This window comes from Burkholderia sp. WTPI3, from assembly GCF_021483755.1.
Taxonomy (GTDB): Bacteria; Pseudomonadota; Gammaproteobacteria; order Burkholderiales; family Burkholderiaceae; genus Burkholderia.
Genome location: NZ_JAGIXF010000030.1, coordinates 1 through 57,133, shown reverse-complemented (window position 1 = coordinate 57,133; position 57,133 = coordinate 1). Strand labels below are relative to the sequence as shown.

Here is a 57,133-nt window from a genome sequence, read left to right as displayed (position 1 = left end):
GCGACGCGCGTCAGATACTGGTTCGGCGTCGTCGTCGTGAAGTCCTGCAACGCGTATTCGGGCGCGCAGGCCGGATTCACCCAGCGTTCCTCGAGCTGCACGGGCGTGTCGTTTTCGAAGTGCAGCACGCGCGAATGGAAGATCGCGCTGCCGGTGTCGAGCTGCAGTTCGTCGGCGAGCTTCGCATCGGCGATGGCCGCGCCGACTTCCAGCACCTGCGCGCGATAGCGGTGGCCGCGCGCGGCGACTTCGTCCGAGATGCTGCGGATCGCGACCAGCGTCGATTCGTATTTCGGTGACGCGACGTACGTGCCGGAGCCGCGCGTGCGCGTGAGCACTTGCTCGGCCGTCAACTCGCGCAGCGCGCGGTTGACCGTCATTCGCGCGACGTTGAATTCGCGCGCGAGCTCGTTCTCCGACGGTACCTGGTCGCCTTCCGCCCATTCGCCGGCATGAATGCGCGCGAGGATGAAGTCCTTGATTTCCTGATAGATCGGTGTGGTCATGGGATCACGGTTTCAGAGTCGGCATCGGCCCGCCGCCGAATGCCGATCCGGTGCGCGCCCGGCGCCGAGTGTACCGGTTTCGTGGGCGTGCAGGCCCGGAGTCCGTGAATGATCCCTGTTCGGCCGGTGCGCGTCCATGCGGGATTGCGCAGGGCGGTCGGACAGCGGCGTGCCGCGTGGCGGCAAAACCGATGCCGGATGCCGAGCGTCGCGATGCTGTTCCTGATGACCGTCGTCGTGATCGCATTGCGGTTCGGCCGGCTGGCCGGCACATGGGCCGGGTTCGTCTGCGCCGGCTGCTTCGATTTCCTCTTCGTCGAACCGAGGTTGTCGTTCGCGGTATCCGATCCGCGATACGTGTTCACGTTCATGCGGATGCTCGCGGTCGCGCTCGCGACCGGCCAGTTCTCGGCGACCTGCGCCGACACGATCGCCGCCGCTGCTCGGGGCGCGCGTCGCGCTCATGCCGGACACGCAGCTGGTGCAGACCATCCCCGACGATCGCCGCCCGATCGACACGCGGTGCTCGTCGATCGCGATGGCGCTCGCGCGCTGATGAACCTGACCGACAACGCCGCGAAGCACGTGCGCGTGTACATGACGAACCGGCGGCAGAAACTCGAGCCCGTGCCGGCCGGCCTGCGCCGCTTGCTGACGGAATTGCAGTTCGGCTACCGGCTGGTCGGTCTGGAAACGATCGTCCCGCCCCGGCAGGTATAGACAGGTTTTCCGGTCGTGCCGCTGGCTGCTTACGCATCGAGAAAGCAAAAATTCAGCGCTGCGTAAGCGTTAATTAATTGAAATTCAAGGATATTCGCGACCCACGGCAATAATCCGCCGACAATTAGAGATAAACACGGATTGCTGGCATCGGGCAGGAAAAGGCAAAGTTGTATGTACAACTTGGGTGCGGTCAAACGGACGGCTCCCGGGTTGGAAGGGTTCACGGCGGCGACGCCCGGCGGGACCCGTGCCCAGTTCGCCTATGACAGGAACGCCATGAAGAAACTCGCGCTCAGTATTGCCCTTGCCTGCCTCGCGGTCGGTGCCCACGCCAAGGATTGGTCGACGATCCGGTTCGGCGTCGACGCCAGCTATCCGCCGTTCGAATCGAAGGATGCAAGCGGCAAGGTCGTCGGCTTCGACGTCGATCTCGGCAACGAAATCTGCGCGCGCCTGAAAGCGAAATGCGTGTGGATCGAGAACGACTTCGACGGGATGATCCCGGCGCTGAAGGCGAAGAAGTTCGACGGCGTGCTGTCGTCGATGTCGATGACGCCGGCGCGCGCCGAGCAGATCGCGTTCTCCGACAAGCTGTTCAACACGCCGACGCGCCTCGTCGAGAAGAAGGGCTCGAATCTCCAGCCGACGGCCGAATCGCTGAAAGGCAAGTCGGTCGGCGTCGAGCAGGGCACGATCCAGGAAACCTACGCGAAGACCTACTGGGCGCCGAAGGGCGTGCAGGTCGTGCCGTACCAGAACCAGGACGGCGTGTACCAGGACCTGATGTCCGGCCGCCTCGACGCCGCGCTGCAGGACGCGGTGCAGGCCGATCTCGGCTTCCTGAAGACGCCGCGCGGCGCGAACTTCCAGTTCGCGGGCGGCGACATCAACGATCCGAAGACGCTCGGCAACGGCGCCGGCATCGGGTTGCGCAAGGATGACGCCGACCTGAAGGCGAAGATCGACGCAGCCATCGCCGGCATGCTGAAGGACGGCACGTACAAGAAGCTCGAGAAGAAGTACTTCGCGTTCGACGTCTACGGCGGCTGATCGTCGATGCGGCGCGCATCGGCTGCGACGCGCCGCGCCAGTTTCCGGGTGCCACTTGCTTCGCATGATGCGTCTGGCTTGATGAGCGGACGGCATCAGGTAGTGCGCAGATATCGTTTGATGCGTAGTTAATGGCTATTGACAATCCAGCCACCTCGCTCTGGATCCCTTACATGATCTTCCAAGGATTTGGCCCGCTGCTGTGGGCCGGCACGGTCGAGACCGTGAAGCTCGCGGTGTTGTCGCTGGCCGCGTCGCTCATACTGGGCCTCGCCGGCGCTGCCGCGAAACTGTCGACCAACCGCGTGCTGAAATCGCTCGGCACGTTCTACACGACGCTGATCCGCGCAGTGCCCGACCTCGTGCTGATGCTGCTGCTGTTCTACGGGATCCAGATCCTGCTGAACAACGTGACCGACATGCTGGGCTGGGATCAGATCGACATCGATCCGTTCGTCGCAGGCGTGATCACGCTCGGCTTCATCTACGGCGCGTACTTCACCGAGACGTTCCGCGGCGCGTTCCTCGCGGTGCCGCGCGGTCAGCTCGAAGCGGGCTTCGCGTACGGGATGAGCGGCTGGCGCGTGTTCCACCGGATCCTGTTCCCGCAGATGATGCGCTTCGCGCTGCCGGGCATCGGCAACAACTGGCAGGTGCTCGTGAAGGCCACCGCGCTGGTGTCGATCATCGGCCTTGCCGACGTGGTGAAGGCGTCGCAGGACGCCGGCAAGAGCACGCTCGATTTCTTCTTCTTCACGCTCGCGGCCGGCGCGATCTACCTCGCGATCACGACGGTGTCGAACGTCGTGCTGCATCACCTCGAGAAGCGTTATTCCGTCGGCGTCCGGAGGCTCGCACTGTGATCGAAATCATCAGCCAGTACTGGCAAAACTATCTGTACACCGACGGCTACCGCTTCAGCGGCCTCGCGATCACGCTGTGGCTGCTGGTCGTGTCGATCGTGCTCGGCTTCGCGCTGGCCGTGCCGCTCGCGATCGCGCGCGCGTCGTCGAACCGCTGGATCTCCGGCCCGGTGTGGCTCTATACGTACGTGTTCCGCGGCACGCCGCTCTACGTGCAGTTGCTGATGTGCTACACCGGCATCTACAGCCTGCAGGTCGTGCACAACCACGTGCTGCTCGACACGTTCTTCCGCAACGCGATGAACTGTACGCTGCTCGCGTTCGTGCTGAACGAATGCGCCTATGCGACTGAGATTTTCGCGGGGGCGATCAAGGCGACGGCGGCCGGCGAGATCGAAGCCGGCATGGCCTACGGAATGTCGCGCTTCAAGCTCTATACGCGCATCATCCTGCCGTCCGCGCTGCGCCGCTCGCTGCCGAGCTACAGCAACGAAGTGATCCTGATGCTGCACGCGACGACGCTCGCGTTCACCGCGACCGTGCCCGACATCCTGAAGGTCACGCGCGACGTCAATTCCGCGACGTACATGTCGTTCCAGGCCTACGGCGTCGCGGCCGTGCTGTACGCCATCGTCGTGTTCACGCTCATCTGGGCATTCCGCAAGCTCGAGACGCGCTGGCTCGCGTACCTCTCGCCGCGCAGCCACTAATCGCAACGAAGGACCAAGCATGTACAAGCTCACCGTTGAAAACCTCCACAAGAAGTTCGGCGACAACGAGGTGTTGAAGGGCGTGTCGATGAAGGCGAAGGCCGGCGACGTGATCAGCATCATCGGCTCGAGCGGCTCCGGCAAGAGCACGTTCCTGCGCTGCATCAACTTCCTCGAGCAGCCGTGCTCGGGGCAGATCACGATCGGCGACGAGCCGATCCAGACCGCGCGCGACCGCAACGGTTCGCTGCGCGTGGCCGACCAGAAGCAGCTGCAGCGGATGCGCACGAAGCTGTCGATGGTGTTCCAGCACTTCAACCTGTGGGCACACATGACGGTGCTCGAGAACGTCATCGAGGCACCGATGGCCGTGCTCGGCGTCAGCAAGGACGAAGCCATCGCGCGGGCCCGGAAATACCTGGAGAAGGTCGGCCTGCCGACGCGCGTCGAGAGCATGTATCCGTCGCACCTGTCGGGCGGCCAGCAGCAGCGTGTGGCGATCGCGCGGGCGCTCGCGATGGAGCCCGAGGTGATGCTGTTCGACGAGCCGACGTCGGCGCTCGATCCCGAACTGGTCGGCGAAGTGCTGAAGGTGATGCAGAAGCTCGCCGAGGAAGGCCGCACGATGGTCGTCGTCACGCACGAAATGGGTTTCGCGCGCAACGTGTCGAATCACGTGATCTTCCTGCATCAGGGCAGGATCGAGGAGGAGGGCGATCCTCAGGAGATTCTGGTGAGCCCGAAGAGCGAGCGCCTCGGGCAATTCCTGTCGGGACGCCTGAAGTAAGCTTGCAGTAATGTGTGCCGCATGGGCGTCGGCCTGACGCTCGCGTGCGGCACACGCTGTTTTTTATGCCTTTCCTGATTGCTGCGTGATGACATCCCTCGTCGCGAAGCCTCCCCGCTCCCCCGTCACGCGCCCGCCCGTCGTTGAAAGCATCGAAAGACTGTAGGCATTCGATGTCAAACATCGTCAATTCAGCGCAAGCGCGGTACACCGGGATCCGTCGACCGGCGTTAAGGAGATACCAGCCGGATGACCGGCTGACCTACCCGGGAGAGTTCCATGAACCGCATCGCGAAGATTCTGACGGCCACGGCACTGGCTTGCGCCGTTCTCGTTCCGGCGCTTGCCGAAGCGCATTCGCACCGTGTGTGCCATTTCGATCACCACCACCACCGCGTGTGTCGCTGGGTGCGGTAATCGCGTAATCGCGACTTTCCTCGGGTGCGCCCGGGACGCTGTCGACATTCAGGCAAATCAGGAGAGGAAATGAAAAAGACGATGTTGATCGCCGTGCTCGCTGCCGGCATGGGGCTGTCGCTCGGTGCGTTCGCACAGGTTCCGGCCAGCGCGCCGGCCGGTACGACCGGCCTGTGCAAGGACGGCTCGTTCTACTCGGGCGCGTCGAAGAAGGGCGCATGCGCGGGTCACAAGGGGGTGAAGACGTGGTACGGCGCGTCGGCGGCAGCCGCCGCCAGCGCACCGGCCGCGGCCGCGCCTGCCATGGCGGCTTCGACGTCCGCCGCTGCAACCGCGAAGACCGCACCGGCGACGACCGCGGCGGCAGGCGGCGGCGCGGGCAAGGTGTGGGTCAACGACAGCACCAAGGTCTATCATTGCCCGACCGACAAGTACTACGGCAAGACGAAGCACGGCAGCTACATGTCGGAAGCGGATGCGAAGGCGAAGGGCTTCCATCCGTCGCACGGCAAGGCCTGTTCGTAAGCCGGCCGCGCGAGTCCTGCTCGCGCATTGCCCGCCGGCTGTCCGTCGGGCATCACGCCCCGCCGTTCGAGCGGGGCGTTTTTTTATCTGCTGTCGATCGGCCCGAGACACGCCGTCCGCATTGCCGCCCGGCGCGGCAGGATCGTCAGGGCGTCGTTGCGGCGGGCCCCGATGCCGGCGACCCGGGCGTTCCGGTGACGAGCGCGCGGGTGAGATCGTCCGACACGTAGTGCGGACCATCGAACAGATAGACCGGGTAGCCCCGGTAAGTCGCCAGCTGCTTGCCCAGTTCCTCGGCGGTGGCTGGACGGAATCCGCCGTGCTCGGCGGGCCGGAAGGCCTCCGCGATCATCCGCACACGTCGTTTCCCCAGGCGCGAGGCCAGTTCGTCGACGTAAGTGCGCGCGACGTAGGGTTCGCGCGCATAGACGCCGCAGCCGTCCTGGAAGAACACGCCGACGTCCGCGGGAAGCCAGGATGCGAGCCAGTCGGCCAGCGCCTTTCCGCCGATATTGGTCTGGTCGTACACGCTCACCCATAGCGGCCGCGGCAGTCGCTGCAGGATCTCGGCGAGCCTGGGCGCGTCCTGCCACGTCGGATCGATTTCGACCGGGAAGTAGTAACCGGTGACATGCAGCGGGACGCGCACGCGGGCCACCTGCGCGGACTGCTCCGCCAGCGTCGACAGATGGGTACGCGCACGCTTTTCGTCCTGGTAGCCGGCCAGGCCCAGAATGACGTTTGCGGCCCACGGTTCGCGGCCGATGCGCGCCCAGTCCGGAAGGTGCGGCGCGGAACGGATACCGGTTCCGGGCACGTACGCGGTATCGTCGACGACGCTCCACTGGATCAACAGATCGTGGACGCCGAGCATTTGCCAGTTCCCGACCGGACGGGTTGTCGCGTTGTCCACCTGCCAGACGATGCCGTCGGCCTGCACGTCGTGCGGCGTCCAGCTACATGCGGCCATGACGAGCGACGCGCCGATGGTCGCGAGCGTCGCCGCCCGCGATGAGTGCGGCGCGGGTGGCGCGGGCGAGCGCCGGCGCGCCCGGCTTGCGTGCCGGAACCGGCCCAGACGCTGCGGAATGCCGCGCAAGGCCTGGATGGCGTACGTGACCATCGCTGCCTCCCCGGAAGCATGCCCGTGCGTCATCGTAGCCAACCCCATGCAAATGTGCGACCCGCATCACCGCAGCGGGTCGCACGAGGCTTTCGCCGACGTGTGTCACTTGGCCGTCGTGCCGTCCGCCCACGTATAGCCGAGTTTCGTAATGCCGGTGATCAGACTCTGGAAGTCCTGGTAGGCCGGCAATTTGAGATCGGGCTCGAGCCAGTACGGGTGGAAGAAGAAGGACGCGAAGCCGTCCCGCACCGCCAGGCCATACTGCGCATTGGTGAGAAGCTGCTGCCATGTGTACGAGATGCACGAGAACGGATCGATATTGCAGATGTTGTACTGGATGCTGCCCAGGTTCTCCGGAATGATCCGCTCTCCGTAGTAATCGGAATTGATGATGTACGGGAAGAACTGCCCGGCCGAAAAGTCCTGGTTGGCCGCTCCCGTTCCGAGTTGCGGATTGGTCGACGTGTAGTAAACGGCTCGCTGGAACGTCGTCGGGAACGTGACGGCGGTGGCCGCCGCTGCATTCGGCGACATCTGATACTGCGGCGCGGCCCAGCCGACGATCTTGTAGCCGTTGTTCGTGAACTCGGCGATGCCGTCGGCCATTCTGCCTTCCGCCCACGGAATCGAGTCCTCATCGACCGGCCGGTTCTGCACGGCGTACCAGAACTCGTAATCGCTACCGCTGACCGCGTTCTGAAGGTTCGGCGTCGAATCGTACTGGTGCGTATAGCCGTGCACCACGATCGAGCCGCCGTGCGCGATCGCATAGTTCAGCGCGCTCTTGAGGCCCGTTGCCTGCGCAAGATGGATCGTTTCCGGGACGCCGCCGTTGTAATAGCCGTTCGGATCCGTGTACACGGGAATGGTGGCCATCGTGAACGGAATCTTCTTCGAATACAGGTAATTCGTCAGCGTCGTCATCGAACTCGTCGTCGTATACGCGTCGAGGTCCTCCAGACGGACGAGCGCACGATGATTCACCGGTGCGTTGGTCTGCAGGATGTCGTGCAGGATGTCGCAGATCACCAGGTAGCGATCCGTCGGTCCGATGTACGAGAATGGCACGTCCGCGAAGTACCAGAGCTTGCCCGAGCGAACGATGTACGGCGTGGTGGCGCCGCTCTGGCTGTTCTTGATGGTGACGAGCGCCTGCGCCTTCGTGGTGTCGAGCACCTGGGTCAGGCCGACATCCGGGTCCGCGCTGATGACACCGGTCGACGAGTTATACGCGTAGTACTTGACCATCGACAGGTTCTTGTACGTGACCGTGTCGTAGAAGCCCGGGGTAGGATTGCTCGACGACGGCGTCGCGTTCATCCCGGCAAGGCCCAGGAAGCTGAACCCGTAGGTCTGGTTGAACGTGTAAGCCGTGTTCCAGGCGAGCTGCCACAGGTTGTACTTGAACCAGACGACGGTCTTCGTGGCGGTCATCACGTCGCTCATGAATGCCGCCGGAATCGGGTTGTTGTAGTAGTCGCCGATGTAGAACGTGGCATCGTGGCTGCCGATCATGCCGGCCGTGTAGTTCTGTATCGGCACCATGTCGACCGTCGTATTGAAGTGGCCGAGCAGGTTTCTCAGCATGATGCTGTACATCAGGCCGAGCTTCGAGTAGGGGTCGTTGGGCGGGTTGTCGTACAGCACGAGCGTATGGGCGGTGGTGGCCTGCGCGTGCGCCGTGCCCGGCAACGTCATTTGCGCGAGTCCGGCAAGCAGGGCAATGACGATCAAGATCTTTTTCATGGCCGTTTCTCCCTAGTCGCGTTCAACGTTGCCGTTGCTTTTCTTGACGAGCTTCCTGTCGAACTTGGGACGCCCCGTCTCCTTGTATGCCTTTTCCCAATCCTCGTCGGACATGCCGGCCTTCACGTTGACCTGTGCCGAACCGATCGGCAGCGGCGGCGGCTTGATCTTGCCGGGGGACGACTTGCTCGTCTGTTGCGCACTCGCCTCCTGGGTCGCGCCGATAACGACGAGCGCGGGAACCAGTGCGACGAGTAGCCCGACGGCACTCAACCCGTTTCGAAAAGATTGATTGCGGCGCGAAGGCATGATTTTCATCCTTTGATATGCAAATTAAATTCATCGTGAGAACGAAAACGAGCACGGCCGGATGCCGATTCGGAATCGGGATGCCGCGTCGTTTTTTTCGCCTGATACCGGATAAAAATCCTGAACCGGATGGTGGTTTTCTCAAGCTAAAAACGTACCATCCGTCGCAAATGGATGCTGGGCCACGGCACCTGAACTGGCGCGTCACGGCCGTTCGAAATTGCTTCGATAAACGTTTCATGCATGCAACGCCGCTGGTTTTGCGCGTTCAGTCGGCCAAACCGTTGAAGTGTGTTCGGACGATTCAGGGAAAACCAGTTGCGCGTCACGCTCGATAAATGGCCAATCGGCAATTCATTCGGGGTGCTGGCGCAAACCATGGCGACCGACGCGCCGGATTGCCGGCTTCGACACGCGTTTTTCGACCGGCGACCGTCGCCATCGCGTGCCGATTGCGCGGCAGACGCCATGAAAACGCCATTTTTCACGGCCGGCCGGTGCGCGTTTCAGCACTGAAACGTTTGATCCGGATTCGTCGAGCCAATCCCGTTTCGCATACATCGGTACCCTGAATATCAAGGGCGGCGCGGGCGATGGCGCACGACTTGCTTTACGAGCAGTGCAGCGCGCAGCGTTGAATGTCATGCGTCGAATACGTTGCATTCTTGGCGACGTTGCTCGCGTGAATCGTGAAAGACCAGGGGCCGGGAGCGTGTTCGAACGGGGGAGGCTTTCGTGGCGCAAGTCGCCGGGTGGGTATGACGGGGACGACGAGGACGGAGCGCGTTTCGTCCGAGTCGGTGAGAGGGGGAAGCAATACCGACAAGCGCAAATATCGGAACAATGATGAATCATATAATATGGAGTACGTATATAAATGCGCTGACCGCCGTCGCCATCGTGACGGCCGTCGTCATCCTGGTCAGTACGCTGGATGATCTCGTGCTGGACGCCTGCTACTGGTCCTTCGAAATCGGGCGCCTTCTGCGTCGCGAGCAATCGCAGAGCATCGATGTCGGCACGCTGCGTGCGTTGGAAGAGCGCCATCTGGCGCTCATGGTGCCGGCATGGAAAGAGTATGACGTGATCGCCAAAATGATCGAAAACACGTTGGCGACCATCGAGTACGAGCGCTATGTCATCTTCGTCGGGACCTATCACAACGACGCCGAAACCACCGCGGAAGTCGAACGGATGGTGCGCCGGTATCCGGGGCGGGTGACGCGCGCGACCGTCATGAACGACGGGCCGACCTGCAAGGCCGATTGCCTGAACTGGATCATCGAAACGATCCTGCGCTACGAAGAGGTCCACCATATTCAGTTCGCAGGCGTCGTCATGCACGACTGCGAAGACGTCATTCATCCGGTCGAACTCAAGTACCTCAATCATGCGGTGGCGGACAGCGATCTGGTCCAGCTTCCCGTCCTGTCGTTGCCGCGAAAATGGAACGAGTTCGTCGCCGGCTGCTATCTCGACGATTTCAGCGAAACGCACCAGAAGGATGTGCCGGTGCGCGCGCGTCTGACCGGCGTCGTCCCGGGCGCGGGCGTCGCGTCGTGCTATAGCCGGCGTTCGATCGAAGCAGCGATGAAGGCGCGCGGCGGCTGCGCGTTCAACACCGCGTCGCTGACCGAGGACTACGACTTCAGCTTCAGGTTGAGAGACCTCGGCATGAAGGAGACGTTTGCACGTTTTCCGCTTTCGGATCGCACACGCGATACCGCCGCACGGCCCGCACCGGGCGGCGGCGTCAATCAAAACCTGCTGGCCACGCGCGAGTATTTTCCGAAGACTTTCCGGACCGCCTATCGGCAGCGCGCGCGCTGGATCCTCGGCATCGCCTTTCAGGGTTGGGAGCAACTGGGCTGGAAGGGCGACCTCCTCACCCGTTACATGTTCTTTCACGATCGCAAGGGCGTCGTGACATCGCTGTTTTCGGTGGTTGCGTATGGCGTGCTGCTCAACTTCCTGCTGGTTGCCGTATTGCAAAGAGCCGGCCAGGTCGTCCCTGTCGGCGGGCCTCTTGTCACGGCCGCCGCGTGGCTCGCGCCGCTGCTGTGGGTGAACACGATCATGCTGCTTGCCCGCGCCGGGCAGCGCTATTACTTCGTCAGCAGGTTGAACGGCCGGTTGCAGGGGCTGCTGTCGATTCCGCGCATGTTCGTCAACAACCTGATCAACTTCTGCGCGGTTTGCCGCGCGTGGCGCATTTATCTCAACCATCTTGCGAGCGGCAAGCCTATCGCGTGGGACAAGACCAGCCATATCTACCTGTCGAACGAAGCGCTCGGGAAGGCGCGCCTGAAGATCGGGGAGATCCTGGTCGGCTGGGGCGTGGTCACGCCGGAGCAGTTGCAGGCGAGCCTCGACAAGCAACTTACGTGCGGCAGGCGGCTGGGCGAGCTATTGCTCGAAGACTACGCACTGTCGACCGAATCGCTGGCCGATGCGATCGCCGAGCAGGCCGAGCTGCCCCGCGTGAGCCTGGGCAACGTCGCGGTGGGCCATTTCGCGGATTCGCTCGCATTCGAGGTGCAGTACGCGTACCACGCCGTCCCGTTTTCGACCGCGGACGACGGAACCTTGAACGTTGCAGTCGGGCGTCCGCTCACGTCGGACGAACAGGATGTCGTGCGACGCGGCGCCAGATCGAGCGTTGCCTATTTCATCGCTTGCGATGCGGAGATTGCAGCCGAACTGGCCCGGCATTCGCGCTTTGTCGAACTAGCGCGGGCGCGCGACGGCGACGCCGCGACGCCGCAGAAGCCGTTGGGAGAACAAGCATGAAGCGCGCGACACGTCCGATCGCGGCGAGCCTCAAGCGCTGCGCGCGGTCGAGCGCATTGGCGATCGCCATGTCGCTCGCGTGGCAGGCGCCGGCTTCCGCCGCCCGCCCACTGACGCCCAAAGCCTATCGGCTCGCCGACGGCGCATACAAGGCCATCAATGCCGGCGACCTGCCGCGCGCGGAAGACTATGCGTCGCGCGCGCTCAGGATCCAGCCCGGAAGCGAACAACTCGGGCTGCTGCTCGTCGACGTGTACCGCCGGGAAGGCAAGGTCGACGAAGCGGACGCGCTGGTCGAATCGTTGAACACCCGGTTCCCGAAAAGCGCGTCGGTACTCGCGCAACATGGTTACATGGCGCAGCGGCAGATGCGCTACGACGTCGCGTGCGGCGATTTCTCGGCGGCCGTCGCGACCGGGAAGTGGAGCGACGAGCAGCAGCGCAACCTGCGCCTCGCGTGGGCGGACAGTGCGCTCGCGGCGAAGCGCCCGCACGAGGCCGGCGTGGCGCTGGCGCCGCTGGCCGACGAAAAATCGGCCGCGATCCAGGTGCGCATCGCGCAGATGAGCTTGCAGGCGGGCGACAACGAAAGCGCCGTCCGCGTGGCCGAGCTGGCGGCGGGTGACGCAACGACCGATGGCGAGCGGAACATGGCCGCGTCGATCGTCGCGCAGGCGCGGCAAGCCGATCAGCCGGCGCCGGTGCCGGTGGACGACACCGCGACGCGGAAGTTGCAGCAGGCCTACGACCTGCTTCGCGAACACAAGGATCGCGAGGCGCTCGATGCATTTCAGGAGGGCTTCGCCGGCGGCGCCGGCAACGCGATGAACTACGCGGACGCCGGCTATGCGGCCAAGCGGATCGGCTTGAACGAGCAGTCCGTCCAGTTTTTCGAGCACAGTCTCGACGCAGATGAAAACGAACATGCATTCGACGCGCAGCGCAAGTTCGGCTATCGGCGGGAAGTCGAGCAACTGGAGCGCACCTGGGGTTTCGTGCTGAGCGCGCCGTACCAGTCGGCCGCGTTCGGCCCGCAAGGCACCATCAGTGTCCTCCAGCCCGGTATCGAGGCGTACTGGCAGCCGCCGAAGATCGGCTATCAGAACGGTCGCATCCTCCAGTTCTTCGTGCGCGGATACGGCACGGCCTACGACGGCACGGGTAACGTGACGGGCATGCCGACCGTGCAGGGATCGGTTGGGGCGCGTTACAAGCCGCTGGCCGACCAGAACGTGGTGTTGACCGCCGAGCGGCTGTTCCACATCGGCAGCTTGTCGACGACGGACTGGCTGATGCGGTTGGGCTATTCGTCGGAAGGCGGCACCGACCTGAGGGTGACCGAACCGAGCTGGCGCAGCTGGCAGGCGTATGTCGAGGGCGCGTATTTCATCAAGGCAGGCCGCTACATCATTTATTCGGAGCTGCGTTACGGGCACACGTGGCGTTTGCCGATGATCAGCGACCGGCTGACCGTCTATCCGCACGTCGCCGTGGCGGGCGATCACGACAATCGTCAGCCTGACGAAACGGCAATCGGCGCGGGGCCCGGCATTCAGCTCAGGTACTGGTTTCGCGAAGGCAGGTACAGCGCGCCGGCAAGCTACCTCGATGTGACGGTGCAATACCGGTTTCCATTGACGTCAGCGGTCCGCGCACGTGGTCTCGTGGTGCGCGCGACATTGTGGTTCTGAGCGACTGCGCTGACGGTGGGGCTGCCTACGGATGGGCCGATCAGTTCGGCGACTTGAGCGTGATGATCGTCTGACGCAACAGCTGGAAGTACGAACTCGTGGAATACGGGAGCATCTGCTCGACGTAGTTCCACCAGAAGAATCCGCCGATGAAGCGCGGATCGGTCATGCTGTCGACCATCGGGTAATAGGTTTTGATCAGGTTCTGCTGCACCGATGCGGGCGCCGAGGTTTCGGACGTGCCGATCTCGCCGAAGCCGACCTTCGCGTTCGGGAAGATGCTTTCCAGCGCCGAGAAATCGTTGTTCCACGACGGACTCAGCCCCGGACAATCCTGATACGGGTAGTAGCTGAACAACGCGTAGTCGGCCTGCTGGCGAACCGTCGACGGCAGGAAGGTCGTCGGCCAGGTCTTCCAGTAGTCCTGTGGCTTCTCCCAGCAGTTGTTGCCCTTGCTGTCGTCGTTGTAGTACAGCGTGATCGCGGTCTTGCCGCCGTTCGATTTCACGATCGTGTTGGCCGCGGCGACCATCTGGCCGATTTGCTGCTCTTCCGAATTGACCGTGGCGTTGCTGCCGTCCGGATCGTTGCGCAGCCATTCGCCGTTGATTTCGTTGGCGATCTCCCACACGTCGACCGTGTTCTTCAGCTGCGACACCAGTTCCTGCGTGCGTGCCTGGTACGTCGCGAGATTCGTCGGGAAATAGTAGGAATCGTAGACTTCGCCCATCACGTACGCGACGGCGTGCAGGCGCAGCAGCGGGGCGTAGTAGTCGGCGGCCGACGTGCCCGGATCGAACACGACACGCACGGTCGGCCGGTACGGCAGGTTCTGCAGCGACGCGATGATCGCATCGAGTTTCGTCAGGTCGTCGAGCGTGACGCCGTAGACCGGGTTCTTCAGCGGTTCGACCTGGGCCTCGGCGAACCGGGATACCGGCATCAGGCCGGCATAGGCGACACAGGCGGCAATGGCCGTGCGCGAGATAGATTTCGTCAGTTTAATCAAAACGTTCTTCCACTCCAAAACAAAGGGAAGCGGGATTTTAGGCGAAAATAAAAGATAATTATCCGACGATATGCTGGTAATGGGGGCGGATTGTCCGGGTTGGGCGTGGTGTTCGGAGGCCGTCGCAAGATAAACGGAGCATCGCGAAACGAATCCGGGCGGCCCCGGTTGGCCGGCCCGCAGGGCGGCCGGGCCATGCCGGCGACATGCCGCCACGCATGCGCATGGCGACCGCTTCCATCGCGCCTGACGCCGCCCCGGTCACGATCCGCACGCACCCGTGCGCGATAGCCGTTCGGCGATCCGACGCGTCGGCGAACCTTTCATCTTTATTTTCGATAATAACGAGCAGGATTTCCCTAAAGGATGCGGGTGCCGATGACGTTAAACGGTCACGGGGACGACTGTCGATCGCATGCATCCGACGTGCGACGCGCGGTCCGCAATAACCAGCGCAGCAGGGGAATCAACTTGAATCATCAGCAATCTTGGACACGTACCGCCGCGCCCGGCGAGATCATCTATTCGGAGGGCTTCGCCGGTGAGCCCGTCATCTTCCTGATCGCCGACGGCAGGGTCGAGCTATCCACGCGATGCGACGACAAGCGCGTCGTGGTCGCGACGCTCGGCCGCGGCGAATTCTTCGGCGAATCGGCGCTGCTCGCGTCCGAGCCGCGCGCACACACCGCGAAGGCGCTGTCGTTCTGTCAGCTCACGGTCGTGCCGGCTGCGATGCTCGACAAGGAAATCGAGCAGGTGTCCGCGCTGCTGCGCCATATCGTGCGCACGATGATCCGGCGCGTGAAGCGCAAGGACGATCAACTCGCGACCTATACACATGCCGACTTCATGCCCGGCGTGCTGTCGTATGCGCATGTGCTGTCGCTGATGGCGGGCGCCGAAACGCGCGAGTCCGGCGACGCGTGGACGCGCCGGCCGCTGCACGCGCATGCTGCCGAGACGTCGGTGCCGCTGGCCGACGTGATCCGCCGGTGCCGTGCGATCGCCGGCCATTCGCGGCCGCACGTGCTCGCGATGCTGCGCCGCATGGAGAAGCTCAATCTCGTCACGATCGAAGCCGCGCAGACGAATCATGCGGGCAACGCAGCCGACCATGCGGCGTCGTCGGATGCGCGCCAGATCGTCACGTTCGACGCGGCGCGCGTGATCGACCGTGCGCAGCAGGTCGCCGATCGTGACCTCGACGTGTCGATCAACAGCGAGCTCGAGCTCATCGAGCTGGCCGATCTCGAGGCGCTGATCGGCGTCGACCGGAAACTCCTGCTCAACAAGCTGTCGCATGCCGAGATCGCCGAAGAAGTGTTCGCGTTCCGCAAATCGAAGGTGCTCGGCTATGTCGAGCAAAGGGGCGTCGCGTATTTCTCGCGGCGCAACGCGCGGGCCGGCGGCGACATGCGCGGCCTCGAGGACATCGTGCGGGTCGATCAGCGCACGCTGTTCGACGTGATCAGCGCATTCGATACGTACGATCTCGCGAAACTGATCGCCAGCCTCGACGATCGCGCGGTGGCCGACAAGCTGTTCTCCGTGATGACGGAAGCGCGGCGCAACGAGGTGGCGTGGGTGATGCGCCGCGAGCTGAAGCTCGACCCGATCGAGATCGAGGAGATCGAGCGGCGCGTGCTCGATGCCGTGCGTGCGGCCAGGGCGCCTGCGGCGGGCGCGGCAGCCGCGCCGCCGGCCGCGTCCGGTGCGTGACGGGTGACGGAACGGAGACACATATGGACCTGTTGACTCTGGTCGGCGCGCTACTCGGCGGCGCGGCCATCGTATTCGGTTTTGCGCTCGAAGGCGGGCACTTCCCGATGCTGTTCCAGTTCGAGGCGTTCGTCATCGTGCTCGGCGGCACGCTCGGCGCGGTGATGATCCAGAACACGTGGGCGCGCTTCTTCGATGCGGTGAAGCAACTGCGGCTCGCGTTCGTGCGCGCACAGGAAGTCGATCGCAAGCATCTGGCCGACCTGCTGGAGTGGGGCGATCGCGCGAAGCTCGATGGCCTGCTCGCCTTCGAATCGATGGACGTGAGCGGCATTCATCCTTTCGCGCGACGCGGGCTGGAGCTGCTCGCGAACGGGGTGTCGACCGCGGTGCTGGAAGATGCGCTGCAGCGCGACCTCGACGCGTACGAGCGCAGCCGGCTGGCCGCTGCGCGCGTCTGGCAGCAGGCCGGCGGCTACGCGCCGACGTTCGGCATCCTCGGATCGGTGCTCGGGCTCGTGCAGGTGACGAGCCACATGCTTGAACCGGCGCAACTCGGCCCGGGCATCGCGGTGGCGTTCATCGCGACGCTCTATGGCCTCGCGTTCGCGAACCTCGTGTTTCTGCCGCTGTACGGAAAGCTGCGCGCGCAGATCGACAGCGAGCTCCGTTTCCGCAAGCTGTATCTCGACGGCTTGCTGGCGATCTCGCGCAAGGAGTCGCCGCATACGATCGAAACGCGGCTGACCGGCGACGTGCGCGGCCGCGCGGCGGAGTCCCTCGCATGACGAACCCGGAACTGCGACATGACCACCCGAACTGATTCCGCACGCTCCGGTTCGGCCGCCGATCGCGACGACGATGTCGACGGCGCGCAGTCGGGACGCTGGCTGATCTCGTATGCCGACCTCATCACGACGCTGATGGTGCTGTTTCTCGCGTTGTATGTGCTGCAGCTCGCGAAATACAACGCGCTCGATGCGCGCTATCAGACGCTTGCGCGGCGCGACGGCGGTGCCGCGAGCACGCGAGATGCCGCCGCGCAGGGCGTCGCGCCCGCGTGGCTGGCGTCGCTCGATGCGTTGAAGAGAAGCGGTCGCATTTCGCTCGTGAAGGCGCCGCACGGCATCGAGATCGGTATCGACGCGAAGATCCTGTTCAACGTCGGCGATGCGCACTTGCTGCCGGATGCGGCGCCCGTGCTGGGCGAGATCGCACGGGCGCTGGGCGCGCACGCGACCGGCGACATTCTCGTCGAAGGACATACCGACAGCGTGCCGATCGCGAACGCGAAATACGAATCGAACTGGGAGCTTTCGTCCGCGCGAGCCGGCAGCGTCGTGCGCTATCTCGCCGATCGCGGCGTGGCGCCGCACCGGCTCGCGGCGATCGGCCGCGCGGATACGCAACCGCTCGTCGCGGGCGACGATGCCGCCGCGCGCGCACGGAACCGGCGCGTGGCGATCTTCGTCGCGTACTGAGCCTGACGAGCCGGCGCCGGTTTCCCGCGCTGTCCATCAACGATATATCGAGCCCGGTATGACGAATATCCGGAATCAGCGATGCGGTTTCCGCGCTTGCGTGCCGATAACCCGAATTGACTCAGCCGAGCGGTTATCGAGGGGTACCCCATGCATTTCTGGCGCAAGCTTTCCATTCAGAACAAGCTGATTCTCAGCATGACGAGTTGCCTGCTCGTGTTCGTCGCAATTTCGAGCGGGTTGAGCGTTCGTCTGATCGGCGATGCGGTGCGCGATCGCGTCGTGCGCGAAGAGCTGCCGACCGCCGTAAACGGCATTCGCGCCGACGTGCAGCGGCAGATGGCCGGCCCGATCGCGGCATCGCGCATGCTCGCGCGCGATGCGTTCCTGCTGCAGTGGGAAACCGACGGCGAGCCCGACGCCGGCACGCGCAACTGGATCCAGCTCGCGAAGAACGTGAAGGACGAGCAGAAGGCGGCGTCGGTGCAGTGGGTGTCGGTGAAGAGCGGCAACTACTACAACGAAGCCGGCCTGCAGCGCAAGGTCACCGACGAGGACCGGTGGCTGACCACCTTCCTCGCGTCGGGCAAGCCGTTCGACGTGAACATGGATCACGAGGTCACCGTCGGCGGTTACATGATGTTCATCAACAGCCGTGTCGAGCTCGACGGCGTGCCGGTCGGCGCCGCCAGCCTGAGCCTGTCCGTCGATGCGCTCGCGAAAGGGATCGCCGCGTACCGGATCGGCGAGACCGGGTTCGCGTATCTCGTGCGCCCCGACGGCGCGATCATGATGCATCGCGATACGTCGCTGATCGACGGCAGGCATTTCCTGAAGGACGAGCCGGGCCTGCCCGGCGATGCGTCGTCGACGCTGCTGGCCGGCAAGCCGTATGCGTACCTGAGCTACGACGGCGCCGGCGGCGCGCGTTTCATCGCGACGTCGTTCATCCCGGAGCTGGACGCGTACGTGGTCGTCGAGGTGCCGCAGGCGGAACTGCTCGGCCCGGTGACGCGCGCGATTCGCAGCGCGGCGCTGGTCGCGGCGGTGGTGGGTCTCGGCGTGGCGCTGATCGTGATCTGGCTGGTCGGCCGCGCGATTGCCGCGCCGATCCGGCGTGCGGCGACGTTGCTGTCGGAGATCGCGAGCGGCCAGGGCGACCTGACGCGCCGGATGAAGGTCGAGAGCGAGGACGAGATCGGGCAACTGTCGGATGCGTTCAACCGCTTCGTATCGTCGCTGTCGACGCTCGTTCACCGGATTCGCGCGGCTTCCGCGTCGATCGCGACGGGCTCGGCGCAGATCGCGTCAGGCAATGCGGATCTCAGCGAACGCACCGAAGGGCAATCGGGCAACCTGGAGCGCACGGCTTCGTCGATGGAGGAGATCACGGCCGTCGTGCGCAACAACACCGAGACGGCGACGACGGCCGCGAAGCTGATTACCGGCGCATCCGATACGGCGGCGCGCGGCGGGCGGGTCGTCGGCGAAGTCGTGGCCACGATGGAGCAGATCAGCGACGCGTCGCAGCGGATCTCCGAGATCATCGTGATGATCGACAGCATCTCGTTCCAGACCAACATTCTCGCGTTGAATGCGGCGGTCGAGGCGGCGCGCGCCGGCGAGCAGGGGCGCGGGTTTGCGGTCGTGGCATCCGAAGTGCGCAATCTCGCGCAGCGCAGCGCGCAGGCGGCGAAGGAAATCAAGGCGTTGATCGAGCACAGCGCGGGAACCGTGAGCACCGGATCGCGGCTCGTCAGCGAGGCGGGCAGGGTGATGAGCGATGTCGTGTCGCAGGTGCAGGGCGTCAGCGCGATGATGAGCGAGATCGCCGAAGCGAGCCTCGAGCAGAGCGCCGGCATCGACCAGATCGGCGACGCGGTGCAGTCGCTCGACCAGATGACGCAGCAGAACGCGGCGCTGGTCGAGGAGAGCGCGGCGGCCGCGGAAAGCCTGAAGCAGCAGGCGGCGGAACTGACCCGACTGGTGTCGGCGTTCAAGGTGGACGAGTGAATTCCGCGCGACGTTAGAATGACGCGTTTCCGAGGGACGGCTGCCGCGGGTTCGCGGCAGCCGCTTTAGCTATCGGCGCGGGATTCGGTGACGTCATGAAAAAAATGAAGCGCATTTCACGATTGAAGGCCGGTGTGGGGGCAGCAGTGGTGGCGGCGGTGCTCGCCGGGGTCGGGGTGAAGGTGATCGCATCGCCGTCCGATTCGTATCTCGCCTACCGGAAGAAGGTCGCGGCGACCGTGGCGGCGGCCCGGACGGAAGATCAGGCGGGTCTCGACAAACAGTACACGGCCGACGTGAATGCCCGGCTTGCCAAGCTGATCGGCCCGGTCCGGGCAAGAGGGTTTGCCGCGACGCCCGAGGGCACGGTGCAGAGCGTCGGCCCCGTCGACGGGATGCAGCCGGGGCCGGACGGGTTGGCCTTCAAGTCGGAAGACGGCAAGACGAATCTCGTCGTGACGACGGTTCCGCTGCTGAAGGCCTGGGCCGCTGCCGCGGACGCGGGCATCAAGCCGGCCGACGACGTCGCCGCGATATTCGACAATGAAACGCTTTACACGGAGGTATTCGGCGACGATGCCGCCGCGTTTCGCTTCGCCGAGTTGCCCGTCAAGCGGCAGCCGGCCGACGGCGTGGTGAAGGCATGGTTGCTCGGTGAAAGCCAGGACGGCGTGCCGGACGGGCCGAACACGCTCGCCGTGTCGGTCCGGGAGGGTGCACGCGTGTATTTTCTGTGGAAGAGCGTGACGCTTCGTCCGATCGCGGCGTGCAGCGCGGCGCGCGTGCCCGAGGACGCGCGACAGGCGTGTTTCGCCAGGCAAGTGGTATCGCAGCGGATTTATCAGCGGCTGGTCGCGCAGGCGCAATCGATGGCCGATGCGGTGGTGCGATAGCTGGCGCCGGACGAAGGACGGGAGGCGGCGTGGCGCGTCGCCTCCCGTCGGGCGAAGTCAACGCGAGCGCAGCGCCTGCAACCCCAGCGTGAGCGCATTGAACGGCATCTCCGCAGCGCCCATCGAGAAGCTCGTCGGTTTTGCGGTCGCCCCCGGCGTATGCATCAACGCATGAACGATCCGCTCGCTCGCATGGCCGTCGCCATACGGATTGCTCGCCCGGGACATTTCGTCGTACGCGCTCTGGCTGTCGAAGAGGCGCGACGCCTCCCGGACGATCCGCTCCTGATCCGTGCCGACGAGCCGCGCGGTGCCGGCCCGGATCGCTTCGGGCCGCTCGGTCGTGTCGCGCGTGACGAGAACCGGCTTGCCGAGCGCCGGCCCTTCCTCCTGGATTCCGCCCGAGTCGGTGATGATGAAATACGATCGTGACATGAGGAATACGAACGAAAGATATTCCTGCGGTTCGATCAGGTAAATGTTCGGCATGCTGCCGAGCAGTGCGCGCGCCGGCTCGCGCACGTTCGGATTCATGTGCAGTGGATAGACGAATTGCGCGTCTCGATAGCGGTTCGCAAGCGTGCAGAGCGCTTCGCAGAAGTGCCGGAACGGCTCGCCGAAGCTCTCGCGGCGATGGCCGGTGATCAGCACGACGCGGCGCGACGGGTCGAGGAACGGAAAATGCGCGGCGACCTGGTCGTTGAGCGCGGCATCGTGATCGAGCATCCGTTTGACGTCGTGCAGCGCATCGATCACGGTGTTGCCCGTCAGCACGACCGCGCCGACCGGCACGCCTTCGCTGAACAGGTTGTCGCGCGCCTGCCCGGTCGGTGCGAAATGCCAGGACGAGACCGCGTCGGTCACGCGGCGATTCAATTCCTCCGGCCAGGGCGACCAGATGTCGCCGCTGCGCAGGCCCGCTTCCACATGCCCGATCGGCAGATAACGGTAGAACGCCGCGATACTGACGGCCAGCGTCGTCGTCGTGTCGCCGTGCACCAGCACGACGTCCGGGCGCAAGTCTTCGAAGACCACCCCGATCGCCTGAAGAATGCCGGTCGTCACGTCGGTCAGCGTCTGGCTCTGACGCATCAGGTTGAGGTCGTAGTCGGGCTTGATGTCGAACAGCGTGAGCACCTGATCCAGCATTTCCCGATGCTGGGCCGTGACGCAGACCCTGGCATCGACGTCGTTGCGCGCCTTCAGCGCGCGGACGAGCGGCGCCATCTTGATGGCTTCCGGCCGAGTGCCGAACACAAGCAAGATCTTTTTCATCGTTATCCTCGTTGGACTTCCATGCGCCGGAAGACCCGGCATTTCGCGCAAGCAGGCATTCAGCCGACCTCGGCAGCCCCGCATGCGGTCGCGTCGGCCGCGCGACATGCACCAGTGTTGCGAGGCGATCGCTCCGCTCTTGTCTGACCGGTCTTCGCCGGGTAATCGTCGGACCACGGCCGACTTCTTGCACCTCGTCAATCACGTCATGAGTGTCCCTCGCTGCGTCGATCGTCACGCCTGTCGGTCACGCTGCGTTCGTCGCCGCATCGCGGCGCATTCAGGCACCCGTCCCTGCTACCGATAGAGCAATATTCAAACCAGCGGCCCTGTGACCGGGCCCGGTTCGCGCCGCGCACGCGGATCGCCTCGGAACGTTTCACAATTGCTACGGGGCATATGTCGAAGGATTGTCGCGACGCAGAGATACGTCCGACCGTTCACGCGCTCGATCGGGCCGCGTCGTCCGAAGAATGGCGAGTCGTGTTGCCTGCCGTCATCGATCGGTGAACATGCATCATTGCTGGTGTCTTTAATCGTTTCGATATGCGAATTTTGTCTGGGAAATGTGCGTTCATCCGGCGCTTCTAAGGCACTGATCGCACGTGAATGATTACCCCGATGCACTGCACCGCATTCGTCGTCCGCCTCGGCGCGTGTGAAACGTTGCGCATCTGTAACGTTCGTTCGCAACGGGGCGGCGCAGATCTGCGCGGCGGTTATTCGATACGCGTCGCGGTGTGTGCGCGCCTTTTCCTCACAGCGTTCGTGTGGCGGGAGAACGCTGATTCGCCGGTGAATCAAAAACACACGATCCGCTTGGCGGGGTATTCGTCGCGCGCTCACGGGCCCTTGCAGCATGGGGCGAGGCCGCCTATGGCGCACCGCTTGCTTGCTTCATGAGGACAGGCGCGCTCCGCGCACCGGAACGGCGGCAGAAGCACATGGATGCCAGAACAACGAATCGGGAAGGCACGGCCGCACATGCACCCGGTGCGGAACACGGCCGTACTTGCACGACGAAAGCGCCACCGTTTCCGGGCGATATCCAGCCGCTTCGCGGTTCATGTTCGGGCGTGCATCGGCCGTTGTCGCCGCTCGCTCACACTCGATGAGGAGACACGGCGGCAACTCCAACGGTGACCGGATCGCGCCGACACGACGGCGCACGGTCGATCAATGAACACAGGGAAGGAGACGTGTCATGTGTGGCATCGTCGGCGCGGTCGCGCAACGGAACATCGTTCCGATTCTGATTGAAGGTCTGCGCCGCCTCGAGTATCGCGGCTACGACTCGTGCGGGGTGGCGACCGTCGTCGACGGTCAGGCGCGCCGCGAACGCAGCGTGTCGCGCGTCGCGGATCTCGACGCCCACGTGCGCAGCGTTGGACTGGCCGGCAGCACCGGCATCGCGCACACCCGCTGGGCGACGCATGGCGCGCCGGCCACCTGCAATGCGCATCCGATCTTCTCGCGCGACGAAATCGCACTCGTGCACAACGGCATCATCGAGAATCACGAGACATTGCGCAGGCAACTATCGGACGAAAATTACGAGTTCGACGGCCAGACCGACACCGAGGTCGTCGCCCACCTGATCCACAGCAAGTATCGCGGCGACCTGCTCGCCGCCGTACGCGATGCGACGTCGCAACTGCACGGCGCGTACGCCATCGCGGTGTTCAGCAAGCACGAACCGCAGCGGCTGATCGGCGCGCGCGCCGGCTCGCCGCTGGTGGTCGGTCTGAAGGACGACGAGTGTTTTCTCGCGTCCGACGCGCTCGCATTGGCCGGCATCACCGATCGCTTCATCTTTCTCGAGGAAGGCGACATCGTCGAACTGACGCCGGGCGGCGTGCGGGTGCTCGCACGCGGCGGCACGCCGGTCGAGCGCCCGATCCAGACCGTCGCATCGACGCAGGGCGTGGTCGAACTCGGGCCGTACCGGCATTTCATGCAGAAGGAAATCTTCGAACAACCGCAGGCCGTCGCCGCGACGATTCCCGATGCGGGGCTGTTCGATCCGGCGACGTTCGGCCCGGATGCCGCGCGCGCATTCGCGCAGATCGACAACGTGCTGATTCTCGCGTGCGGCACGAGCCACTATTCCGGGCTCACCGCCCGCCGCTGGCTCGAAACGATCGCGCGCGTGCCGGCGCAGGTCGAGATCGCGAGCGAATACCGTTACAGCGATGCGCTTGCGTTGCCGAACACGCTGGTGGTCAGCGTGTCGCAGTCCGGCGAGACCGCCGACACGCTCGCCGCGCTCAAGTATGCGCAAGCGCTCGGCCATATGGACACGCTGGCGATCTGCAACGTGCCGACCAGCGCGATGATGCGTCAGACCGGATTACGGTTCCTGACGCGCGCCGGCCCGGAGATCGGTGTCGCGTCGACCAAGGCGTTTACGACGCAGCTCGTCGCGCTGTTTATCCTCGCGGTGACGCTCGGGCGGTTGCGCGGCTACGTCGACGACGCGCAGCTTGCCCGCTACGCGACGCAACTTCGAAGGCTGCCCGCCGCACTCGAAGACGTGCTCGCGCTGGAACCGCAGATCGAACGCTGGGCCGCGGAATTCTCGCGGCACGAGAACGCGTTGTTTCTCGGGCGCGGGCTGCATTACCCGATCGCACTCGAAGGCGCGCTGAAGCTGAAGGAGATTTCGTATATCCACGCGGAAGCGTATCCGGCGGGCGAACTGAAACACGGGCCGCTGGCGCTCGTGACGCACGCGATGCCGGTCGCGACGATTGCGCCGAACGACGCGCTGCTCGAAAAGCTCAAGTCGAACATGCAGGAAGTTCGCGCGCGGGGCGGGCAGCTTTACGTATTTGCCGATGCCGATACGCGGATCGACAACGGCGAAGGCGTGTCGGTGCTGCGGATGCCGGATTACTACGGGCTGCTGTCGCCGATCCTGCACGTCGTGCCGCTGCAGTTGCTCGCGTATCACGCCGCGTGCCAGCGCGGCGCGGATATCGACAAGCCGCGGAACCTGGCGAAATCGGTGACGGTCGAGTGACGGGAACGGGGCCGGCCGACGGTTGCCGACCGGCCCGCGCAAGCGGTCAATGCGGCCGTGCGAGCCTTCATGATCGTGCCGCGCAGCATCACGTACGCGACGTTTTCGCCTTCACCCGCGACGACGCCGATATCGTCGAGCGGATTTTCGTCGAGCACGACGACGTCGAATTACGCCTGCGACATCGACGCCAGGCCGTCGCGCACGATCACGCGCAGCTTGATGTCCGGATACGCGGCGCGGAATCCGGGCAGGCGCGGCGTGAGCCGCAGCACCGCGACGCCGGACGAACAGCGAGCGACCGAGGAATGCCTCGAGCTACCGGATCTGGCGGCTGATCGCGCTTTGCGTGAGGTGCAGTTCGGTGGCGGCCTTCGTGAAGCTCGCATGCCGCACGGCGGATTCGAGCGCGACGAGGCACTGAAGGGGCGGCAGGGGCGTGACGCGCGTGGCGGGCGTGACGGTCGAGGGCACTGCCCGCATGATACGGGCGTACGTGCCGGAAACCGCATGCGGGAAAAGGCGCTGCCGGCCGGCACGTATTCGTGCGAAGATTGAGCGACGTTCCACCCGCATTCCATCGAGACCGTCGTGATCCGATCGAACCCCGAGGGCAACCCGCAAGCCGGCCACCCGCCGTGGATGCCCGTCGCGCTGGCCGAACTGGGCATCCGCCGTTTCCCGCCCGGCAGCATCAATCCGCGCATCGTCGAATACAACAGCCACACGAACCTCGTCGGCTACGACGACAAGATTTCGTGGTGTTCGTCGTTCGTCAACTGGTGCATGACGCATGCCGGGATTCGCGGCACGGGTTCCGCGCTCGCGCGTTCGTGGCTCGAATGGGGGCGCCCGCTCGAGCGTCCGGTGTACGGCTGCATCGCCGTCCTGACGCGCGACGACCCGGCGAGCTGGAAGGGCCACGTCGGCTTCTATCTGCGCCACGACGACGCACACGTGCATCTGTTCGGCGGCAATCAGCTGGAAGCGGTGCGCGAGCTTGCGTATCCGGTCGGCGAGGTGCTCGGATACCGATGGCCCGACGCCGGCTGAACGCACCGTCCGTATCGATTCATCCCGAGTTCGCCGGCACGCCAGGTCATGGCGCCCGAACTCTCCACCCACGAGGAGCCTGCAGTGCAAACCGGTAATCTCCGTCTCTACGCGGACGCGCAATACACGAGCCCTTACGCGATGTCCGTATTCGTCGCGCTCGAAGAAAAATCGCTGCCCTACGATCTGGTGACCGTCGATCTCGGCAACCGCGCGCATTTCGCGCCCGACTACGCGGCGACGTCGCTGACGCAACGCGTGCCGACGCTCGTGCACGACGACTTCGCGCTGTCGGAATCGTCTGCGATTACCGAGTATCTGGACGATACCTTTGCGGGCGAGCGGCTCTATCCGGCCGATCCGCGCCAGCGCGCGCGGGCGCGGCAGGTGCAGGCGTGGCTGCGCAGCGACCTGATGCCGGTGCGCTCGGAACGGTCGACCGAAGTGCTGTTCTACGGTCCGTCGAGCGAACCGCTGTCGAATCTCGCGCAGACCGCCGCACAGAAACTGTTCGCCGCCGCCGACAAGCTGCTTGCGCCGGGCGCGGCGAATCTGTTCGGCGCGTGGAGCATCGCCGATGTCGACCTGGCCGTGATGCTGAACCGTCTGGTGCTGAACGACGATCCGGTGCCGCAGCGGCTCGCCGACTATGCGTGTGCGCAGTGGGAGCGGCCGTCGGTGCAACGCTGGGTGAAGCTGAAGCGGCCGCCGCTGTAAGGCGCGCCGGCAGCCATGCGGCGGGCGGGGCCGTGTACGTCGGCGGCCCCCGCACGGCGCGTCCGGCGGCCCGCGCGCAGCGAAGATCGGCATGCTACAGTGAGCCGGCCTGCCTTCTTCATCCGAATTTGCCCGAATCCGCCCGAACCGTCATGAGCTATCTTCCCCAACTCGCCGCCGTCGGCGGCGTGATGTTGCTGGCCTGCGTCAGCCCCGGCCCCGATCTGATCGCCGTGTCGTCCCATGCGCTCGGCAACCGCCGCGCCGGGCTGCTGGCCGCGTTGGGCATCGCGTCGTCGCACGCTGTCTGGGCCGCGATGGCGATTTTCGGGCTCGGGCTGATCGTCGCTAAGCTCGCATGGCTGTACGAGGCGATTCGCATCGCAGGCGCCGCGTACCTGATCTATCTCGGCATCAAGTCGCTGTCGAGCCTGCACCAGTCCGCGCAACAGCCCGCATCCGCGAGCTGGCCGTCGTGGTCGCCGTGTCGCTGACGTGGTTCTGCACGGTCGCCGTGCTGTTCTCGACGAATCGCGTGCAAGTCGGCTACGCGAAACTGCGCAAGCCGATCGACGCGGTGATGGGGACGATCCTGCTGGGGCTCGGCGCGAAGCTGGCGCTGGACCGGTAACGGCGTGAATCGCGTTGCCGTCGACCGAACCTCCGGGGCGAGCGGTTGACGAGCGGGACGCCGGCCAGTGCCGAAGCCGGCGTCGTATCGCGGTCGCGCTCCCGGCTCAATTCTTCGCCACGGCGTCCACCTCCGTCCCGCCCGCGGCATCATTGCCGCTCCACCCACCCCCGAGCGACCGATACAGCGCGACCGCCGCCAGCGCATGCTCGCGCTTGACCTGGTTGAGCGAATCCGAGTCGCGCAGATACACCTCCTGCGCCGACAACACGTCGAGAAAGTCCGTCGCGCCGCCCTTGTAGAGCTGGTTCGCCAACCCGAGCGCCTTATTCGACGCTGAAAGCGCGCTGTCGAGCCGCCGCGTCGCTTCATCGCTGCTGACGAGATTCACTCGTGCATCCTCGACTTCCCGCAACGCCTGCAGCATCGTCTGCTTCAACCCGAGTTCCGATTCGCGCATCCGGCTCTCGCTCTGCGTGATATCGGCGGTGATGCGTCCCGCGTTGAAGATCGGACTCGTCGCGCTCAGCGCCGCGCTGAACAGATTGTCGGTCAGCGTCGGCAGCCCGAGATACGATGCCGCCAGAATCCCGTCCGTCAGGTTCAGCGAGAACTTCGGATACCGCTCGGCTTTCGCGACACCGACCTGCGCCGCGCGCCGTTCGACCTGCGCATAGGCTGTGAGCACGTCCGGCCGCCGCAAGAGCGCCTGCGAAGGCAGCGTATCGGGCGAGCCGGCCGGCGGCGTGGGGATCTCGCCGGCTTGCGCGAGCACGAGCCGGTCGATCGATTCCGGCGTGCGTCCCGAATACACGGCGATCAGGTTGAGCTGGTGTGCGATCTGCGCGCGCGTCGGCGGAATCCGCGCTCCGAGCGCATCGAGCTGGTTCTGTGCGCGCGTGACGTCGAGCTCGGTCGACAGCCCGAACGCCTGCCGCTTGCGCGTCAGTTCGAGCGCATGCTGCCGAATCGTTGCGTTGTCCTGCAGGATCTTCAGTTCCTGTTGTGCCCAGCGCAGGTCGACGTACGCGGACGCCGTATCGGCCGCGATCGCGAGCCGCATCGCGTCTTCCGCATGCTGTTGCCCGACCAGCCCGGCCTGCGCGGCCAGCAGATCGAGCCGTTCGCCGCCGAACACGTCCGGCGACCAACTCAGTGCGAGCCCTGCGCCGGCCTGCCGCACGTAGCCGAGCGGCGGCGGCGTGTTCTGGCGCGCGTCGGCCGCGTGCGCGGTCGCGTCGAGCTCGGGCAGCAGCGCCGCGCGTTTCTGCACGGTCAGCGCCCGGGCCTGCTTCACGCGTTCCGCGGCGGCCTGCAGGTCGAGGTTGCCGTCGAGCACGGTCGCGATCAGCCGGTCGAGCACGGGATCGTGGAACTGCGCCCACCATGCGGCGGCGTCGATGCCGCCGCGCGGGACGTCGGTGTCCCATCCGGCGGGCGCAAGCGATTGAACCGAGTCGTGCAGCGCCGGGTGTTGCGCGGGCTGTACCGCGCACCCGGCGGCGAATGCGCTGACGGCCAGCGCGACGAGTAGCTTTTTCATGACGATGACCTCGGCTCAGTGCGCGTCCGGCGGCGGCGCGTTCAGGGTAATGGGTTTGGAAAACGCGACGGCAACCAGCGCGACGACGAAGCACAGCGACAGCGCGTAATACGCATCCGCGTAGGTCAGCGTCAGCGCTTCGCGATAGATCAGCCGGTGCAGGTTCGCGAGACCGGCCTGCGCGGTATTCAGCGTGTCGCCGGCCACCGATGTCCAGTACGCGGCCTGGCGATCGAGCAGCGATGCGACCTGCGGCTCCCCGGCGCTCACGTGCTCGTTCAGGCGCAGGTAGTGGAAGTTCACCCGGTCGTTGAGCATCGTCGCGCTCACCGCGATGCCGATCGCGCCGCCGAGATTGCGCATCAGGTTGAACAGGCCGCTCGCCGATTTCAGTCGCGACTGCGGCAGCGAGCCGAGCGCCATCGTCACGATCGGCGGCACGCTGAACTGCTGGCCGATCCCGCGCAATGCCTGTGGCAGCAGCAGCTCGCGCCAGCCCCAGTCGTGCGTGATTGGCGTGTACAGGTAGCAGCCGAGGCCGAAGCAGACGAGCCCGAACACGAGCAACGCGCGCATGCTGAAGAAGCGCGCGGCGAATGCATACGCGCCCAGCGCGAGCAACTGGAACGCGCCCACCGACAGCAGCGCGATGCCGATCTGCAGCGAGCTGAACGCGCGCACCTGCGCAAGAAACAGCGGCGTGAGGAACACGGTCACGAAGATCCCGATGCCCGTCACGAACGACAGCAGGCTGCCGATTCCGAAGTTGCGCACGGCGAGCGCGCGCAGGTCGACGATCGGATCGTCGGCGGTCAGCGCATGCACGATGAACAGGAAGCCGCAGATGCCCGAGATCCACGCGCAGAGGACGATCGCATCGTCGCCGAACCAGTTCTTGCGCGGGCCTTCCTCCAGCACGTATTCGAGGCAGCCGAGGAAGCCCGACATCAGCACGATGCCGCGATAGTCGCCGCGGTTGACGAGGCCGGGATCGGGCTCGTCGATATGCACGTAGCGCGGCACCAGCGCGGCCACGACGATGCCCGGCACGAGGTTCAGGTAGAACAGCCAGTGCCACGACCATTGGTCGGTGATCCAGCCGCCGATCACGGGCCCGATCGCCGGGGCGAGCGACGCGAGCGCGCCGATCGTCGTCGACGCGATCAGCCGCTGCTTGCCCGGAAACAGGACGAACGCGGTCGTGAACACGGTCGGGATCATCGCGGCGCCGAGCGCACCCTGCATCCCGCGAAACAGGATCATCGAATTGATGTCCCACGCGAGCCCGCACAGCATGCTCGTGATCGTGAAGCCGATCGCCGACGCGACGAACAGCCAGCGCGTCGACATCACTTTCGACAACCAGCCCGACATCGGGATCACGATGATCTCGGCGATCAGGTACGCCGTCTGCACCCAGGACAGCTCGTCCTGGCTCGCGGACAGGCCCCCGCCGATGTCGCGCAGCGACGACGCGACGATCTGGATGTCGAGCGTCGCCATGAAGAAGCCGACGCACATCAGCGCGAACGCGAACACGCGCTGCCTCGTCGGTTGCGACGCGGGGTCGCCGGAAAATGCGGTGGTCATCGTCGGCTCCCGCTCAGTTCGCGCGATCGGTATGCACGGTCACGACCGCGGACAGGCCGGGGCGCAGCACGTGTTCGATGCCCGGCTGCGGATCGAGATGCACGCGCACCGGCACGCGCTGGACGATCTTCGTGAAGTTGCCGGTCGCGTTCTCGGGCGGCAGCACGCTGAAGGTCGCGCCGGTCGCGGGCGCCAGGCTGTCGACGCGGCCATGCAGGCGCGTGCTCGACGCATCGAGCGCGACGTCGACGCGATCCCCCGCGCGCATCTTGCGCAACTGGTCTTCCTTGAAGTTCGCATCGATCCACAGCCCCGACGCCGGCACGATCGTCAGCAGCGGCACGCCGACGTTCGCGAGCATCCCGACCCGGCCCGTGCGGTTGCCAACGTAACCGTCGACCGGCGAGCGGATCGTCGTGTATTCGACGTTCAGCGCCGCGACGCGCTGCGCGGCGAGCGCGGTGTTCACGCGCGCCCGGGCATCGGCGAGCTGCGCGCCGAGCACGTCGAGCTGCCGTTTCGACGCGAGCAGCGCGGCATCGCTGCGCTCGACGGCGGCGCCTGCCTTCGAATAGTCGGCGTCCGCGCGCTCGACGATCTGGTTCGACACCGCATCGGATTTCACGAGCTCGCGGTAGCGAACGCGATCGGATGCGGCCCGCGTGAGTTCGGCCGACGACGCCTGCCTGTCCGCCGCATGCTGGCCGATCACCGCGTATTGCAACTGCTGCTTCGCCTCGAGTTCGGCCACGGCGGAGCGCGCGCTGTCGACTTCCGCGGCAGCCTGCGCAAGCTTCGCATCGTAGTCGCGCGCATCGAGCTGCACGAGCACGTCGCCAGCTTTCACGCGCTGGTTGTCGGTCACGAGAATCCGGTCGACGAAGCCGTTCACCTTCGGCGCGAGCACCGTGACGTCGCCGCCGACGTACGCATCGTCGGTGCTTTCCTGGAAGCGCAGCACCAGCAACCAGTCGAGCACGGCGGCCGCGACCGCGACGACCACGACGGCCACCGCGATCCGCATCCACGGCACGCGGCGTCGCTGCTTCGCGGGCCGATCGGTTGTGGCTGCCTCGCGTGATGCGGCAGCGGTCTGGGTCGTATCCATCGATTCACCTATGTATATGCACTTATTGAGGCGACCGGCGACGGGGCGTCGTCGATCGGGGAAGGGGCTAACGTTCCGGCAGGTTGTGCGTGATCCGGAACAATTCGTCTCTGAGGCGGGCCGCCTGCGCCGGCCCGAAGCGCCGCTCGAACGCTTCCTGCGCGGCGCGCCAGTGCACGTGCGCAGCGGCGACCTTCGTTTCGCCGTGCGCGGTCAGCGCGAACGTCTGGCGGCGGCACGGCGGCTCGATCCGGCCCGCAACCAGCGCCGCGGCGACCAGCGGCTTGAGTGCGCGCAGCAGCGCGGTGCGCTCGATCACCAGCACGGCCGACAGCGTCGCCATCGTCAGGCCCGGACGCTCCCGCAGCAGCGCGAGAATGCTGTACTGCGACGGTGTGACACCGGCCCGGGACAGATAGCGCTCGTAGAACTGCGAGATCCGCCGCGCCGCTTGCCGGACCGCGAAGCAATCGTCATCGGTGAGAGTTGGCGTGTGCATGTGCACATGTTAGGCGGCGAGACGGCGCGAAGCGAGCAGCGGGGCGGGATCAGATTGGTGTCGTGGCTGTACCAATCGGCGGCAGGCCGGCGCGCTCGGGCGCCGGGTCAGGCCGCCGCCGGAACGATCCGGCCTTCGCGGTTGCTATATGCGGCCGTGTAGTCGATGAACGCCTTGACCTTCGCGGGCAGGAGCGCGCGATTCGCGTACGCGAGCTTGATTTCCACGAACGCATCGACGAGATCGGCGTCTTCCAGCAACTGCACGAGCGCGCCCGACGCGAGTTCGGCATCGACGAGCGTTTTCGGCACGACGCCGATGCCGAAGTCGTGCATCACCATTTCGCGGTTGAAGACGGGGCTGTTCGACGAGATGTCGAAGCGAAACGGCACGGTGAGCGTGTTGCCGTCGACGCGGAACGACAGCGCGGGCCGGCGCAGCGACGGCGACAGCGGCACGAACGGGTGGTCGGCGAGTTCGGCCGGCGTTTCAGGGCGCGAGTGCGCGCGCAGGTAGGCAGGCGTTGCGACGAGCACCACCGGAATGCGTTCGATCAGCCGCACGACGGTCGTCTCGCTCGTCAGCATGTACGGCACGACGATGCCGATGTCGTAGCCTTCGCCCACGAGATCGACCGGGCGTTCGGTCAGCGTGACGTCGAGGCGCACTTTCGGATGCGCGGCCTTGAAGCCGGCGATCAGCGGCACCAGCCGGTTCAGCGCGGCGGTCGTGTGCGCGACGAGGCGCAGCAGGCCCTCCGGCTCGCGCGTGTGCGACTGCGCTTGCGCCTCGAGCGAGTCGAGTTCGTCGAGCACGGCCGCGCAGCGCTCGTAGATCCGCTCGGCCGTTTCGGTCAGCGAGACCTGGCGCGTGGTCCGGTGCAGCAGGCGGCTGCCGAAACGCGCTTCCAGATCCGCGACCGCCCGCGATACGACCGGCCGCGCGAGGCCGTGCATGTCGGCGGCGCGCGTGAAGCTGCGCATCTCGACCACCGACCGGAAAATGCGCAGCTTGTCGATGTAGTCCATGTCCGTCTCCTCGGGGCGATGACGGCGTGCCGAAGGCACGCGGCCGACCGTTACGGCGGAGTGTACATTGACTTTATGCATATGCACATATAAATTGCCGATCATGAACGATATCCAGATGGTCCAGGCCTGCAATTGCCTCGCGCTGCGTCAGGCGGCGCGCTTCGTCACGCAACTTTACGAGCGTCATCTGGCCCCGGTCGGCGTGACGCCCGCGCAGTTTTCGATCATGGCGAACCTGTCGCACCGGCCCGGCCTGATGATGAGCGAACTCGCCGATACGCTGGTGATGGATCGCACGACGCTGTTGCGCGCGCTGAAGCCGCTACAGCGCGACGGCTTCGTCGCCGCGGCCGCATCCGAGCATGATGCGCGTGCGCATGCGCTCAGCCTGACGAAGCTCGGCGAGCGCACGTACGCGCACGCGAAAGTCGCATGGCAGGCTGCACAGGACGAGTTCGAGACGCAGTTCGGCCGCGACCGGGCCAGGGCGCTGCGCGACGAGTTGTTCAGCCTGACGGCGCTGCGCGACGCATAGGGCCTGTTCACGCTGATAACGGGCTTGCGCCGGCCAAAACAGGGGAACCCTTTCCGCCCGCATGGCTGCGCCGCTCGTCGTTGTAAATGCTACATAGCCAGGGCTATTGCGCCTCCTCTCTCCTTGCACGCGCCCGGAGGAAGTCCCCTTGCGGAACGGGCGGAAAGGCTCGTCCGCAAGCCCGTTATCAGCGTGAACAGGCCCTGGCGCGCGCGGTAGTATTACAAAAGCGATCCGGATCCACCGGACGAGACACGAGGAGCACCCCATGCTGCAGTTGAGCGAGCGCGACGAGGCGATGTTGCGCGGCGCATTCGGCGACGGCGTCGCACGCGCGATGCGGATCGTCGCCCGTACGGCCGGCGTGATGTCGGCGCCGCACCTGATCGACATCACGTCCGCGCATATCGACGGCTGTCTCTATCACGGCCAGACCAGCCTCGACTTCGTCGAGTATTTCGTCGACACGGGCGCGAAAGTCGCGGTGCCGACCACCCTGAACGTCGGGTCGCTCGACCTGATTCATCCCGAGCTGTATCACGGCGACCGCGCGATCCAGCGCGACGCGCAGCGCCTGATGGACGCGCACCTGCAGCTCGGCTGCGAATCGAGCTTCACGTGCGCGCCGTATCAGCTGAAGAACCGCCCGCGTCTGGGCGAGCAGATCGCGTGGGCCGAATCCAATGCGATCGTGTTCGCCAATTCGGTGCTCGGTGCGCGCACCAGCCGCTATGGCGACTTTCTCGATCTGGCCGCCGCGATCACCGGGCGCGCGCCGTATGCGGGCCTGCACGTCGAAGCGAATCGCGCCGCGCAAATCGTGTTCAACGCGCCGGACTTCGGCAGCCGCCCGTCGCGCGACATCTATTTCGCGGCGCTCGGGCTGTTGATCGGCAGGATCGCCGGCGCGATCGTGCCCGCGATCGTCGGGCTGCCCGCGGACACCACCGAGGACGAACTCAAGGCGCTCGGCGCCGCCGCCGCATCGAGCGGCGCGGTCGCGCTGTTCCACGCGGTGGGCGTGACGCCGGAGGCGCCGACGCTCGATGCCGCGTTGCACGGGCGCGCCGCGCAGCGGACCGTCGATGTCGCGATGGCCGATCTCGACGAGATCCGCCACACGCTGAACCACGGCGCTGACGGCGATGCGCTCGTCGCGGTCGCGCTCGGCACGCCGCATTTCTCGCTGGCCGAATTCCGCACGCTCGACGCGCTGCTCGATCGATTCGACGGCAAGCCGATGTGCGATTTCTACGTGAACACGAGCCGCTTCATCCTGTGGGAGCTGGGCGAGCTCGGGCTCGCGGACAAGTTCGAGGCCCGCGGCGTCCAGATTGTCGTCGATACCTGCACGTACATCACGCCGGTGATGAAGCAACTGTCGGGCCTGGTCATGACCAACTCGGGGAAGTGGGCGTCGTATGCGCCCGCGAACATCGGCGTCACGGTGGCGTACGGCAGCATGCGCGAGTGCGTGCGCTCCGCGTTCGAAGGAAAGGTGCGATTCGATGACTGAAGCAATGGTGGGGGGATTCACGGGCGACACGCTCGTGCCGGGCAGCGCATGCGCACGCACGATCGTGCTCGACAAGCCGCTCAGTTTCTGGGGCGGCTACGATTCGGGCGCGGGGCGGATCGTCGATCGCGGGCATCCGCAGACGGGCGCGAGCCTCGCCGGCCGCATCATGGTGATGCCGCACGCGAAGGGCTCGAGTTCGAGCAGCAGCGTGCTGGCGGAAGCCGTGCGCAACGGCACGGGGCCGGTCGGGATCGTGCTGAAGGAGCGCGACCTGATCATCTCGATCGGCGCGATCGTCGCGGCCGAGCTGTATGCGATCGCGGTGCCGGTGGTGTGCGTGACGGATGACGTGTATGACGCGATCGTCGCCGCGACCGGCGACGTGCGGATCGAGGCAGACGATGGGGACGGCGGCGCGAGGATCGACATCGGCGACTGATGCGATGCGCGCGCCGGCTCAGATGAAGCGAATGTGCGGCGTATCTGCGCGCGCGAGCGACAGCGCGTGCCGGGCGGCATCCATTTCGCGCTTGCCGCCGGGCTGGTTGAGCCGGCGGATTTCGGGCCAGACGACCAGTCCGAACACCGCGCGCAGGATCGTGCTCAGCACGAACAGGCCGATTGCGGTGGCGCCGAACCACGCGAAGATGTCGAGCATCCCGTCCGTGCTGCGTGCCACCGCGGACATGACGCCGATGGCAAGCGCCGCGGCGATCAGGACGCCGATCGTCACGATCACATCGATTCGGGCGCTCAGCGTGCGGGCCGGGCGAACGAGATACACCGAACCGTCGGTCACGTTGCGGATGCCGTAGACCGCCAGGTGATCGCCGCGCTCCGTATAGGCGACCTTCAGCCGGTCGCCCGCGACGATGAACAGGTTGCGCGTTGCGTTTGTCCTGAGCGTGAGCGGCGCATCCGGCGTGTCGAGTCGAAGCGCGATCTCCTCGATGCCCTGCGTGGTCCAGCCAAGGTTGTTGCTCCAGACTTTGGTACTGATCGTCTTCTGGCTGACGGATGTGACGCAGCCCGACGCGGTCTGCATGATGCGATCGGTCATGCGTTGCTCCGTTCGGCGGTGAAACGGGACGGCTGGCCTTGCCACTTTTCCTGGGCTTCGCGCCGTTGCGGCCGGAACACCCGTTCGGACAAGCCGGCGATCGCGAGCAGCGTGCCCAGCATGCTGACGATGCCGACGAACAAGGTCAGTGCGACGACGAGCGCCCAGCCGGCCTTGAGCGCGGCGCCGCCGACGAGCAGGCTCAGCATGAAGATGCACGACGCCCACGTGAGCAGCGACAGGTTACGCTCCTTCTGCGCGAGCGCGTCGTAGGGCGGAATCGTCAGGTCGTTGCAGGCGATCCACGCGATCCGGCGGCGACCATGATCGTCGAACACGCATGTGCGCACCGCCATCCCGGGCTTCAACAGATCGGCCTGCTTGAACGCGTCGGCGTCAACGTCGTCGGCGCAGAGGAAGTAGCAGATGCCCTGCATCGTCACGCGATAAAGCGGTACCTTGCTGACGCCGACTCCGATACGGACGAGGTTCGTATCGATACGGTCGATCGTCGACTCGATCACGGTGGTGTGACTGGACATGGCTGGAAGCGGGTGGTGGCCCGTATCGCATTGGCGTGGCATTCATCATACCGATGAAAATGCCGGGTGGACCATGCGTATGGCGGTACGGCGTCGCCCACGTTTTCCTGTCATTCGCGCGCGGTTCCCGTCGCCGCCTCCCGATACGCGCTCGGCGTTTGCCCGGCCCACCTGCGGAACGCGCGCGTGAAATTCGCCGGGTCGGTGAATTGCAGCCGCTCGGCGATCGTCTTCAGGTCAAGATCCGACGCCGAAAGCAATTGCTTCGCGTCGCGAAACCGCGCTTCGTCGAGCAGTTGCCGGTAGCTCGACCCGGCTTCCTCGAGCCGGCGCCGTAGCGTGCGTGTCGACACGAGCAGCGCGTCCGCGAGCGCTTCCGGGCTCGAATAGTCCCCCGCGGTCTTCGCCAGTTCCGCGCGCACGCGCTCGACCAGATCGCCTTCTTCCTGACGTACTTGCGCATACTCGCGCTCGACCTGCACGAGCGCCTGCCGGTGCGCGACTTCGTCGGCGAGCGGAAGCGGCCAGTCGAGCACATCGTGCGCGATCCACAGCGCGTTGGCCGCGCAACCGAATTCGACCGGCGGCAACTGGCTGCGATAGCGCGCGAAATAGTCGGGTTGCGGCCACGTGAAGCGCAGCGCGATCGGTGGCGACGCGCGCCCGGACCACTGCGAGATGTTCTGCGCGAGCCCCGTCAGCACGAACTCGAACATCACGTGATGCTGCAGCACGGGACTCGCCTGCACGCCGTGCAGTTCGAGCGTCGCGCCGCGCGCGTCCTCCGCATAGGTCAGACGATATTGACGGTTGCGCATCCGGAAGTAGCGTTGCGTGACGATCAGCGCTTCGCGGATGTCCCGCGCGGTCAGCGTTGCGTAGCCGAGAAAGCCGTGCACCGTCGGCTTCAGCAGCAGCCCGAACGCGAGCCCGATGCCGGCGTCGCCGCCGATCTCGATCGCGTTGAGCACGAGCCGCCCCCATTGCGACGGCGCGACGCGCGCATCCGGTTCGGCCAGTACCGCGTCGCGCAGCCCGGTGCCGGCGCGTACCGCGGCCAGGTCGACGCCGCGCGCGGCCAGCGCCTGCAGGAGCAGGCGCGTATAGGCGACCGGAATCGTCGGCCGGCGCAGCCCGAGGTGGTCCTTGCGTGGCGGGGAAGTCATGTCGTTTTGGCCGAAAATGACAAGCATTATGGCTGTTTGCCCCCTCACGTTCAAGGCGGCGCGCGGCCTACGATGATACGCATCGCTTACCGGCAGAATCATCATGACGACTTCGTTTCCCCACCTGCTCGCGCCGCTCGACCTCGGCTTCACCACGCTGAAGAACCGCGTGCTGATGGGCTCGATGCACACCGGCCTCGAGGACAGCCGCAAGACGCTGCCGCGGCTTGCCGACTATTTCGCCGAACGCGCGCGCGGCGGCGTCGGGCTGATCGTGACCGGCGGCTTCGCGCCGAACGTGGCCGGCTGGACCAAGCCGTTCGGCGGCACGCTAATGACGTCGGCCGGTGCGCGGCGCCACCGCGTGATCACCGATGCCGTGCATGCGGACGACGGCAAGATCGCGTTGCAGATCCTGCATACCGGCCGCTACGGCTATCACCCGTTCGCGGTCGCGCCGTCGAAGATCAAGTCGCCGATCTCGCCGTTCACGCCGCACGAACTCGGCGCGCGCGGCGTCGAGCGTCAGATCCGCGCGTTCGTCCGTTGCGCGCAACTCGCGCGCGAAGCCGGCTACGACGGCGTCGAGATCATGGGCTCCGAGGGCTACCTGATCAACCAGTTCATCTCGATGCATACCAACAAGCGCACCGATCAGTGGGGCGGTTCGTACGAGAATCGCATCCGCCTGCCGATCGAGATCGTCGAGCGCACGCGCGAAGCCGTCGGGCGCGACTTCATCCTGATCTACCGGTTGTCGATGCTCGACCTGATCCCGGACGGCAGCGACTGGAGCGAGACCGTTCAGCTCGCGAAGGCGGTGGAGCGAGCGGGCGCGACAATCATCAACACGGGAATCGGCTGGCACGAGGCACGCGTGCCGACGATCGCGACGTCGGTGCCGCGCGGTGCGTTCGCATGGGTGACGAAGAAGATGAAGGGCGAAGTCGGCATCCCGCTCGTGACGACCAACCGGATCAACCGGCCCGAAGTGGCCGAGCAGATTCTCGCCGACGGTTGCGCGGACATGGTGTCGATGGCGCGGCCGCTGCTTGCGGATGCCGAGTTCGTCATCAAGGCCGCGCAGGGTCGCGCGGACGAGATCAACACCTGCATCGGCTGCAATCAGGCGTGTCTCGACCACGCGTTCAAGAACAAGATTGCGTCGTGCCTGCTGAATCCGCGTGCCTGTCACGAGACGGAGCTGACCTACACGCGTGCGCAGCAGCCGAAGCGTATCGCGGTGGTGGGTGCGGGCCCGGCTGGGCTCGCGTGCTCGACCGTGCTCGCGCAGCGCGGGCATCAGGTCGACCTGTTCGATGCGGCGGCGGAGATCGGCGGCCAGTTCAACATGGCGAAGCGGATTCCGGGCAAGGAAGAGTTCGATGAAGCGCTGCGCTACTTCGGCCGGCAAGTCGAGCTGACCGGCGTGAATCTGCATCTGAACCGGAGTGTCGACGCGAGCGACCTGATCGCGGGCGGCTACGACGAGATCGTGCTCGCGACCGGCGTTGCGCCGCGCGATCCGAAGATTCCGGGGCAGGACGGGCCGAACGTGCTCAGCTATATCGACGTGCTGGCCGGCCGGCAGCCGGTCGGCCGGCGCGTCGCGGTGGTCGGCGCGGGCGGGATCGGCTTCGATGTCGCCGAATATCTGGTGCAGGACGGCGAGTCGCCGACGCTCGATCTGGACGAATGGAAGGCCGAGTGGGGAGTGACCGATCCGGCCGCGACGCGTGGCGGCGTGACGCGTGCGCGGGTCGCGCCGCCCGCTCGCGAAGTGACGCTGCTGCAGCGTAAAGCCGCGCCGCTCGGCAAGGGGCTAGGCAAGACGACCGGCTGGATTCACCGCGCGACGCTGAAGATGAAGCAGGTGAAGATGATCGGCGGCGTGAACTACGAACGGATCGATGCGCGCGGGTTGCACGTGTCGTATGGCGAGCAGCGCACCGATCCCGCGTGCATCGAGGCCGATACGATCGTGCTCTGCACGGGGCAGGAGCCGCAGCGCGCGCTGCTCGCGCCGTTGCAGGCGGCCGGACGCCCGGTGCACCTGATCGGCGGCGCGGAACTGGCTGCCGAGCTCGATGCGAAGCGCGCGATCGACCAGGGGGCGCGGCTCGCGGCGCGGTTGTAACGGGCGTTGCTTCGGGCATCGGCGCGAAGCGTCGTCGCGCGGCGGTAGTCTGCATGCGCGATGCTTCGCGACTGTCATGCCGGTGTATCGGCATTCCGGTGCAGCCGGCAGAACGGAACGGACATCCCGCGCCGCCGTGCAACGCGACGACGCGATCCCGCAACCGGCCGATGCGCGTCAGGCCGCTTCGGCCCGTTCTTCCTCTTCTGCTTCGAGCATCGCCTTGACGATCAGGTAGACAGCCGGCAGATCGTCGTCGTCGCGACGCCAGTCGACCGGTTCCTCGACGTCCGCGGCCACCAGCCGGCTGTCGCGCAGCCGGATGAACGCGTCGACGACCGTCGGGTCGTTGCGGCTCAGGAAACCGGAATTCGAGAACGCGAGCTCTTCGACGTTCAGCAGCGCCTGCCAGCTCATCGTACGGACGGCGGCCGGATGGGTGCGGCGTCGCAGGCCGAGCGCGCGCTGCGCGGGGCCGCCGACGACACGCTGCAGATCGACGACCGCCCGCTGCGCGGCACGTTCGAAATGGGCCGGGTTGAAACCGGGTTGCTCGGGATCGAATGCGGATGACTGGAACATGGTCGCCTCACAAAAGTCCGTCCGTCATGGCCGACGGAATTCGGGTCAAATGGTGCAAAAGCACTGTAAATATATACAGTGTTCGTGGCGGTTTCAAGCCCTGAATGAATACACGTGTGCGACGGCCGGTTTCGGACGGTCGGCGGCCAGCGATTCATACCGACGCGGCGATCGTCTCGCGCAACCATCGATGCGCCGGATCGCGATGCACACGTTCGTGCCACAGCATCGACATCTCGTAGCCGGGAACCTCGACCGGCGCCTCCACGACGCGCAACGCGGGCGTGTTGCGCACCAGCCGCTCGGGCAGCATCGCGACGAGGTCGGTGGTGGCGACGGCCGACAGCACGAACAGGAAATGCGGAACCGACAGCACGACACGTCGTGCAGCGCCCGCTTTCGCGAGCGCTTCGTCCGTGACGCCGAAGAAGCCGCCGCCGTCGGGCGACACGATCACGTGTTCCAGTGCGCCGAACTGCGCGAGCGTGGGACGCCGCTTCAGCTTCGGATGCCCCGCGCGGCCGACGAGCACGTATCGCTCCGTGAACAGCGGCAGGCGCCGCATTCCTTCCGGCGATCCTTCGGTCGTATGGAGCGCGAGGTCGATCCCGTTTCGTTCCGCCTCCTGCTCGATGCGCGGCGGCACGAGTTCGACGACGGCGAGCCGCGTCCCCGGTGCAGCCGAACGCAACGTATTTAGCGCGGGCAGCACGATCGTCGATTCGCCATAGTCGGTCGCGGCTACACGCCAGGTATTCGTCGCGGTTGCCGGATCGAATGGCGTAGCCGTCAGCACCGCGCGTTCGATCGCGTCGAGCGCAACCCGCAGCGGCTCGCGCAGCGTTTCCGCGCGGGCGGTCGGCCGCATGCCGCGCGGCCCAGGCAGCAGCAACGGGTCGCCGAACAGGTCGCGCAGCTTCTGCAACTGCACGCTGACCGACGGCTGCGATATGTTCAGTTTTTCGGCGGCGCGCGTGACGTTGTGCTCCGCGAGCAGCACGTCCAGCGTGACCAGCAGGTTCAGGTCCAGCCGTCTGAGATTGTTCATCGCTATACCTGGAATATCTGGAATTCATTTCCAATATACCTTCGGCGACGGCATCCTGCAGTCAATCAATCAACGGAGCTGTGAACATGAACGTGCTGATCGTCTACGCCCATCCCGAACCGCGCTCGCTGAACGGTGCGCTGCGGGACTTTGCGGTCGAACATCTGGAAGCGGCGGGCCATGCCGTGCAGGTAACCGATCTATACGCGATGAACTGGAAGGCCGCATTCGATGCGAACGACGTGACCGACCGCGCGCCCGATGCGCGCTTCGATCCGGCGCTCGATTCGAAGCATGCGTTCGAGACGGGCACGCAGCGCGACGACATCGCGCGCGAACAGGACAAGCTGAAGTGGGCCGACGCGGTGATCCTGCAGTTTCCGCTGTGGTGGTTCTCGATGCCGGCGATCATGAAGGGCTGGGTCGAGCGTGTGTATGCGTACGGTTTCGCATATGGCGTCGGCGAGCATTCCGACCGGCATTGGGGCGATCGTTACGGCGAAGGCTCGTTCGCCGGCAAGCGCGCGATGATGATCGTCACGACGGGCGGATGGGAATCGCACTACAGCGCGCGCGGCATCAACGGGCCGATCGACGACGTGTTGTTCCCGATCCAGCACGGCATTTTGTATTACCCGGGATTCGACGTGCTGCCGCCGTTCGTGATCTACCGGGCGGGAAGGATGGACGACGTGCGTTTCGACGAAACGCGTGCGGCGCTCGGCAAGCGTCTCGACGAACTGTGGACTGTGCAACCGATCCCGTTCCGGCGGCAGAATGCGGGAGACTACGAGATTCCGGCGCTGACCTTGAAGACGGAGATCGCGCCGGAAAAGGTGGGATTTGCCGCGCATCTGGCGCACGGACAGTGAGGGGGTGCGATCACGACCGTTCGATGCGCAGGCGGCCCGGCGGTTCAAAGTAGGTGCCGAAGCGCACGAGCCCGGCGTTCTTCAGATGGCATGTCATCTCGAAGCTGACCAGGATGCCGGGGTCGCGATTGTCGACGATCCCGACGTCGATCGAACGAATGCGCGGCTCATACGTCAGTAGCGTGGCTTCCATCTGCTGCTTGAGCAAATGCGCCGACGCGGGCAATGCCTTGTAGATGTTCGTGAGGTCGGGCAGTCCGTAGCCGGGAAGGTGCTTGAGCGCGCCGGCCCGCGTATTGAGAATGCGGCGCACGTTCTGCTGCACGCTCAGGCATTCGAGCGTCCGGTCGTCGTAAGCGCCGATCGGCTCGCCGCCGATCTGGCCGAGCAGCATGTCGTAGAGGGAGGGGCCTGCGGTCATCGTGTTGCTATCGCTCCTGACATGATCGGTTTTTCTTGTCGTGATCGTCGGGTCTGCGGATCATCGAATTCGATTGTCAGATCACCTGTCGCCCCGGTTGTCAGTGAGATCGCCGATGTCGTGATACCCGATGCCATCCGTGCAAGCAGTTCGCGGGAAACGACCGGCAGCACGCGCTGGTTCAGGAATGCATCGACGCCGCGCGCGCCGGATTCCCGCGACACGCAGTGCTGCGCGATCGATTCGATCAGGTCGTCGCCGCCGGTAAGCGTCACTGCGTGTTGCCGATGCAGGCGATCCGCGACCTTGTCCAGTTTGAGCCGCACGATCGACGCGAGCGCCGCGGTATCGAGCGGCCGATACACGAGCGTCTGGAAACGTGCAAGTAGTGCCGGCTGAAAATGCGCGACCAGTTGCGGATGAATGGCTGCGCACAACGCGCTCTGCGTGATAGACGGATTCCCGGCGGTTGCGCCGTCGATTTGCGTACTGCCGAGATTGGACGTCATCACGATCACGCAATGGCGGAAATCGATCTCGCGCCCTTCGCCATCGCGCATCGTGCCGCGATCGAACACTTGATAGAAGATGTCGAGCACGTCGCGATGCGCTTTCTCCACTTCGTCCAGCAGCACGACGCTGTATGGGCGTTGACGCACGGCTTCGGTGAGAACGCCGCCGCGCCCGTACCCGACGTAGCCGGGCGGCGAGCCCTTGAGCTGCGATACCGTGTGCGCTTCCTGGTACTCCGACAGGTTGATCGTTGTCAACGCAGCCGAGCCGCCGAACAACACGTCGGCGAGCGCGAGCGCCGTCTCGGTCTTGCCGACGCCGGACGGTCCTGCAAGCAGGAACACGCCGAGCGGCACATGTTCACTCTTCAGGCCGGCCTTGGCGGTGCGCAGGCTCTCCGCCAGGGCGGCGATCGCATCGTCCTGCGCGATCACGCGGGCTGCGAGCGTCGACTCGAGCGCGAGCAGGCTCCGCAGTTCGTCCTCGACGAGATTGCCGACCGGCACGCCGGTCCATTCGGCGACGACCCGCGCGATGGATTGCGCGTCGACGTCGGGGGAGATCATCGGCGTTTTACCCTGAACGGTCGATAACGCGTCGAGCGTGTTGGAAACAGCGACCGGATCGGGCGCCTGATCGGCCGAGCCGCGGAGGGCACGCAGGATGCCGACGAGTTCGCGTTCTCGCGTGTACTGGCTGAGCAAGGCATCGGCGGTGTCGCGCACGTCTGCGTGTTCCGTGTCGATCGCGATGTGCCGCCCGGCTACGTCGATAATGCCGGCGCGGATGTCCGAACCGAGCGCGGCGCGTTCCAGTTCGAGCGCGGCCAGCGTCGCACGTGCCTGTTGCAGCTCCGCCGGCGGCACATCGCGTGCCATTCGCACGCGTGCGGCTGCCGTATCGATCAGGTCGACGGCCTTGTCCGGCAGTTGGCGAGCCGGAATGTAGCGGCGCGACAGCCGTACGGCTGCGACGATCGCTTCGTCGCGAATGTGGACTTCGTGATGGCTCGCGTAGCGGCCCGAGAGTCCGCGCAGCATCAGGCAGGCCGTTTCATCGTCAGGTTCGTCGACCTTGATGACCTGAAAGCGCCGTTCGAGCGCGGCATCGCGTGCGAAATACTGGTTGTACTCGGCCCACGTGGTTGCCGCGATCGTGCGCAACTCGCCGCGCGCGAGTGCCGGCTTGAGCAGGTTGGCCGCGTCGGCGCCGCCGGCTGCGTTACCCGCGCCGATCAACGTGTGTGCTTCGTCGATGAACAGCAGGATCGGCGTCGCGGATGCCCGCACCTCGTCGATCACGTTCTTCAGCCGTTGCTCGAATTCGCCCTTTACACCGGCACCGGCCTGCAGCAAACCGAGATCGAGCGTCAGGATGCGGGTGTTGCGGATCGTCTCCGGCACACTGCCGTCGACGACCCGCAACGCGAGCCCTTCGACGAGCGCGGTCTTGCCGACGCCCGGCTCGCCGACCAGGATCGGATTGTTCTTGCGGCGGCGCGCGAGCACGTCGATCATCTGGCGGATCTCGCGATCGCGTCCGAAGACGGGATCGATTTCGCCGCGACGCGCCTTGTCGGTGAGGTCGAGCGCGAAGCGGACGAGTGCATCATGCTCGATCGCGCGCGCGGGCGCGTGCGGCGCAGAGGAGGGCATCGTCGTCGTTCCGTCGCCCGGCAGCGTATCGATCGCGGCGGTTTCGCGCGTCGATACGGGTTCGTGAACTCCGTTTTCGCAAGATTGTCTTCCGAGCCGGGGCAGCACGCGCCGGATCTGCACACTGGGGATTGACAGCAACGGCCAGGCCCGCTGGGTGCGCAGCACATGTGGCGCGTCGACGATGGCCTGCAGCAGATGCCCGGAGCGAATGGTGCTGTCGGGGTCGTCGGCCATCGCATGCGTCCACGCATCCTCGATCACCGTGGCGAGTTGCCGCGACAGCGCCGGCATGCCTCGCAGCGTGCGGGGCATGCGGTCGATCACGTCGAGCATGGCGTCCGAGACGGCCTCGATGTCGAGGTCGTAGTGGCGCAGAAGCGCGGGAATGTCGCCGTCGTCCGCCTCGATCAGCTTAAGCATCCAGTGCTCGACCGCGATTTCATCCGCGAGCCGGGTCTGACAAAGACTCGCGGCGGCCTCGAGTGCGCGCGTACAGTGGGGATTGAGGCGACGAATGAGATGGGAAGCGTCCCTGAGAGGCGGCGTCATGTCGGTGGTGTATCAGGAAGGGAAGAGGGCGGGCGCCCGGGAGAGGCGGAATCCCGCCGCGCAAACACGACGGATTCCGCCAGCGGGTCGGCATTCAGGAACGTTCGTTCCAGGTGTCCTTGTGGATGATGTTGCCGTCCTTGTACGACCACGTGATCGTCTCGTAACGCAGTTCCACGTCTTCGAGGTGGTTGTGTCTCTCGTAGTCGGGGTTCTTGATGTCGAGCATCTTCGGCCTCACTGCGACGATCTTCACGTTGTCGAGCTTCGTGTTGAAGTACTCCTTCTCCTTGCCCGCGTCGTCGATGCGGTACCACTTGATCTCGACCGACTTCAGCGTCTGGCCGCTCGTCACGGCCTTGTACAGGTACGGCGTCGATGCGTCGGTTTCCTTCGTCAGCGTGATCGGCTTGTGCACGCGCGTGCCGGTCAGCTTGCCCGTATTGCCGTCGGTCGGGATGTGCACGCCGTGATCGAACGCAACCAGTTCGATGCTGCCTTCCCGATCCTGGACGGTCACCGAACCCTTGATGTCCGCGCCACCGTCGTCCTTGAGCCACATGTAGGCCGGAACTGCCATTTTTCTTCTCCTTTTTCTTCGTACTGCGAATCGCCGGAACTGGATTCCGGCGCTGACAAGCCCGGGGCGGTCGCCCCGGGAACCCAAATGCGTATTACTTCACGGTGCGGGTCGGGATGACCGGCGCCGGTGTATCGGGCACGAGCGTGATTTCGACCCGGCGATTCTTCGCCCGCCCTTCCGGGGTAGCGTTATCCGCGACCGGTCGCGTATCGCCGTAGCCCTGGATCGCGAACCGTGTCGGCGGGATGCCGGATGCGTCGACAAGCCAGTCGCGTACGGCCGAAGCGCGATCGATCGACAGTGTCAGGTTGCGATCGGGTCGGCCCTTGTCGTCCGCGTAGCCTGCGATCAGCACGCGCTTGCCGGGATGGGTCTTGATCAGTTGGAGCGCATCGACCATCGCGCGCGTCGTGCCGGCCTTGAGTTGTGCCTTGCCGCTGTCGAACAGCGACATGCTGTCCAGCGTGATGACGGCGGGCGGCGGCGCGGGCGGCTCGTACGAGGCGATCGTCTCGTTGAGGACCGGCAGCAGCGCCGCGCCGCGGTAGGTGCCGAACGACAGTCGAAGCGGAACGCCGACGCGCGCGTACCGGTCGAGCTGATCGCGGTCCGACGCAAGGGACCTGAGCGCGTCGCGCTTGGCCGCGTCCTGCGTGGCCGGGATACCGTTGTAGCGTTCGAGATGCTCGCCGATGCGTGTCATCAACGCAGCGTTGTTCCGCGCGGCTCCGCAGATGGCGGCGATTGCCGCGCAGGCAACGATTGCAACGATATGCGCGACGGCGATGAGGCGGGGCGGCCGCCACGATCGGCGCGGCATCGCGTCGAGCAGCGGCTGCGGCAACGGCCAGGGCAGCGGCGACCCAGGCAGTGCGGCGGGTGCGATGCCTGTCCGGCTGCGGACTTCACGTTCCCACGGTTTGCCGGGAGCCGTCGCCGGACCATGGTCGACCCAACCGGCGCCGAACAATGGCCAGGGCGATGCGGGCTGGCGTCGATCCGTCAGCGTGTCGAACACGACGCGTCGGGCCCACCCGGTCATCGATGCGACGCCGGCGGCGCGTGCCGCGGCAACCGGACTCCCGTCGGCATGGAGCGCATCCGACTCGGCCGCGTCGATGGCAGTGTCGAAGCACTGCATGTCGACGATTGCCGATCTGGCCGACATGCCATACCACCGGACAGCCGATTCGCCAGCCGTCGGCGCCGCCGTGGCATTTGCGTCCGAGAGCCGCTGATAGATGGCGACATAGCCGGGCAGCGACGTGCCGAGCATGCGAGACGCGTCCGCCACGGCCTGCCGGATCACGCGCAGTGACTGCGACAGCGTGTCGTCGTTCGCATGAAGGCCTGGCGCGACCGACAGCACGACACAATCGGGCGCGTGGCCGCCTCGCCACTGGCGGACCGCGACGGCGAGCCGGGGAAGATCTTGAGGGCGATCGGCTCGCAACCAGACGGCCCCGTCGCCGACATGAACGAAACGCGCTCGGGCCGGATCGCGATCGAACAGGGCGGGCAAGCCGTCGCCCGCGACGAGCGCGAGCGGCATTCTGGTGCGCAGCGTGACCGGCAGGTCGGCGGTCGCCGCGCCCAGTTGCGCAATCACGTGAACGTTTCTTTCGCGGGCGTGCGCCAAGCTGCGCTTATGCAGCCAGACGATCAGCGCGGACAACGCGACGATGATCGCCATCCATCCCCACATGACGCCGCGATCGACAGGTAAAACCCACCCGACGACGGCCAGTGCCAGTGACGCGGACAGCGCCACGACCGTACCGAGCGGATAGCCAAGGCCCGACAAGGCCGCGCGTGCCGCATCGGAATCGGCGCGGGTTGCTGCCATTGGGAGCGAGATGCCCGAACTCACGGCCGTTTTGCTCTCTGAACGAGTTGGGTCAGTTCGGCATCGAGGATTCGATCCCATGCGAACCAGGTGAGTATCGCGATGACGCATGCCACGCCGGCGACCACCCATGGAGACACATGCCTGAGCCGGTCGATCAGTCGCATGTCGGACCGATGGGTGACGAACCCCGGGCGGATCGCCGGCCGCGATTGATCGATCTGCGCAACCAGCGCGGCGAGCAATGCCTGACGTTTCGCTTCACCATCGCGGGCGCCCGCGGCCGGACCCGAGCGCGCGGCATAACGGCCGCGGAACCCCAGGCCGAGAACGACTGCATAGCATTCGAGCAGGTCGACGTTCGGCGCGGGTTCGCGCATCCGGTAGTCGAGCCGCTCGTAGACGCGCGTGCCAGCGTCGTGCGTGCCGAATCGCTCGACCTGCAGCGGCGTGGATTCCCAGTTCGCCTTGTCCGAAGCCGACAAGTGCCGCAGTGCGGCCTCGTCGATCAGCCCGCACTGGGCGATGATCGCGTCGTCCCGCACGTCCGCGGCGATGCCTTGCGCATCGAGCGCGGTCTCGAACTGTGCGACAAGCAGGCGGCACTGCTGACGCAAGCTTTCAGCGTTGTCGACCTGGCCGCCGTTCGACAGGTGAGTGACGAGCAATGCGGTATCGCGCAGCAGCGCGCGCATCGACGGTCGATGGGCGTGACCGGGGGATGGATCGCGCGCAAGCAGCGCGGTTTCGTGACGCATGGAGACGGCGGCATTCATCATCGCAGCACCGCATACAGTTCGAGTGACGCGTCGGGAATCGACGCAGGCAGATAGATCTGGCAAGCGCGCGCGGCGAGCATCCGCGCATGCGCGGCGTCGTGCGCGTCAAGCGCGAAATAGTGGTTGTCCAGCCGGACCGGTATGGCGCCGGGTACCCGCTGCACGGCTTTGAGCGGAATTCCCGCCACGGCGGAATTGACGATGTGCTCGACGTCATCCGGCGCGCCGATCTTGCACAGACGCGGAAACTGCTCGATCAGCTCGAACGCCGGCAACGCGGCATTGACGGAGAGATACCAGTCCGCGGCATCTTCGACGATGCGCTCGTCACGGAACTGGCCGATCCAGGTGGTCGGCGTCGTGTGCGAGAGCCCGATCGAGACGACACGTGACGGGATGATCGCGTCGAGTAGATCGCGGATCAGCGATTCGAGTGTCGCGAAGACGTCATGGGCGCCCGCATGGTCGTAGGGCGGAATGTCGGTCAGCGAGACGCGCGTCGAGAACGTGGTCAGCGAACTGGCCAATTGTGCGAGTACCTGGTACAGGCGATCGGTCGGCTGCCCCGGGTGCGACGCGAGGAAGCGCAGGTGCGGCCAGGCCTGGTGAATGCAGTGCAGGAGCCAGAAGAGCTGAACGTCGGCGACACCGTACTCGGCTACCTGTTCGATGCGTTCGCTGCGGCGCGCACCGAGGTGTGCGCTTTTGGCGGCGAGGATGTCGGCCATCCGCTGGATGCGCTCGATATGCAGCGTGTGGCCGGACAGCGTCAGGCATGGCGGGACGTATTGGCGATCGACCTGGAACTGCCCGCTTGTCGTGCGCGTCAGGCGTGCGATCCCACATACGGTGTCGTCCGCATGCGATTCGGAGCTGAACAACAACCGGACGGCATGGCGTTCGGCGGCTATTTCGGTCTCGCTTGCACCGTTCAGGTCCGTCACCCGGACGAACTCGCGATACGTTCGGCGTGGGCGGGCCAGCGCCGTTTCATCGAAACGGCAGTTGCTGCCGTTCGCATCGGGTAGCGCAAGTGCGGCCAGCACGTCGATGCGCTGGGTATCGGCGGGAATTTCTCTGACGAGATCGCGCGCGGGTGGCAACGCATCTGCGACGGTCGTGTCGATCGGCGTACCGTCGGGGAAACGCAATTGCAGCCGGGTGAGCTTCAGGCGATGCGAAGCCAGTGCTTCCTCGTCGACGTCGACGCTCAGCGTTCCCCACGGCGCAACGGTGGTCGCCGAAGCCAGTTGCTGCAGCGCGAACCCGTTCCAGCGCTCCTGCTGCTGGAAATGCTGCTGCGTAAGAATCAGCCCTTCATGCCAGAGCGGTTTGTCGATCCGCATGGTGTGGTCAATACCGATGTAGGAATTATGAGGCGCCGATTCTATACGTCGTTTCCTGATTTCGTATACCCCGTTTTATTAGAATTTGTTGGAAAGTGTTTCGGTTAAACTGAGATGGATGGGGTGTTTATTTTGAGATTAATTGGGTGGAAATTGTTTTCTGGATGCGGCTGTCATGGCGCGGGTTTTTATTGAGACTTTATGCTCTAATTTTTTGGATTGATATGTATATAAATCAATGACTTGCGATATTTTTATGGATTTTTTTGATAGCGACTGATGGGGGGTGTTCGGGTGTCTATGTGAGTATCTAAATTAGATGGTTGGAATCGGACTGGTCTTATTGTAAATGGCCGTGGTTTCGTCAATTTACGATTATTCGTGTTTTAGGTTTACTCGCCGACAGGGGGCGTGATATTTTCTGCCGCCTGAGTCGAATATCGGGCCGCGAATATCCGACTCGATCGTTCGTCGATGCCCGTTGCCGGGTTTGGCATGGGCGGTGCGGACGACGGAGCATCCGTGGTCGTGGGTGCATGTCGCGGAGTCGTCAAGCTTCATGAGATAAGGAAAACGAATTGGATAGCTTTCAGCGAGAGATCCCGAAGAGCCGGGTGTCGATCACCTTGGATCTGCATACGGGCGGGGCGCAGAAGAAAGTCGAATTGCCGCTGAAGCTGCTGGTGGCAGGTGACTTTAGTGCCGGCCGCGAGCAGGCGCCGCTCGCCGAGCGCAAGAAGGTGAACATCGACAAGAACAACTTCGATGCCGTGCTGGCCGACTACGCGCCGGATCTGAAGATCGCCGCGGACAACACGCTGGCCGGCGACGGTTCGGCGCTGCCGGTCAACCTGTCGTTTCGGTCGATCAAGGATTTCGAGCCCGAGCAGGTCGCGCGTCAGATTCCCGAGTTGCAGGCGCTCCTCGCGATGCGCAATCTGCTGCGCGACCTCAAATCGAACCTGCTCGACAACGGCACGTTCCGCCGCGAGTTCGAGAAGGTGCTGAAGGACGACCGCCTGTCCGCGAAGCTGCGCGGCGAACTCGCGCAGATCGCGACCGCCGCGACGCAGCCGGAGGGGCATGCGTGAGCGGCGCTGGGCAAAACGCGCGTTCAGCGCATTCCGCAACATCGTAACGATTCGATCGCAGACAGGATCCGACATGAAATCCACTGAAACCCAGCAGAGCAGTGCGACCGAAGCCGTCGTGCTGGACGCCCCGCACGGGGATATCGACAGCGTCTATGCGTCGCTATGCAGCAAGATCAACCTGAAGCCCATCAGCGAAGCGCGCCCGCTCGAGGCGTTCCGCGACAACGACATGCTGTCCGACGCGTCGGCCGACGAGCGGATCGCGCGCGGGATGGGCGCATTCCTCGAACTCGTCGCGAACGCGCGCCAGCCGGTGGACCGTCTCGACAAGTCACTGCTCGATTTCCATATCGGCCAGCTCGACCGGCAGATCAGCCGCCAGCTCGACGCCGTGATGCATACGTCGGCATTCCAGGCGCTCGAGGCACGCTGGCGCGGCCTGAAGATGCTCGTGAGCCGCACCGATTTCCGCAAGAACGCGCGCATCGAAGTGCTGGACGTGTCGAAGGACGCGCTGCAGCGCGACTTCGAGGATACGCCGGAACTGATCCAGAGCGGCCTGTATCGCCTGACGTACGTCGAGGAATACGACACGCCGGGCGGCCAGCCCATCAGCGCAATGATCAGCGACTTCGAGTTCGCGAATTCGCCGATGGACGTCGCGCTGCTGCGCAATATCTCGAAGGTTGCGGCTGCCGCGCACATGCCGTTCATCGGCGCGGTCGGGCCGGCGTTTTTCGGCAAGCAGTCGATGGAGGAAGTCGCCGCGATCCAGGACATCGGCAACTATTTCGATCGCGCCGAGTACATCAAGTGGAAGAGCTTCCGCGATACCGACGATGCGCGTTACGTGGGCCTGACGATGCCGCGCGTGCTCGGCCGCCTGCCGTACGGCAAGGACACGGCGCCGGTGCGGGCGTTCAATTACGAGGAGGCCGTCAAGGGCCCCGATCACGACAAGTACCTGTGGATGAATGCGTCATTCGCGTTCGCGGCGAACATGGTGCGCAGTTTCATGAGCAACGGCTGGTGCGTGCAGATTCGCGGGCCGCAGGCGGGCGGCAAGATCGAAGACCTGCCGGTTCACCTGTACGACCTCGGCACCGGCTACCAGCCGAAGATCCCGACCGAAGTGCTGATCCCGGAAACGCGCGAGTTCGAGTTCGCGAATCTTGGTTTCATCCCGCTGTCGTTCTACAAGAACCACGACTTCGCATGCTTCTTCTCGGCGAACTCGGCGCAGAAGCCGGCGCTGTACGAGACCAAGGAAGCGACCGCGAACAGCCGCATCAACGCGCGGCTGCCATACATCTTCCTGCTGTCGCGCATCGCGCACTACCTGAAGCTGATTCAGCGCGAAAACATCGGCACGACCAAGGATCGTCGTCTGCTCGAGCTCGAGCTGAACAACTGGATCAAGGGGCTCGTGACCGAGATGAAGGATCCGGGCGACGAGCTGCAGGCGTCGCATCCGCTGCGCGAGGCGAGTGTGATGGTCGAGGATATCGAGGACAACCCGGGCTTCTTCAGGATCAAGCTGTTCATCGTCCCGCATTTCCAGGTCGAAGGGATGGATATCGGGCTGTCGCTCGTGTCGCAGATGCCGAAGGCCAAGAACTGATCTGAGGTTTGCATGTGGGCCGCCGGGGCGTCGATGGTTGTTCCGGCGGCGGGGCGCGTTGTGCGCAAGTGAGGGAATCCATGTCGATGATTTTGCCGACGCAAGCTTATGAATTGAAGCTGGCGCCGCATCCGGCGCCGTTCTCGATCCTGAAGTTCGAGGGGCTCGACCGCGTAAGCCAGCTTTATCGATACGAGATCGAATTCACGAGCCCGGCGGCGGGCATTCCGATGGACCAGGTGCTGGGGCGGCCGGCGAAGTTCATTGCCGATCCGGTCGATCCGGACATGGATTACCTGCGGAAGATGTTCGGGGACAACGCGGCGCAGTTCAGTGCGAAGCCGGCGGCGTATACGGTGCATGGCGTGATCATGCAGTTCGACGAGTTCGAGACGTCGGCGGACGAGACGCGCTACCGGGTCGTGCTCGCGCCGACGCTGGCGGATCTCGACCGTGGCGTGACCAGTCGGCTGTTTCAGAAGCAGTCGGTCGGGGAGATCGTGACCGACACGCTGCGGCACTACGGATACCGAGCGGGTGTCGATTTCCAGTTCCAGTTGCGCGGGCAATACAAGCGTCGCGAGTACGTGACGCAGTATCGCGAGACGACATTTGCCTTCATTCAGCGCATTTGCGCGGAAGAGGGCATCTGGTTTCGCTGGGAGCAGAAGAAGGATCGCGCGGTGGTGGTGTTCGGCGACGATCTGGATGCGTATGCACGCAAGCAGCGCACGGTGCCGTATCGGTGGGACTCGGGGCTCGAGAGTGTCGGTGCCGATGCGGTCAAGACGCTCGGGCGCGAGATGAAGCGTGTGCCGGAGGCGGTGCGGTTGCATGACTACAACCATCGACAGGCTGAGGTGTCGTTGCTTGTAGAGGAAAACATGGCACGCGACGACAAGACGACGGACGCGGTCGATTATCGCTGGGGCGAGCATTACGAGACACCGGAAGAGGGTAAGCAGATTGCCCGGCTGCGGCACGAAGCGTATCTGGCCGGACAGATTACGTTCAAGGGGACGGGCAATCCGTTCTGGCTCGAAGCCGGCGAAGTGATGCGGATCGAGCCGAATCCGGCCGATGCGAAGCACGGGGTTTTCGTGACGTCGGTCGAGTCGCACGGCGGGCGGAACGAGTCGTACTGGGTGGCGTTCGAGGGGATTCCGTCGGATCGTGTATGGCGCACGTCGATGGCTTGGGTTTCTCGGCCGGTGGTCGACGGGATTCTGCCGGCACGGATTACGTCGCCGGGCAACTACAAGTATGCGTATCTGACCGAGCAGGGCTGGTACGTGATCAAGCTGCCGTTCGATCTCGATGAATGGAGCCCGGGAGGGACCAGCCGGCCGGTGCGGTTTGCGAAGCCCTATAGCGGCGACAACTACGGGCATCACTTTCCGTTGATCGACGGGGCGGAGGTAGCGATCGTCCATGCGGACGGCGATCCGAACCGGCCGGTGATCATCGGGGCAATGCATGACAGCGTGCATCCGGATCTGGTGAACAACCTGAACCATACGCGGAACCTGATTCGGACAGCTGCGCGGAATGAGTTGCGGATGGAGGACAAGGAGAGCAACGAACATGTCCACCTGACGACGCCGTTTCAGGCCAGTGAGCTGAATCTTGGGCATATGGTCGACGGTGATCGCAACGAACGAGGTCAGGGGGCCGAACTACGTACCGACGGGCATCTTGCGGCGCGCGGCCCGAAGGGCATGCTGTTGAGTACCGAAGCGCAGATTGGCGCCTCGGGGCGCCAACTCGACATGAAAGACGCCCAAGAGCAGTTGCAGCGGGCGATCGATCGCATGGAGTCGCTTTCCGAAGCGGTACGAGCGGCGGAGGCAACCGTTGCCGAGTTGCAGCAACAGAAGTCCTTCTATACGGAAGCCCTGAACGGCTTGACGCGCGCGGTCATTCTTGCGAGTGCGCCGTCAGGTATTGGGCTTACGTCCGGGGAGCATTTGCAGGTCAATGCAGACCGGAATTTGATCGCGACGGCTGGAGGCAATTTCGACATCGGGATCATGCGGAACTTCACCGTTGCGGCGGGACGACAGGTATCGCTCTTCGCGCAGGCACAGGGGGTGCGGGTCATCGCCGCCAAACAGGATGTCGTTGTGCAGGCCCGCACCGGTGCGATGGCGCTGTCGGCATCGAAGGACATGAACTTCACCAGCACCGATGGGGGGATTCTCGCGGCCTCGCGCGGTGCGCTGACACTGACTAGCGGTGGCGCCTATCTCAAGATCGACGGCGGCAACATCGAACTCGGATGCCCGGGGGACATTACGCTCAAGTGCGGAAATTTCCACTGGACTGGCCCTGCCTCGCTTTCGGCTCGTCTGCCGAGTATGCCCATTGGGCCATGCAAGGAGTGTTTGCTGGATGCACATCGTGGTGTCGAAGCGATGACGGAGGTTGCCTGATGGCTGGAGCCGAGCTTGTCGTGTCAACCGCTGACTCGAACGCGGCAGGGGAGGGGTGGCGTAATCGATTGTTGGCGCAATTCGAGGCGTTCGATGCGCAGGACGTTTCGGCGTACCTGTACATACTTGCTGATGCGCGCGCAAATCCGGATCTCGACAAGCTGCTGGCTCAGGTCCCCGGGCTTGAATGGCAGTCGCTGTGGGACGGCACCGTTCTCGAGTCCTATACGGACATTGCCCCCTATCTGATTGCGATCGATCGCTTCGCGTTCGATGACCCGCGCGGCCTCCAGAGTCGGCTTGTCCGGCGGCTCTGGAGAGAGTCGACCGGATTGCACATGCTGACGTGGATATGGTCACCGTTTCCGAACCGGTCTCTCCTTGAGCATTTTCGATCGTTCTGCCGTTACTCGACGCCCGACAAGCGCGCGTACTTCCTGCATTTCTACGATAACCGGATTCTTGACCGGTTACGGGCAGTCTGGAATGCAGAACAGGCTCGGACATTTCTCTCGCCGTGCGCCGAGATCTGGCATCGCGATCGTGAATTGAACGAGATCATATGGCGTAACGATGCTGGTGTGGTCGATGCGATCGTCGCGCGAGAACAGGTGATGACAGTCGAGCAACACATGGCGTTGCTGCACCTCGGTCGCGCCGACAAGCTAGCGATGCAGTTGCGCACGATGTATGGAGCGATGCTCGATGACTTCACGGATTTGATGCTTTATCGACGTGTTTCGGTGCAACTGGAGCGCGCGGGTCGATACCGTATAGCCGACGATGACGATCTCTTGAACTACGTTTCAAAGGGCGTTGTCATTGCGCCGCGATTCGACGAACATCCGGTGATTCAGGAGCGGTTAGCTCACGCGATGAGCGGCGAGAAAACGTTTAGGAATGCGTTGAGTCGTATCGATGCCGGGGTCTTGCGGGAGGTGTTTCGGATGGCCTCGGATTCCGGGAATTCTGGAGAGGTCCCGCATGATTAGACGGCTCTTTGCCTTATTGGCCGCAGCGTTGGCACTGGCCGGCTGCGACGCGTTCTCATCCGAGCCGACCTATCGTGGCGTCAGCATCATGGGGCTGAACTACACACCGTTCAATCTGAGCGAATTCACGATTCGTGACAAATACGGCAACCGAGCGAGTGGAGGAGGTGATTTGCCACCGGGTGCTGGCGCTGGAAGGTTGAGTTGTTGCTACAAGCTGAAGGGAACGGATTTCACGGTTGAGTGGGAAGTCTATGACGCGGATGAAGCGATCAAGGATCTATATGCGCCGATCAAAAAGATCCACAAGACGACCGAGGTTAAATTCCCGCCGACAAAGGTCAAGGGTAGAGCAGGAGAAGACGTGCTTGCGGTGCACTTTTACCCGGACGACCACATCGAGTTTGAGATTCGTAACGACATGAGCGGAACGAGGATCGATTACACGGAAGTCGATTACTGGTTGCAAACCAAATACGGAAAGGCTGCCAACCCGGACGACGCGGACATGTCCGTGGCCTTTAGACGCACGGCGCGTATTGCGTCGCAGGGGTGGCTGAAGTACCACCTGACTGATTCAAATGATCTTGAGCAGTACGTGTACTACAGTCAGCTTGTTAATCCAAAATTCGATGAGCATCCGATCGTGCAACGGATCGTGAAGGAGACGAAAGGTATGCCAGGCGCCTTCGGTGCTGCGATGCAGAGTTTGCCTGACGTAGTTGTCAGAGAAATGAAAAGTAACCGCTTTGAGCGAGACGCCGCGAGAGGGCAGCATGACTGATAGAAATCCTCTGGACCCGGCTGATCGAACCCCGCCGGAAGTGCGCGCTGCAATCGGGGAGAATCAAAAGGCGTATCCGAAAGACGACTGCATTCCGTGTGGTGCTGTTATACACATCGGCTTTTTTTTCGATGGTTTCGGTCGTCATCGAGACTACGATGACAAGAATACTTCCCGATACTCAAATATTTGTCGACTTTGGGAATCTCATAGTGATAACAAGGACC

Annotated in this window: 50 protein-coding genes and 3 pseudogenes (1 of these 53 cut by a window edge); 29 read left to right on the top strand and 24 right to left on the bottom strand. The window is 64.7% G+C overall.

Annotation, left to right across the window (positions count from 1 at the left end; genetic code table 11):
- Positions 1–506, bottom strand: partial view of a histidine utilization repressor gene (gene hutC, locus J7024_RS18150; protein ID WP_124830519.1) — the 5' portion only. The gene continues 190 nt to the left of window position 1, outside the view; only the first 506 of its 696 coding nucleotides appear in the window; the start codon lies at positions 504–506; its stop codon lies beyond the left edge, outside the window.
- Between the two features lie 213 nt (positions 507–719).
- On the opposite strand from hutC, the gene J7024_RS18145 reads away from it, so the two are divergent.
- From J7024_RS18145 to J7024_RS18115, 7 genes are all read left to right on the top strand, one after another.
- Positions 720–1,226: a DUF4118 domain-containing protein gene (locus tag J7024_RS18145; RefSeq protein ID WP_234745342.1), complete on the top strand. Its 507-nt coding sequence runs from the start codon at positions 720–722 to the stop codon at positions 1,224–1,226.
- Between the two features lie 279 nt (positions 1,227–1,505).
- Positions 1,506–2,279, top strand: a complete 774-nt coding sequence (locus tag J7024_RS18140; RefSeq protein WP_124830520.1) for an ABC transporter substrate-binding protein — start codon at positions 1,506–1,508, stop codon at positions 2,277–2,279.
- Between the two features lie 173 nt (positions 2,280–2,452).
- Positions 2,453–3,142: an ABC transporter permease gene (locus J7024_RS18135; protein WP_124830521.1), complete on the top strand. Its 690-nt coding sequence runs from the start codon at positions 2,453–2,455 to the stop codon at positions 3,140–3,142.
- Positions 3,139–3,852 (top strand): ABC transporter permease, encoded by a 714-nt coding sequence (locus J7024_RS18130; protein WP_124830522.1) that lies wholly within the window; start codon positions 3,139–3,141, stop codon positions 3,850–3,852. The genes J7024_RS18135 and J7024_RS18130 overlap by 4 nt, the downstream gene beginning before the upstream one ends.
- A 19-nt stretch (positions 3,853–3,871) precedes the next feature.
- Positions 3,872–4,639 (top strand): ABC transporter ATP-binding protein, encoded by a 768-nt coding sequence (locus tag J7024_RS18125; protein WP_124830523.1) that lies wholly within the window; start codon positions 3,872–3,874, stop codon positions 4,637–4,639.
- 279 nt (positions 4,640–4,918) lie between these two features.
- Positions 4,919–5,056, top strand: a complete 138-nt coding sequence (locus J7024_RS18120; protein ID WP_006488624.1) for an HHHH-motif protein — start codon at positions 4,919–4,921, stop codon at positions 5,054–5,056.
- A gap of 69 nt (positions 5,057–5,125) precedes the next feature.
- A complete protein-coding gene (locus tag J7024_RS18115; protein ID WP_124830524.1) occupies positions 5,126–5,581 on the top strand; it encodes a DUF3761 domain-containing protein in 456 nt (151 codons plus the stop codon).
- 145 nt (positions 5,582–5,726) lie between these two features.
- Here J7024_RS18115 and J7024_RS18110 read toward each other — a convergent pair whose 3' ends face one another.
- From J7024_RS18110 to J7024_RS18095, 4 genes are all read right to left on the bottom strand, one after another.
- On the bottom strand, positions 5,727–6,704 hold the full coding sequence (locus J7024_RS18110) for a hypothetical protein (RefSeq protein ID WP_124830525.1): 978 nt from the start codon (positions 6,702–6,704) through the stop codon (positions 5,727–5,729).
- 105 nt (positions 6,705–6,809) lie between these two features.
- Positions 6,810–8,453 carry a DUF2334 domain-containing protein gene (locus J7024_RS18105; RefSeq protein ID WP_124830526.1) on the bottom strand — a complete coding sequence of 548 codons (1,644 nt, stop codon included), beginning with the start codon at positions 8,451–8,453 and terminating at the stop codon, positions 6,810–6,812.
- Positions 8,454–8,465: 12 nt separating this feature from the next.
- The gene (locus J7024_RS18100) at positions 8,466–8,726 is read right to left on the bottom strand and encodes a hypothetical protein (protein WP_234745341.1); all 261 of its coding nucleotides are present in this window, start codon (positions 8,724–8,726) and stop codon (positions 8,466–8,468) included.
- Positions 8,727–9,116: 390 nt separating this feature from the next.
- The gene (locus J7024_RS18095) at positions 9,117–9,407 is read right to left on the bottom strand and encodes a hypothetical protein (RefSeq protein ID WP_175770063.1); all 291 of its coding nucleotides are present in this window, start codon (positions 9,405–9,407) and stop codon (positions 9,117–9,119) included.
- Between the two features lie 201 nt (positions 9,408–9,608).
- On the opposite strand from J7024_RS18095, the gene J7024_RS18090 reads away from it, so the two are divergent.
- Positions 9,609–11,552, top strand: coding sequence for a glycosyl transferase family protein (locus J7024_RS18090; protein WP_244107570.1), 1,944 nt, complete (start codon positions 9,609–9,611; stop codon positions 11,550–11,552).
- On the top strand, positions 11,549–13,243 hold the full coding sequence (locus J7024_RS18085; protein ID WP_124830529.1) for an NfrA family protein: 1,695 nt from the start codon (positions 11,549–11,551) through the stop codon (positions 13,241–13,243). The genes J7024_RS18090 and J7024_RS18085 overlap by 4 nt, the downstream gene beginning before the upstream one ends.
- A gap of 40 nt (positions 13,244–13,283) precedes the next feature.
- On the opposite strand, the gene J7024_RS18080 is transcribed toward J7024_RS18085, so the two are convergent.
- Positions 13,284–14,186, bottom strand: a complete 903-nt coding sequence (locus J7024_RS18080; RefSeq protein ID WP_233410096.1) for a hypothetical protein — start codon at positions 14,184–14,186, stop codon at positions 13,284–13,286.
- A 537-nt stretch (positions 14,187–14,723) separates the two neighbouring features.
- On the opposite strand from J7024_RS18080, the gene J7024_RS18075 reads away from it, so the two are divergent.
- The 5 genes from J7024_RS18075 to J7024_RS18055 all read left to right on the top strand — a co-directional run bounded on the left by J7024_RS18075 (position 14,724) and on the right by J7024_RS18055 (position 20,358).
- Complete coding sequence (locus tag J7024_RS18075; RefSeq protein ID WP_234745340.1) at positions 14,724–15,971, top strand: cyclic nucleotide-binding domain-containing protein; 1,248 nt, start codon at positions 14,724–14,726, stop codon at positions 15,969–15,971.
- A gap of 23 nt (positions 15,972–15,994) precedes the next feature.
- Positions 15,995–16,759 (top strand): flagellar motor protein, encoded by a 765-nt coding sequence (locus J7024_RS18070; protein ID WP_124830532.1) that lies wholly within the window; start codon positions 15,995–15,997, stop codon positions 16,757–16,759.
- Between the two features lie 18 nt (positions 16,760–16,777).
- A complete protein-coding gene (locus J7024_RS18065) occupies positions 16,778–17,452 on the top strand; it encodes an OmpA/MotB family protein (RefSeq protein WP_124897133.1) in 675 nt (224 codons plus the stop codon).
- Positions 17,453–17,602: 150 nt separating this feature from the next.
- Positions 17,603–19,465, top strand: a complete 1,863-nt coding sequence (locus tag J7024_RS18060; RefSeq protein ID WP_124826587.1) for a methyl-accepting chemotaxis protein — start codon at positions 17,603–17,605, stop codon at positions 19,463–19,465.
- Positions 19,466–19,560: 95 nt separating this feature from the next.
- Entirely contained in the window at positions 19,561–20,358 is a 798-nt protein-coding gene (locus J7024_RS18055) for a hypothetical protein (protein ID WP_234745339.1), read from the top strand.
- Positions 20,359–20,415: 57 nt separating this feature from the next.
- Here the strand turns inward: J7024_RS18055 and wecB are convergent, their stop codons facing one another.
- Positions 20,416–21,633, bottom strand: coding sequence for a non-hydrolyzing UDP-N-acetylglucosamine 2-epimerase (wecB, locus tag J7024_RS18050; protein ID WP_124826586.1), 1,218 nt, complete (start codon positions 21,631–21,633; stop codon positions 20,416–20,418).
- A gap of 1,204 nt (positions 21,634–22,837) precedes the next feature.
- On the opposite strand from wecB, the gene glmS reads away from it, so the two are divergent.
- Positions 22,838–24,655 (top strand): glutamine--fructose-6-phosphate transaminase (isomerizing), encoded by a 1,818-nt coding sequence (glmS, locus tag J7024_RS18045; RefSeq protein ID WP_124826585.1) that lies wholly within the window; start codon positions 22,838–22,840, stop codon positions 24,653–24,655.
- Positions 24,656–24,828: 173 nt separating this feature from the next.
- On the opposite strand, the pseudogene J7024_RS18040 reads toward glmS, so the two are convergent.
- Positions 24,829–25,138: pseudogene (locus J7024_RS18040) on the bottom strand (LysR family transcriptional regulator); the annotation flags it as partial.
- 159 nt (positions 25,139–25,297) lie between these two features.
- Between J7024_RS18040 and J7024_RS18035 the strand changes: the two are divergent.
- The 3 genes and pseudogenes from J7024_RS18035 (at position 25,298) to J7024_RS18025 (ending at position 27,056) form a co-directional block, all read left to right on the top strand.
- Positions 25,298–25,708, top strand: a complete 411-nt coding sequence (locus J7024_RS18035) for a TIGR02594 family protein (protein WP_124826603.1) — start codon at positions 25,298–25,300, stop codon at positions 25,706–25,708.
- 84 nt (positions 25,709–25,792) lie between these two features.
- Positions 25,793–26,425 carry a glutathione transferase gene (yfcF, locus tag J7024_RS18030; RefSeq protein ID WP_175750692.1) on the top strand — a complete coding sequence of 211 codons (633 nt, stop codon included), beginning with the start codon at positions 25,793–25,795 and terminating at the stop codon, positions 26,423–26,425.
- Positions 26,426–26,577: 152 nt separating this feature from the next.
- Positions 26,578–27,056 (top strand): annotated as a pseudogene (locus J7024_RS18025) (LysE family transporter).
- A gap of 106 nt (positions 27,057–27,162) precedes the next feature.
- On the opposite strand, the gene J7024_RS18020 reads toward J7024_RS18025, so the two are convergent.
- The 5 genes from J7024_RS18020 to J7024_RS18000 all read right to left on the bottom strand — a co-directional run bounded on the left by J7024_RS18020 (position 27,163) and on the right by J7024_RS18000 (position 32,824).
- Positions 27,163–28,599, bottom strand: a complete 1,437-nt coding sequence (locus tag J7024_RS18020) for an efflux transporter outer membrane subunit (RefSeq protein WP_124826583.1) — start codon at positions 28,597–28,599, stop codon at positions 27,163–27,165.
- Between the two features lie 15 nt (positions 28,600–28,614).
- Positions 28,615–30,189, bottom strand: coding sequence for a DHA2 family efflux MFS transporter permease subunit (locus J7024_RS18015; RefSeq protein ID WP_175760272.1), 1,575 nt, complete (start codon positions 30,187–30,189; stop codon positions 28,615–28,617).
- Positions 30,190–30,202: 13 nt separating this feature from the next.
- On the bottom strand, positions 30,203–31,297 hold the full coding sequence (locus J7024_RS18010) for an HlyD family secretion protein (protein WP_124826581.1): 1,095 nt from the start codon (positions 31,295–31,297) through the stop codon (positions 30,203–30,205).
- A gap of 67 nt (positions 31,298–31,364) precedes the next feature.
- Entirely contained in the window at positions 31,365–31,796 is a 432-nt protein-coding gene (locus J7024_RS18005; protein ID WP_124826580.1) for a MarR family winged helix-turn-helix transcriptional regulator, read from the bottom strand.
- A 107-nt stretch (positions 31,797–31,903) separates the two neighbouring features.
- Positions 31,904–32,824, bottom strand: coding sequence for a LysR family transcriptional regulator (locus J7024_RS18000; protein ID WP_124826579.1), 921 nt, complete (start codon positions 32,822–32,824; stop codon positions 31,904–31,906).
- 103 nt (positions 32,825–32,927) lie between these two features.
- On the opposite strand from J7024_RS18000, the gene J7024_RS17995 reads away from it, so the two are divergent.
- The 3 genes from J7024_RS17995 (at position 32,928) to J7024_RS17985 (ending at position 35,320) form a co-directional block, all read left to right on the top strand.
- Positions 32,928–33,362 (top strand): MarR family winged helix-turn-helix transcriptional regulator, encoded by a 435-nt coding sequence (locus J7024_RS17995; protein WP_124826578.1) that lies wholly within the window; start codon positions 32,928–32,930, stop codon positions 33,360–33,362.
- Positions 33,363–33,630: 268 nt separating this feature from the next.
- Entirely contained in the window at positions 33,631–34,878 is a 1,248-nt protein-coding gene (locus J7024_RS17990) for an aconitase X (RefSeq protein ID WP_124826577.1), read from the top strand.
- Positions 34,871–35,320, top strand: a complete 450-nt coding sequence (locus J7024_RS17985; protein WP_124826576.1) for an aconitase X swivel domain-containing protein — start codon at positions 34,871–34,873, stop codon at positions 35,318–35,320. The genes J7024_RS17990 and J7024_RS17985 overlap by 8 nt, the downstream gene beginning before the upstream one ends.
- 18 nt (positions 35,321–35,338) lie before the next feature.
- Here J7024_RS17985 and J7024_RS17980 read toward each other — a convergent pair whose 3' ends face one another.
- From J7024_RS17980 to J7024_RS17970, 3 genes are all read right to left on the bottom strand, one after another.
- Positions 35,339–35,941 carry a hypothetical protein gene (locus J7024_RS17980; RefSeq protein WP_234745338.1) on the bottom strand — a complete coding sequence of 201 codons (603 nt, stop codon included), beginning with the start codon at positions 35,939–35,941 and terminating at the stop codon, positions 35,339–35,341.
- On the bottom strand, positions 35,938–36,483 hold the full coding sequence (locus J7024_RS17975; protein WP_124826575.1) for a hypothetical protein: 546 nt from the start codon (positions 36,481–36,483) through the stop codon (positions 35,938–35,940). The genes J7024_RS17980 and J7024_RS17975 overlap by 4 nt, the downstream gene beginning before the upstream one ends.
- A gap of 110 nt (positions 36,484–36,593) precedes the next feature.
- Positions 36,594–37,676, bottom strand: coding sequence for an AraC family transcriptional regulator (locus J7024_RS17970; RefSeq protein ID WP_124826574.1), 1,083 nt, complete (start codon positions 37,674–37,676; stop codon positions 36,594–36,596).
- Between the two features lie 76 nt (positions 37,677–37,752).
- Between J7024_RS17970 and J7024_RS17965 the strand changes: the two genes are divergently transcribed.
- Positions 37,753–39,786 carry an NADPH-dependent 2,4-dienoyl-CoA reductase gene (locus J7024_RS17965; RefSeq protein ID WP_175770058.1) on the top strand — a complete coding sequence of 678 codons (2,034 nt, stop codon included), beginning with the start codon at positions 37,753–37,755 and terminating at the stop codon, positions 39,784–39,786.
- A gap of 177 nt (positions 39,787–39,963) precedes the next feature.
- On the opposite strand, the gene J7024_RS17960 is transcribed toward J7024_RS17965, so the two are convergent.
- Both J7024_RS17960 and J7024_RS17955 read right to left on the bottom strand, forming a co-directional pair.
- The gene (locus tag J7024_RS17960) at positions 39,964–40,368 is read right to left on the bottom strand and encodes a DUF2471 family protein (RefSeq protein WP_124826572.1); all 405 of its coding nucleotides are present in this window, start codon (positions 40,366–40,368) and stop codon (positions 39,964–39,966) included.
- Between the two features lie 154 nt (positions 40,369–40,522).
- Entirely contained in the window at positions 40,523–41,416 is an 894-nt protein-coding gene (locus J7024_RS17955; protein ID WP_234745337.1) for a LysR family transcriptional regulator, read from the bottom strand.
- Between the two features lie 86 nt (positions 41,417–41,502).
- Between J7024_RS17955 and J7024_RS17950 the strand changes: the two genes are divergently transcribed.
- Positions 41,503–42,288, top strand: a complete 786-nt coding sequence (locus J7024_RS17950) for an NAD(P)H-dependent oxidoreductase (RefSeq protein ID WP_124826570.1) — start codon at positions 41,503–41,505, stop codon at positions 42,286–42,288.
- 10 nt (positions 42,289–42,298) lie between these two features.
- Here J7024_RS17950 and tssE read toward each other — a convergent pair whose 3' ends face one another.
- From tssE to tssK, 6 genes are all read right to left on the bottom strand, one after another.
- Positions 42,299–42,709 carry a type VI secretion system baseplate subunit TssE gene (gene tssE / locus J7024_RS17945; protein ID WP_124826569.1) on the bottom strand — a complete coding sequence of 137 codons (411 nt, stop codon included), beginning with the start codon at positions 42,707–42,709 and terminating at the stop codon, positions 42,299–42,301.
- Entirely contained in the window at positions 42,706–45,429 is a 2,724-nt protein-coding gene (gene tssH / locus J7024_RS17940; protein ID WP_175786880.1) for a type VI secretion system ATPase TssH, read from the bottom strand. Before tssH ends, tssE begins: the two co-directional genes overlap by 4 nt.
- A gap of 94 nt (positions 45,430–45,523) precedes the next feature.
- Positions 45,524–46,009 carry an Hcp family type VI secretion system effector gene (locus tag J7024_RS17935; RefSeq protein ID WP_124826567.1) on the bottom strand — a complete coding sequence of 162 codons (486 nt, stop codon included), beginning with the start codon at positions 46,007–46,009 and terminating at the stop codon, positions 45,524–45,526.
- 94 nt (positions 46,010–46,103) lie between these two features.
- A complete protein-coding gene (locus tag J7024_RS17930; RefSeq protein WP_234745336.1) occupies positions 46,104–47,858 on the bottom strand; it encodes an OmpA family protein in 1,755 nt (584 codons plus the stop codon).
- A 20-nt stretch (positions 47,859–47,878) separates the two neighbouring features.
- Entirely contained in the window at positions 47,879–48,634 is a 756-nt protein-coding gene (locus tag J7024_RS17925) for a DotU family type IV/VI secretion system protein (protein ID WP_425117638.1), read from the bottom strand.
- Positions 48,634–49,983, bottom strand: a complete 1,350-nt coding sequence (gene tssK, locus J7024_RS17920; RefSeq protein ID WP_175858643.1) for a type VI secretion system baseplate subunit TssK — start codon at positions 49,981–49,983, stop codon at positions 48,634–48,636. The genes J7024_RS17925 and tssK overlap by 1 nt, the downstream gene beginning before the upstream one ends.
- A 578-nt stretch (positions 49,984–50,561) precedes the next feature.
- On the opposite strand from tssK, the gene tssB reads away from it, so the two are divergent.
- The 6 genes and pseudogenes from tssB to J7024_RS17890 form a co-directional block, all read left to right on the top strand.
- Positions 50,562–51,074, top strand: coding sequence for a type VI secretion system contractile sheath small subunit (gene tssB, locus J7024_RS17915; RefSeq protein WP_124826565.1), 513 nt, complete (start codon positions 50,562–50,564; stop codon positions 51,072–51,074).
- Between the two features lie 73 nt (positions 51,075–51,147).
- The gene (gene tssC / locus J7024_RS17910) at positions 51,148–52,698 is read left to right on the top strand and encodes a type VI secretion system contractile sheath large subunit (protein ID WP_175750689.1); all 1,551 of its coding nucleotides are present in this window, start codon (positions 51,148–51,150) and stop codon (positions 52,696–52,698) included.
- Positions 52,699–52,778: 80 nt separating this feature from the next.
- Entirely contained in the window at positions 52,779–55,130 is a 2,352-nt protein-coding gene (locus J7024_RS17905; protein ID WP_234745334.1) for a type VI secretion system Vgr family protein, read from the top strand.
- Positions 55,130–56,122: a DUF4123 domain-containing protein gene (locus tag J7024_RS17900; RefSeq protein ID WP_175750687.1), complete on the top strand. Its 993-nt coding sequence runs from the start codon at positions 55,130–55,132 to the stop codon at positions 56,120–56,122. The genes J7024_RS17905 and J7024_RS17900 overlap by 1 nt, the downstream gene beginning before the upstream one ends.
- A complete protein-coding gene (locus tag J7024_RS17895) occupies positions 56,115–56,906 on the top strand; it encodes a DUF3304 domain-containing protein (RefSeq protein ID WP_175750686.1) in 792 nt (263 codons plus the stop codon). Before J7024_RS17900 ends, J7024_RS17895 begins: the two co-directional genes overlap by 8 nt.
- Positions 56,899–57,133 (top strand): annotated as a pseudogene (locus J7024_RS17890) (hypothetical protein); the annotation flags it as partial. The gene J7024_RS17895 and the pseudogene J7024_RS17890, both read left to right, overlap by 8 nt.

What these genes read in the sequence shown, in the direction of transcription:
- J7024_RS18145 (WP_234745342.1), top strand. Translation starts at nt 720, where the DNA reads ATGCTGTTCCTGATGACCGTCGTCGTGATCGCATTGCGGTTCGGCCGG.
- J7024_RS18140 (WP_124830520.1), top strand. Translation starts at nt 1,506, where the DNA reads ATGAAGAAACTCGCGCTCAGTATTGCCCTTGCCTGCCTCGCGGTCGGT.
- J7024_RS18135 (WP_124830521.1), top strand. Translation starts at nt 2,453, where the DNA reads ATGATCTTCCAAGGATTTGGCCCGCTGCTGTGGGCCGGCACGGTCGAG.
- J7024_RS18125 (WP_124830523.1), top strand. Translation starts at nt 3,872, where the DNA reads ATGTACAAGCTCACCGTTGAAAACCTCCACAAGAAGTTCGGCGACAAC.
- J7024_RS18120 (WP_006488624.1), top strand. Translation starts at nt 4,919, where the DNA reads ATGAACCGCATCGCGAAGATTCTGACGGCCACGGCACTGGCTTGCGCC.
- J7024_RS18115 (WP_124830524.1), top strand. Translation starts at nt 5,126, where the DNA reads ATGAAAAAGACGATGTTGATCGCCGTGCTCGCTGCCGGCATGGGGCTG.
- J7024_RS18110 (WP_124830525.1), bottom strand. Translation starts at nt 6,704, where the DNA reads ATGGTCACGTACGCCATCCAGGCCTTGCGCGGCATTCCGCAGCGTCTG.
- J7024_RS18105 (WP_124830526.1), bottom strand. Translation starts at nt 8,453, where the DNA reads ATGAAAAAGATCTTGATCGTCATTGCCCTGCTTGCCGGACTCGCGCAA.
- J7024_RS18095 (WP_175770063.1), bottom strand. Translation starts at nt 9,407, where the DNA reads ATGACATTCAACGCTGCGCGCTGCACTGCTCGTAAAGCAAGTCGTGCG.
- J7024_RS18090 (WP_244107570.1), top strand. Translation starts at nt 9,609, where the DNA reads ATGAATCATATAATATGGAGTACGTATATAAATGCGCTGACCGCCGTC.
- J7024_RS18085 (WP_124830529.1), top strand. Translation starts at nt 11,549, where the DNA reads ATGAAGCGCGCGACACGTCCGATCGCGGCGAGCCTCAAGCGCTGCGCG.
- J7024_RS18080 (WP_233410096.1), bottom strand. Translation starts at nt 14,186, where the DNA reads ATGCCGGTATCCCGGTTCGCCGAGGCCCAGGTCGAACCGCTGAAGAAC.
- J7024_RS18070 (WP_124830532.1), top strand. Translation starts at nt 15,995, where the DNA reads ATGGACCTGTTGACTCTGGTCGGCGCGCTACTCGGCGGCGCGGCCATC.
- J7024_RS18065 (WP_124897133.1), top strand. Translation starts at nt 16,778, where the DNA reads ATGACCACCCGAACTGATTCCGCACGCTCCGGTTCGGCCGCCGATCGC.
- J7024_RS18060 (WP_124826587.1), top strand. Translation starts at nt 17,603, where the DNA reads ATGCATTTCTGGCGCAAGCTTTCCATTCAGAACAAGCTGATTCTCAGC.
- J7024_RS18055 (WP_234745339.1), top strand. Translation starts at nt 19,561, where the DNA reads ATGAAAAAAATGAAGCGCATTTCACGATTGAAGGCCGGTGTGGGGGCA.
- wecB (WP_124826586.1), bottom strand. Translation starts at nt 21,633, where the DNA reads ATGAAAAAGATCTTGCTTGTGTTCGGCACTCGGCCGGAAGCCATCAAG.
- glmS (WP_124826585.1), top strand. Translation starts at nt 22,838, where the DNA reads ATGTGTGGCATCGTCGGCGCGGTCGCGCAACGGAACATCGTTCCGATT.
- J7024_RS18035 (WP_124826603.1), top strand. Translation starts at nt 25,298, where the DNA reads ATGCCCGTCGCGCTGGCCGAACTGGGCATCCGCCGTTTCCCGCCCGGC.
- J7024_RS18020 (WP_124826583.1), bottom strand. Translation starts at nt 28,599, where the DNA reads ATGAAAAAGCTACTCGTCGCGCTGGCCGTCAGCGCATTCGCCGCCGGG.
- J7024_RS18015 (WP_175760272.1), bottom strand. Translation starts at nt 30,189, where the DNA reads ATGACCACCGCATTTTCCGGCGACCCCGCGTCGCAACCGACGAGGCAG.
- J7024_RS18010 (WP_124826581.1), bottom strand. Translation starts at nt 31,297, where the DNA reads ATGGATACGACCCAGACCGCTGCCGCATCACGCGAGGCAGCCACAACC.
- J7024_RS18005 (WP_124826580.1), bottom strand. Translation starts at nt 31,796, where the DNA reads ATGCACACGCCAACTCTCACCGATGACGATTGCTTCGCGGTCCGGCAA.
- J7024_RS18000 (WP_124826579.1), bottom strand. Translation starts at nt 32,824, where the DNA reads ATGGACTACATCGACAAGCTGCGCATTTTCCGGTCGGTGGTCGAGATG.
- J7024_RS17995 (WP_124826578.1), top strand. Translation starts at nt 32,928, where the DNA reads ATGAACGATATCCAGATGGTCCAGGCCTGCAATTGCCTCGCGCTGCGT.
- J7024_RS17990 (WP_124826577.1), top strand. Translation starts at nt 33,631, where the DNA reads ATGCTGCAGTTGAGCGAGCGCGACGAGGCGATGTTGCGCGGCGCATTC.
- J7024_RS17985 (WP_124826576.1), top strand. Translation starts at nt 34,871, where the DNA reads ATGACTGAAGCAATGGTGGGGGGATTCACGGGCGACACGCTCGTGCCG.
- J7024_RS17980 (WP_234745338.1), bottom strand. Translation starts at nt 35,941, where the DNA reads ATGACCGATCGCATCATGCAGACCGCGTCGGGCTGCGTCACATCCGTC.
- J7024_RS17975 (WP_124826575.1), bottom strand. Translation starts at nt 36,483, where the DNA reads ATGTCCAGTCACACCACCGTGATCGAGTCGACGATCGACCGTATCGAT.
- J7024_RS17970 (WP_124826574.1), bottom strand. Translation starts at nt 37,676, where the DNA reads ATGCTTGTCATTTTCGGCCAAAACGACATGACTTCCCCGCCACGCAAG.
- J7024_RS17965 (WP_175770058.1), top strand. Translation starts at nt 37,753, where the DNA reads ATGACGACTTCGTTTCCCCACCTGCTCGCGCCGCTCGACCTCGGCTTC.
- J7024_RS17960 (WP_124826572.1), bottom strand. Translation starts at nt 40,368, where the DNA reads ATGTTCCAGTCATCCGCATTCGATCCCGAGCAACCCGGTTTCAACCCG.
- J7024_RS17955 (WP_234745337.1), bottom strand. Translation starts at nt 41,416, where the DNA reads ATGAACAATCTCAGACGGCTGGACCTGAACCTGCTGGTCACGCTGGAC.
- J7024_RS17950 (WP_124826570.1), top strand. Translation starts at nt 41,503, where the DNA reads ATGAACGTGCTGATCGTCTACGCCCATCCCGAACCGCGCTCGCTGAAC.
- tssE (WP_124826569.1), bottom strand. Translation starts at nt 42,709, where the DNA reads ATGACCGCAGGCCCCTCCCTCTACGACATGCTGCTCGGCCAGATCGGC.
- tssH (WP_175786880.1), bottom strand. Translation starts at nt 45,429, where the DNA reads ATGACGCCGCCTCTCAGGGACGCTTCCCATCTCATTCGTCGCCTCAAT.
- J7024_RS17935 (WP_124826567.1), bottom strand. Translation starts at nt 46,009, where the DNA reads ATGGCAGTTCCGGCCTACATGTGGCTCAAGGACGACGGTGGCGCGGAC.
- J7024_RS17930 (WP_234745336.1), bottom strand. Translation starts at nt 47,858, where the DNA reads ATGGCAGCAACCCGCGCCGATTCCGATGCGGCACGCGCGGCCTTGTCG.
- J7024_RS17925 (WP_425117638.1), bottom strand. Translation starts at nt 48,634, where the DNA reads ATGAATGCCGCCGTCTCCATGCGTCACGAAACCGCGCTGCTTGCGCGC.
- tssK (WP_175858643.1), bottom strand. Translation starts at nt 49,983, where the DNA reads ATGCGGATCGACAAACCGCTCTGGCATGAAGGGCTGATTCTTACGCAG.
- tssC (WP_175750689.1), top strand. Translation starts at nt 51,148, where the DNA reads ATGAAATCCACTGAAACCCAGCAGAGCAGTGCGACCGAAGCCGTCGTG.
- J7024_RS17905 (WP_234745334.1), top strand. Translation starts at nt 52,779, where the DNA reads ATGTCGATGATTTTGCCGACGCAAGCTTATGAATTGAAGCTGGCGCCG.
- J7024_RS17900 (WP_175750687.1), top strand. Translation starts at nt 55,130, where the DNA reads ATGGCTGGAGCCGAGCTTGTCGTGTCAACCGCTGACTCGAACGCGGCA.
- J7024_RS17895 (WP_175750686.1), top strand. Translation starts at nt 56,115, where the DNA reads ATGATTAGACGGCTCTTTGCCTTATTGGCCGCAGCGTTGGCACTGGCC.